The sequence below is a fragment of the Actinomadura napierensis genome (assembly GCF_039529375.1).
Taxonomy (GTDB): Bacteria; Actinomycetota; Actinomycetes; order Streptosporangiales; family Streptosporangiaceae; genus Spirillospora; species Spirillospora napierensis.
Genome location: NZ_BAAAMR010000052.1, coordinates 1 through 56,979, shown reverse-complemented (window position 1 = coordinate 56,979; position 56,979 = coordinate 1). Strand labels below are relative to the sequence as shown.

At 72.7% G+C, this 56,979-nt stretch carries 49 protein-coding genes and 2 pseudogenes (1 of these 51 only partly in view); 26 read left to right on the top strand and 25 right to left on the bottom strand.

The window, feature by feature from the left end; translation table 11 throughout:
- Window positions 1-486: the 3' portion of a hypothetical protein gene (locus ABD296_RS26580; protein ID WP_344272566.1), read on the top strand. The gene continues 393 nt to the left of window position 1, outside the view; the window shows 486 of its 879 coding nt (coding positions 394-879); its start codon lies off the left edge, out of view; its stop codon occupies window positions 484-486.
- On the opposite strand, the gene ABD296_RS26575 is transcribed toward ABD296_RS26580, so the two are convergent.
- Complete coding sequence (locus ABD296_RS26575) at window positions 483-1,262, bottom strand: enoyl-CoA hydratase/isomerase family protein (protein ID WP_344272563.1); 780 nt, start codon at window positions 1,260-1,262, stop codon at window positions 483-485. The two genes, ABD296_RS26580 and ABD296_RS26575, sit on opposite strands and share 4 nt — an antisense overlap.
- 179 nt (window positions 1,263-1,441) lie before the next feature.
- Between ABD296_RS26575 and ABD296_RS26570 the strand changes: the two genes are divergently transcribed.
- Together ABD296_RS26570 and rho are read left to right on the top strand one after the other, a co-directional pair.
- Window positions 1,442-2,203, top strand: a complete 762-nt coding sequence (locus ABD296_RS26570; RefSeq protein ID WP_344272560.1) for a PEP/pyruvate-binding domain-containing protein — start codon at window positions 1,442-1,444, stop codon at window positions 2,201-2,203.
- Window positions 2,204-2,642: 439 nt separating this feature from the next.
- Window positions 2,643-3,737: pseudogene (gene rho, locus ABD296_RS26565) on the top strand (transcription termination factor Rho); the annotation flags it as partial.
- Window positions 3,738-3,747: 10 nt separating this feature from the next.
- Here rho and ABD296_RS26560 read toward each other — a convergent pair.
- Complete coding sequence (locus ABD296_RS26560; protein WP_344272557.1) at window positions 3,748-5,265, bottom strand: serine/threonine-protein kinase; 1,518 nt, start codon at window positions 5,263-5,265, stop codon at window positions 3,748-3,750.
- A 110-nt stretch (window positions 5,266-5,375) separates the two neighbouring features.
- Window positions 5,376-6,950, bottom strand: a complete 1,575-nt coding sequence (locus ABD296_RS26555) for an acyl-CoA synthetase (RefSeq protein WP_344272554.1) — start codon at window positions 6,948-6,950, stop codon at window positions 5,376-5,378.
- A 218-nt stretch (window positions 6,951-7,168) separates the two neighbouring features.
- On the opposite strand from ABD296_RS26555, the gene sigE reads away from it, so the two are divergent.
- From sigE to ABD296_RS26540, 3 genes are all read left to right on the top strand, one after another.
- The gene (sigE, locus tag ABD296_RS26550) at window positions 7,169-7,699 is read left to right on the top strand and encodes an RNA polymerase sigma factor SigE (RefSeq protein WP_344272609.1); all 531 of its coding nucleotides are present in this window, start codon (window positions 7,169-7,171) and stop codon (window positions 7,697-7,699) included.
- 75 nt (window positions 7,700-7,774) lie between these two features.
- Window positions 7,775-8,590: an alpha/beta fold hydrolase gene (locus tag ABD296_RS26545; protein WP_344272551.1), complete on the top strand. Its 816-nt coding sequence runs from the start codon at window positions 7,775-7,777 to the stop codon at window positions 8,588-8,590.
- A gap of 123 nt (window positions 8,591-8,713) precedes the next feature.
- Window positions 8,714-9,262: a YceI family protein gene (locus ABD296_RS26540; protein ID WP_344272548.1), complete on the top strand. Its 549-nt coding sequence runs from the start codon at window positions 8,714-8,716 to the stop codon at window positions 9,260-9,262.
- A 97-nt stretch (window positions 9,263-9,359) separates the two neighbouring features.
- On the opposite strand, the gene ABD296_RS26535 is transcribed toward ABD296_RS26540, so the two are convergent.
- Window positions 9,360-10,715 carry a sensor histidine kinase gene (locus ABD296_RS26535; protein WP_344272545.1) on the bottom strand — a complete coding sequence of 452 codons (1,356 nt, stop codon included), beginning with the start codon at window positions 10,713-10,715 and terminating at the stop codon, window positions 9,360-9,362.
- Window positions 10,716-10,942: 227 nt separating this feature from the next.
- Here ABD296_RS26535 and ABD296_RS26530 point away from each other — a divergent pair, with 227 nt between their 5' ends.
- The 3 genes from ABD296_RS26530 (at window position 10,943) to ABD296_RS26520 (ending at window position 14,237) form a co-directional block, all read left to right on the top strand.
- Window positions 10,943-12,412, top strand: coding sequence for a glutamate--cysteine ligase (locus ABD296_RS26530; RefSeq protein WP_344272542.1), 1,470 nt, complete (start codon window positions 10,943-10,945; stop codon window positions 12,410-12,412).
- Window positions 12,413-12,486: 74 nt separating this feature from the next.
- Window positions 12,487-13,170: a response regulator transcription factor gene (locus tag ABD296_RS26525; RefSeq protein ID WP_344272539.1), complete on the top strand. Its 684-nt coding sequence runs from the start codon at window positions 12,487-12,489 to the stop codon at window positions 13,168-13,170.
- Window positions 13,167-14,237, top strand: coding sequence for a HAMP domain-containing sensor histidine kinase (locus ABD296_RS26520; RefSeq protein ID WP_344272536.1), 1,071 nt, complete (start codon window positions 13,167-13,169; stop codon window positions 14,235-14,237). Before ABD296_RS26525 ends, ABD296_RS26520 begins: the two co-directional genes overlap by 4 nt.
- On the opposite strand, the gene ABD296_RS26515 is transcribed toward ABD296_RS26520, so the two are convergent.
- Entirely contained in the window at window positions 14,215-14,769 is a 555-nt protein-coding gene (locus ABD296_RS26515; protein ID WP_344272533.1) for an NUDIX hydrolase, read from the bottom strand. The genes ABD296_RS26520 and ABD296_RS26515 overlap by 23 nt on opposite strands.
- Before the next feature lies 1 nt (window position 14,770).
- A complete protein-coding gene (locus ABD296_RS26510) occupies window positions 14,771-15,520 on the bottom strand; it encodes a GntR family transcriptional regulator (RefSeq protein ID WP_344272531.1) in 750 nt (249 codons plus the stop codon).
- Between the two features lie 121 nt (window positions 15,521-15,641).
- On the opposite strand from ABD296_RS26510, the gene ABD296_RS26505 reads away from it, so the two are divergent.
- Window positions 15,642-15,872, top strand: a complete 231-nt coding sequence (locus tag ABD296_RS26505) for a hypothetical protein (RefSeq protein ID WP_285915706.1) — start codon at window positions 15,642-15,644, stop codon at window positions 15,870-15,872.
- A gap of 28 nt (window positions 15,873-15,900) precedes the next feature.
- On the opposite strand, the gene ABD296_RS26500 is transcribed toward ABD296_RS26505, so the two are convergent.
- Window positions 15,901-17,109, bottom strand: a complete 1,209-nt coding sequence (locus ABD296_RS26500; protein ID WP_407061517.1) for a helix-turn-helix domain-containing protein — start codon at window positions 17,107-17,109, stop codon at window positions 15,901-15,903.
- Between the two features lie 310 nt (window positions 17,110-17,419).
- Between ABD296_RS26500 and qcrB the strand changes: the two genes are divergently transcribed.
- Window positions 17,420-19,054 (top strand): cytochrome bc1 complex cytochrome b subunit, encoded by a 1,635-nt coding sequence (gene qcrB, locus ABD296_RS26495; RefSeq protein WP_344272522.1) that lies wholly within the window; start codon window positions 17,420-17,422, stop codon window positions 19,052-19,054.
- A 122-nt stretch (window positions 19,055-19,176) separates the two neighbouring features.
- Window positions 19,177-19,635, top strand: a complete 459-nt coding sequence (locus tag ABD296_RS26490) for a hypothetical protein (protein WP_344272517.1) — start codon at window positions 19,177-19,179, stop codon at window positions 19,633-19,635.
- Between the two features lie 27 nt (window positions 19,636-19,662).
- On the opposite strand, the gene ABD296_RS26485 is transcribed toward ABD296_RS26490, so the two are convergent.
- From ABD296_RS26485 to ABD296_RS26475, 3 genes are all read right to left on the bottom strand, one after another.
- Window positions 19,663-20,907 carry a cation:proton antiporter gene (locus tag ABD296_RS26485; RefSeq protein ID WP_344272514.1) on the bottom strand — a complete coding sequence of 415 codons (1,245 nt, stop codon included), beginning with the start codon at window positions 20,905-20,907 and terminating at the stop codon, window positions 19,663-19,665.
- A 6-nt stretch (window positions 20,908-20,913) separates the two neighbouring features.
- The gene (locus ABD296_RS26480; RefSeq protein WP_344272511.1) at window positions 20,914-21,396 is read right to left on the bottom strand and encodes a cation:proton antiporter regulatory subunit; all 483 of its coding nucleotides are present in this window, start codon (window positions 21,394-21,396) and stop codon (window positions 20,914-20,916) included.
- 110 nt (window positions 21,397-21,506) lie between these two features.
- Window positions 21,507-22,247 (bottom strand): helix-turn-helix domain-containing protein, encoded by a 741-nt coding sequence (locus tag ABD296_RS26475; protein ID WP_344272508.1) that lies wholly within the window; start codon window positions 22,245-22,247, stop codon window positions 21,507-21,509.
- 76 nt (window positions 22,248-22,323) lie between these two features.
- Here ABD296_RS26475 and ABD296_RS26470 point away from each other — a divergent pair, with 76 nt between their 5' ends.
- Entirely contained in the window at window positions 22,324-22,749 is a 426-nt protein-coding gene (locus ABD296_RS26470; protein WP_344272505.1) for a hypothetical protein, read from the top strand.
- Window positions 22,750-22,841: 92 nt separating this feature from the next.
- On the opposite strand, the gene ABD296_RS26465 is transcribed toward ABD296_RS26470, so the two are convergent.
- Complete coding sequence (locus tag ABD296_RS26465; protein WP_344272502.1) at window positions 22,842-23,168, bottom strand: hypothetical protein; 327 nt, start codon at window positions 23,166-23,168, stop codon at window positions 22,842-22,844.
- A gap of 267 nt (window positions 23,169-23,435) precedes the next feature.
- On the opposite strand from ABD296_RS26465, the gene ABD296_RS26460 reads away from it, so the two are divergent.
- The 5 genes from ABD296_RS26460 (at window position 23,436) to ABD296_RS26440 (ending at window position 26,963) form a co-directional block, all read left to right on the top strand.
- Window positions 23,436-24,533 carry a S1 family peptidase gene (locus ABD296_RS26460; protein ID WP_344272499.1) on the top strand — a complete coding sequence of 366 codons (1,098 nt, stop codon included), beginning with the start codon at window positions 23,436-23,438 and terminating at the stop codon, window positions 24,531-24,533.
- Between the two features lie 92 nt (window positions 24,534-24,625).
- On the top strand, window positions 24,626-25,096 hold the full coding sequence (locus tag ABD296_RS26455; RefSeq protein WP_344272495.1) for a carboxymuconolactone decarboxylase family protein: 471 nt from the start codon (window positions 24,626-24,628) through the stop codon (window positions 25,094-25,096).
- Window positions 25,097-25,251: 155 nt separating this feature from the next.
- Window positions 25,252-25,410 (top strand): hypothetical protein, encoded by a 159-nt coding sequence (locus ABD296_RS26450; protein WP_344272492.1) that lies wholly within the window; start codon window positions 25,252-25,254, stop codon window positions 25,408-25,410.
- Window positions 25,411-25,485: 75 nt separating this feature from the next.
- On the top strand, window positions 25,486-26,274 hold the full coding sequence (locus ABD296_RS26445; RefSeq protein WP_344272489.1) for an MBL fold metallo-hydrolase: 789 nt from the start codon (window positions 25,486-25,488) through the stop codon (window positions 26,272-26,274).
- Window positions 26,275-26,339: 65 nt separating this feature from the next.
- Window positions 26,340-26,963 (top strand): LysE family translocator, encoded by a 624-nt coding sequence (locus tag ABD296_RS26440; protein WP_344272485.1) that lies wholly within the window; start codon window positions 26,340-26,342, stop codon window positions 26,961-26,963.
- Window positions 26,964-26,985: 22 nt separating this feature from the next.
- Here ABD296_RS26440 and ABD296_RS26435 read toward each other — a convergent pair whose 3' ends face one another.
- Together ABD296_RS26435 and ABD296_RS26430 are read right to left on the bottom strand one after the other, a co-directional pair.
- Window positions 26,986-27,207: a hypothetical protein gene (locus ABD296_RS26435; RefSeq protein ID WP_344272481.1), complete on the bottom strand. Its 222-nt coding sequence runs from the start codon at window positions 27,205-27,207 to the stop codon at window positions 26,986-26,988.
- A gap of 289 nt (window positions 27,208-27,496) precedes the next feature.
- Window positions 27,497-27,880 carry a heme-binding protein gene (locus ABD296_RS26430; protein WP_344272478.1) on the bottom strand — a complete coding sequence of 128 codons (384 nt, stop codon included), beginning with the start codon at window positions 27,878-27,880 and terminating at the stop codon, window positions 27,497-27,499.
- Between ABD296_RS26430 and ABD296_RS26425 the strand changes: the two genes are divergently transcribed.
- On the top strand, window positions 27,847-28,170 hold the full coding sequence (locus tag ABD296_RS26425; RefSeq protein ID WP_344272475.1) for an antibiotic biosynthesis monooxygenase: 324 nt from the start codon (window positions 27,847-27,849) through the stop codon (window positions 28,168-28,170). The genes ABD296_RS26430 and ABD296_RS26425 overlap by 34 nt on opposite strands.
- Window positions 28,171-28,203: 33 nt before the next feature.
- Here ABD296_RS26425 and ABD296_RS26420 read toward each other — a convergent pair whose 3' ends face one another.
- The 5 genes from ABD296_RS26420 to ABD296_RS26395 form a co-directional block, all read right to left on the bottom strand.
- Window positions 28,204-28,710, bottom strand: a complete 507-nt coding sequence (locus tag ABD296_RS26420; protein ID WP_344272471.1) for a hypothetical protein — start codon at window positions 28,708-28,710, stop codon at window positions 28,204-28,206.
- Window positions 28,711-29,569: 859 nt separating this feature from the next.
- Window positions 29,570-30,073, bottom strand: a complete 504-nt coding sequence (locus tag ABD296_RS26415) for a hypothetical protein (protein WP_344272468.1) — start codon at window positions 30,071-30,073, stop codon at window positions 29,570-29,572.
- Between the two features lie 64 nt (window positions 30,074-30,137).
- Window positions 30,138-30,404 (bottom strand): DUF397 domain-containing protein, encoded by a 267-nt coding sequence (locus tag ABD296_RS26410; RefSeq protein ID WP_407061516.1) that lies wholly within the window; start codon window positions 30,402-30,404, stop codon window positions 30,138-30,140.
- Between the two features lie 20 nt (window positions 30,405-30,424).
- Complete coding sequence (locus ABD296_RS26400) at window positions 30,425-30,628, bottom strand: DUF397 domain-containing protein (RefSeq protein WP_344272465.1); 204 nt, start codon at window positions 30,626-30,628, stop codon at window positions 30,425-30,427.
- A complete protein-coding gene (locus ABD296_RS26395; RefSeq protein ID WP_344272463.1) occupies window positions 30,625-31,449 on the bottom strand; it encodes a helix-turn-helix domain-containing protein in 825 nt (274 codons plus the stop codon). The genes ABD296_RS26400 and ABD296_RS26395 overlap by 4 nt, the downstream gene beginning before the upstream one ends.
- 386 nt (window positions 31,450-31,835) lie before the next feature.
- Here ABD296_RS26395 and ABD296_RS26390 point away from each other — a divergent pair, with 386 nt between their 5' ends.
- A complete protein-coding gene (locus ABD296_RS26390; RefSeq protein WP_344272460.1) occupies window positions 31,836-32,195 on the top strand; it encodes a hypothetical protein in 360 nt (119 codons plus the stop codon).
- A gap of 49 nt (window positions 32,196-32,244) precedes the next feature.
- On the opposite strand, the gene ABD296_RS26385 is transcribed toward ABD296_RS26390, so the two are convergent.
- The gene (locus tag ABD296_RS26385; protein WP_344272457.1) at window positions 32,245-33,663 is read right to left on the bottom strand and encodes a hypothetical protein; all 1,419 of its coding nucleotides are present in this window, start codon (window positions 33,661-33,663) and stop codon (window positions 32,245-32,247) included.
- Between the two features lie 576 nt (window positions 33,664-34,239).
- On the opposite strand from ABD296_RS26385, the gene ABD296_RS26380 reads away from it, so the two are divergent.
- Window positions 34,240-34,983 (top strand): hypothetical protein, encoded by a 744-nt coding sequence (locus ABD296_RS26380; protein WP_344272454.1) that lies wholly within the window; start codon window positions 34,240-34,242, stop codon window positions 34,981-34,983.
- A complete protein-coding gene (locus ABD296_RS26375) occupies window positions 34,976-35,626 on the top strand; it encodes a class F sortase (protein ID WP_344272451.1) in 651 nt (216 codons plus the stop codon). Before ABD296_RS26380 ends, ABD296_RS26375 begins: the two co-directional genes overlap by 8 nt.
- Before the next feature lie 85 nt (window positions 35,627-35,711).
- Here the strand turns inward: ABD296_RS26375 and ccrA are convergent, their stop codons facing one another.
- Entirely contained in the window at window positions 35,712-37,031 is a 1,320-nt protein-coding gene (gene ccrA / locus ABD296_RS26370; RefSeq protein WP_344272448.1) for a crotonyl-CoA carboxylase/reductase, read from the bottom strand.
- Between the two features lie 40 nt (window positions 37,032-37,071).
- On the bottom strand, window positions 37,072-43,617 hold the full coding sequence (locus tag ABD296_RS26365; protein WP_344272444.1) for an SDR family NAD(P)-dependent oxidoreductase: 6,546 nt from the start codon (window positions 43,615-43,617) through the stop codon (window positions 37,072-37,074).
- 291 nt (window positions 43,618-43,908) lie between these two features.
- Between ABD296_RS26365 and ABD296_RS26360 the strand changes: the two genes are divergently transcribed.
- Complete coding sequence (locus ABD296_RS26360; protein WP_344272441.1) at window positions 43,909-46,668, top strand: MDR family MFS transporter; 2,760 nt, start codon at window positions 43,909-43,911, stop codon at window positions 46,666-46,668.
- Between the two features lie 9 nt (window positions 46,669-46,677).
- Window positions 46,678-47,910, top strand: a complete 1,233-nt coding sequence (locus ABD296_RS26355) for a glycosyltransferase (RefSeq protein ID WP_344272438.1) — start codon at window positions 46,678-46,680, stop codon at window positions 47,908-47,910.
- A 3-nt stretch (window positions 47,911-47,913) separates the two neighbouring features.
- Here the strand turns inward: ABD296_RS26355 and ABD296_RS26350 are convergent, their stop codons facing one another.
- From ABD296_RS26350 to ABD296_RS26340, 3 genes are all read right to left on the bottom strand, one after another.
- Window positions 47,914-50,655, bottom strand: a complete 2,742-nt coding sequence (locus ABD296_RS26350) for an MMPL family transporter (RefSeq protein WP_344272436.1) — start codon at window positions 50,653-50,655, stop codon at window positions 47,914-47,916.
- A 93-nt stretch (window positions 50,656-50,748) separates the two neighbouring features.
- Window positions 50,749-52,545 (bottom strand): fatty acyl-AMP ligase, encoded by a 1,797-nt coding sequence (locus tag ABD296_RS26345; RefSeq protein ID WP_344272433.1) that lies wholly within the window; start codon window positions 52,543-52,545, stop codon window positions 50,749-50,751.
- A gap of 518 nt (window positions 52,546-53,063) precedes the next feature.
- The gene (locus ABD296_RS26340) at window positions 53,064-54,791 is read right to left on the bottom strand and encodes a hypothetical protein (RefSeq protein WP_344272430.1); all 1,728 of its coding nucleotides are present in this window, start codon (window positions 54,789-54,791) and stop codon (window positions 53,064-53,066) included.
- Between the two features lie 186 nt (window positions 54,792-54,977).
- On the opposite strand from ABD296_RS26340, the gene ABD296_RS26335 reads away from it, so the two are divergent.
- Complete coding sequence (locus tag ABD296_RS26335; protein WP_344272427.1) at window positions 54,978-55,724, top strand: IclR family transcriptional regulator; 747 nt, start codon at window positions 54,978-54,980, stop codon at window positions 55,722-55,724.
- Between the two features lie 49 nt (window positions 55,725-55,773).
- Here the strand turns inward: ABD296_RS26335 and ABD296_RS26330 are convergent, their stop codons facing one another.
- Window positions 55,774-56,136, bottom strand: a complete 363-nt coding sequence (locus tag ABD296_RS26330) for a YkvA family protein (RefSeq protein WP_344272423.1) — start codon at window positions 56,134-56,136, stop codon at window positions 55,774-55,776.
- 384 nt (window positions 56,137-56,520) lie between these two features.
- Here ABD296_RS26330 and ABD296_RS26325 point away from each other — a divergent pair.
- A pseudogene (locus ABD296_RS26325) lies at window positions 56,521-56,979 on the top strand (hypothetical protein); the annotation flags it as partial.

Below are 56,979 nucleotides of genomic sequence, written 5' to 3'. Positions count from 1 at the left end.
CTGGTCGGGCGGCTCGACCAGGCCGTCGCGGCCTCCCTCGGCGCCGAGCCCGCCGACCTGGTCGCCGGGACCCTCACCGCCGCGCCCGAGGACGCCCGGACCGCGCTGGCCGGCCCGTTCGAACGGTTCCTGGAGCGGTACGGGCTGTGGTGCGAGCTCACCGACCGGGACCGCCACTACCTGTCCGGCCGCAGCCCCCGCGGCCTCGAACGGGACTTCGTCGACCTGCTGGCCGCGCTCCGGGGCGGCTGCCGGGAGTCCGCCGCGGAGGCCGGGGCCCTGCTGGACGCGGTGCGCGCCGCCGGCGAGGCCGTCGTGCAGATCGGGCCGCTGATGATCGTCCGCACGTCCGGGGCGCTGCTGTGCGGGGTGCTGCCGCTGGCCGAGCTGCGCCTCCCCGAGACCGCCGGGCTGCTGGACGAGCCGTCCCGCGCCGCCGACCGCCTGCGCCGCCTCCCCGCCGGCCGCCTCTTCGACGCGTCCTAGCGGGAGGTCCAGGTGAAGCGGGGCGGGCGGCGTTCGAGGAAGGCGGCGATGCCCTCGGCGACCTCGCCGCGCGCCGCGACCTCCTCCAGCCAGCCGCGCATCCTCTCCTCCACCGGGCCGTCCGCGGCGATCGCGTCCACGATGTCCTTGGTCGCCTGCTGGGTCAGCAGCGACCGGGACGCGAGGGTCTCGGCGAACGCCGCGACCCTCCCCGGCAGGTCGCCGGCGATCTCGTTCAGCAGGCCGATCCGCAGCGCGTGGTCCGCGTCGATCAGGTCGGCGGAGTACAGCAGGTACTTCGCGGCGGACGGCCCCACCAGCCGGACGAGCCGGGCCGTCGCGGCGGCCGGATACACGATGCCGAGCTTGGCGGGGGTGATCCCGAACCGCGCGTCCGCCGCCGCGAACCGCAGGTCGCACGCCGCCGCGAGCTGGCAGCCGCCGCCGACGCAGAACCCTTCGATCGCCGCCAGCGTCGGCTTCGGGAACGCCGCGAGGGCCCGTTCCGCGACCGTCGACAGGTGCGAGTCGTCGTCCCGGTGGATGTCGGGGAGCTCGGCGATGTCGGCGCCGGCGCAGAAGTTCCCGCCCGCCCCGGTCAGCACCACGACCCGGACCCCCGGATCGGCCGCCAGCCCGTCCAGCATCGGCGGCAGCGCCCGCCACATGTCCGCCGACATGGCGTTCCGCTTCTCCGGCCGGTCGATGGTGATCGTTCCCACGCCCCCGGCGACCTCGCACCGCACCCCGCCGCCCATGGCCCTCCCTCGCTGCACCGGGGCATCATCGTACGGACCCGGCGGCAGCGCCGGTCCTCCACCCCGGGAACGACGCGAATCCCGCCCGGATACTCCGTCCGGATGGATTAGGGTCACCCCCTGTGAGGGAGGAATTCTGGGGACGTCCGCCGGATTCTAGACATATGAGCGGTCTCCGACCCGAAACGGAGCTCGTGGTGCAACAGAGCGCACACGCCTTCTGGACGATCAACCTGGACGACCCGCTGGCCGGCGCGCCCGACATGGCCGGGGCCAAGGCGTCCGACCTGTCGCGCGCGGCGCGGCACGGGATGCCGGTGCCGCCCGGGTTCGTCATCCCCGTGCAGTGCCTCCTGAGCGGGGAGCGCTACCGGAACACCGGCGAGCTGCGCAAGGCATGGGCCCGCCTCAGCCGGAACGGCGCGCTGCCGCTCGCGGTCCGCTCCTCGTCCACGCACGCGGAGGGGGTCGAGGGCCGGTACGTGTCCGCCCTGGACGTCAAGGGCTGGCCCGAGTTCCTGAAGGCCATGACGGGCGTGGTGGCCTCCGCCACCGGGCCCGCGGCCGCCGCGATCCTCGTCCAGCCCCAGCTGGACCTGGAGTCGGGCGGCGTGCTGTTCGGCGCCGACCCGCTGGACCGGCGCGGCGACCGCGTGATCGTCTGGGCCGCGGCCGGCGGCCCGCGCGCGATCCGCGACAGCCAGGCCGCCACCCGCTACGCCCTCAACCGGCGCGGCAAGGTCATGAGCATGGAGCGCGACGGCGGCGCCCCGGAGGAGGAGCCGCTCACCCGGCAGCAGCTGCGGGCGCTGGTCAAGCTGGCCACCCGCGCCACGGCCCTGTTCGGCGGCCCGCAGGAGATCGAGTTCGGCTTCGACCCCGAGGGCGCCCTCTGGCTCCTGCAGACCCGCCCGCTGTCGTCCCTCACCCTCCCCCGGGCCCGCCGCCCCGCCAGCTGACCCGCACTCCGGTGACCTTGGGGAATGCGCGAACGGGCTCCGGTGCTGTACTGTCTAGGCAGCGTCTTTGATTTCCCGCACTGAGCGGTTGAGGCGCCTTTCTTCCCCGCCCGGGCCATCTGAGCGCCCGGTGATCCCCCGTCCGGACGCCCCGACGAGCGTCCCGGACCGTCGCAAGGGAGCCGTCGACAGCCCGGTGAACCGAGCTGCATTCCTCGCATTCTCCTCGCGCACGAGCCGCGGGTTCCGCCGCCGTACGCGGGGTTCGACTCCAGGGGGCGCGGCGCTTTCCGCGCCGTCCTGAGAAGGGACCCGTATGTCCACTCCCACACTCACCACCGAACGCCGTCCCGCCGAAGGCAGGGCGCACACCGTGCCGGCGGCGCGCAAGAGCGCGCAGCAGTCGCGGCGGCCCGCCGCCGACGACCAGCCGGCGGTCCCGTTCCACGGGATCCTCGCCGTCCAGGACAAGCACGCGTTCGTCCGCACGTCCGGCTACCTGCCCGGCAACGACGACATCCACGTCTCGTTGGCCCAGGTCAAGACGTACAACCTGCGGCCCGGCGACGCCGTCGCCGGCACCGCCCGCCCGCCGAAGAGCGGCCGGGAGAAGTTCGGCGCGCTCGCCACCGTCGAGTCGGTGAACGGGCTGCCGCCCGCGCAGGCCGCCGGCCGCCCCGAGTTCGGCAAGCTGACGCCGCTGTTCCCGGACGACCGGCTGCGCCTCGACACCGGCCCGCTCGCGACCCGCGTCATCGACCTCGTCGCGCCGATCGGCAAGGGCCAGCGCGGGCTGATCGTCTCGCCGCCGAAGGTCGGCAAGACGATGGTGCTCCAGGCCCTCGCGAACGCGATCAGCACCAACAACCCCGAGGTGCACCTCATGATGGTGCTCATCGACGAGCGCCCCGAAGAGGTCACCGACATGCAGCGGACGGTCCGCGGCGAGGTGATCCACTCGACCTTCGACCGCCCCGCGCAGGAGCACACCGCGCTGGCCGAGCTGGCCGTCGAGCGCGCCAAGCGGCTCGTCGAGCAGGGCCACGACGTGGTCATGCTGCTCGACTCGATCACCCGGCTGGGCCGCGCCTACAACCTCGCGGCGCCCTCCAGCAGCCGCATCCTCGCCGGCGGCGTCGCGACCACCGCGATCTACCCGCCGAAGAAGTTCTTCGGCGCCGCCCGCAACATCGAGGACGGCGGTTCGCTGACCATCCTCGCGACCGCGCTGGTGGAGACCGGCTCCCGGATGGACGACGTGTTCTTCGAGGAGTACAAGGGCACCGGCAACATGGAGCTGAAGCTCGACCGCGGCCTCGCGGACCGGCGGGTCTTCCCCGCCGTCGACATCGAGGCGTCCGGCACCCGCCGCGACGAGCTGCTGATGTCGCCCGAGGAGCTGGCGCTCACCTGGCGGCTGCGCCGCGCCCTGCAGGGGCTGGAGCGGCAGCAGGCCATCGAGCAGCTCCTGGAGAAGATGAAGGGCACCTCGTCGAACGCCGAGTTCCTGCTCCGCCTCCAGAAGAGCCTCTAGTCCCGGACCTCTAGTTCCGGTCGGGCCGGAACGTCCTGAGGATCCGGTCGTAGAGCCGCTGCCCCGGCGTCCAATGCGAATCGGGTGTGGAGAAGCAGAATGCGTATCCGGCGGCGCGGCTGCACAGCACGTGCTCCCCGCCATGCCTGCCGCCAGGCCCGCCGTTCCAGACGAACTCCCATTCCGCGGCGTTCTCGCCGAGTTCCGGGACGGCCTCCAGCCGCAGCCGGTGATAACCGGGATAAAGGCGCTCGGACACGGTTCTCCGCTCGTCCGCGCGGAGCCCGTCCAGCGCGGCGCCCGGTGCCGGGGAGACGCGCAGCCCGCGCCCGGACGCCCGGTCGTCCCATTCCATGACGCCGTCGCGCCGTTCGCTCTGCCATCCGGCCGGAACGCGGATCGAATAGGCGCCCGCCTCGGTGTACTTCACCATTTTCGTGACGACGCCCGCCGCCGGGCGCAAAGCCACGGCGTCGCTCTTTCCGACGGAATTCCACCGCGCCGTCCAGGTGCCCACGCCGGCCGCGACGACCGCCAGCACCGCCACGCTGAGCACGGCGCCGGGCCGCAGCCGCCGCCCGAGCGGCGCCGGTAGCCGCAGCGCCCGCCGGACCCGCGCGGCGCGCGGCGGTTTCGGCCGCTCCCGCTCCGGCGGGGCGACCAGGACGGCGGCCGTCGCCCCGCCCGGCTCCCCGTCGGCGACCTCCGCCAGCATCCGCGCGGTCGCCTCGGCCGACAGCCGGTCCTCGGGGCGCTCGCGCAGCAGCCCCTCGATGACCGGGGCGAGCGCGCCCGCCCGGACGGGCGGCGCGTAGTCGCCGAGCAGCACCGCGACCATCGACGCGAGCGCGTGGCAGCGCAGGAACGGGGAGAACCCCTCGACGGCGGTGTAGAGCGTCACGCCGAGCGACCACAGGTCGGACGCCTCGACGCTCGCCCGCCCGTGCACCCGCTCGGGCGCCAGGTAGGCGGGCGACCCCTCGATGCCCGCGGCCATCGTCTCGGCCTGCAGCGCGGCGCCGCGGCCCCGGTCGGTGTGCAGGGCGAGGCCGAAGTCGGTGAGCAGGACGCGGCCGTCGTCGCAGATCAGCACGTTGCTCGGCTTCACGTCGCGGTGCAGGATGCCGGCCGCGTGCGCGGCGCGCAGCACCGACAGCACCGCCGCGCCGATCTGCGCCGTCCGCCGCACGCCGAGCGGGCCGCCCTCGCCGACCAGCCGGTGCAGCGAGCACGACGGCAGGAACTCCATCACGATCCACGGGCGGCCGTCCTCGACGAGGACGTCGTGGACGGCGGCGACGCCGGGATGCCGGAGCGCCGCGGTGGCCCGCGCCTCGGCGAGCAGCCGCCGGCACAGCGCCTTGCGCTCGGTCTCGGTGATGCGGCCGGGAAGGCGGACCTGCTTGACCGCCACGTCCCGGTCGAGCATCTCGTCGTAGGCGCGCCAGACCGTGCCCATTCCGCCCCGGCCGACCACGGAGAGCAGGCGGTACCGCTGTGCGAGCGGTATCGGCCGGTCCCCGTTCATGGGGACGTTATGCGCCCGAACGGACCCGGGCACGCCCGCCCGCCGTCAATTCTTTCTTGACCGCTTCCCGGCGCGTCGCTGGTGGCGCCGGAGGCCTTTCCGGGAAAGCATCAGGCGAAGACGGATTTCGCCCACTTGTAGTCCGACTTTCCGACGGCGGTGCGCTGCACTTCGTCGACCACCTTGAGCTCGCGCGGCAGTTTGTAGCCGGCGAGGCGGCCCCGGCAGTGCTCGGCCAGCTCGTCCAGCGAGATCGCCGCGCCGGGGCGCGGCGCGACGACGGCGGCGACGCGCTGCCCGAACCGCTCGTCCGGCAGGCCGACGACGACCGCGTCGTAGACGTCCGGGTGGTCCTTCAGCGCGACCTCGACCTCCTCCGGGTACACCTTCTCGCCACCGGTGTTGATCATGAGGGAGCCGCGGCCGAGCAGGGTGATCGTGCCGTCCTCCTCCAGGCTCGCGAAGTCGCCCGGAACGGACCAGCGGGTGCCGTCCGCGTCGGTGAAGAACGTCGACGCGGTCTTCTTCGGGTCGTTGTAGTAGCCGAGCGGGATGTGCCCGCTGCGCGCGAGCTTGCCGATCCGGCCGGGCCCGACCACCTTCAGGTCGTCGTCCAGGACGGTGATGCCCGGCTTCATCATGAACCGGGCGGTGCCCTCCTTGGCGTCGACGGACGGCCCGCACGCGCCGGTCTCGGACGCGCCGTAGTTGTCGAGGAACATGACGTTCGGCAGGTGCTCCTGGAGGGCCGTCTTGGCGCCCTCGGTGAGCGGCGCGCCGCCCGAGGCGATCGCCATCAGCGACGACGTGTCGTGCTTCCCGGACGCCAGGGCCTGCGCCACCGGGCGCGCCATCACGTCCCCGACCAGCATCAGCACGTTCGCCTGCTCCTCGGCGAGCAGCGCCAGCGCCCGCTCGGCGTCGAACGCGTGATCGGTGTACAGGACGACCTTCGCGCCGGTGAACAGGCCCATGAACGCGACCCACTGGCCGGCGCCGTGCATGACCGGCGCGCAGTCGAGCACGGCCATCGACGGCTGCTCGGCGTTCGCCGCGAGCGCCTCGGGGCTGGTGATCGGGTCGCCGAGGGCGTTGCCGCCGCCGAGCGCGCCGAAGAAGATGTCCTCGCAGCGCCACTCGACGCCCTTGGGGTAGCCGGTGGTGCCGCCGGTGTACATGATGTAGCGGTCGTCGCTGGAGCGCTCCGGGAAGTCGTCTCCGCCCTCGGCCCCGGCGAGCGCCTCCTCGTACCGGACGGCGCTCGGGATGTCCGCGGACGACCCGTCCTCCAGGACGAGGACGTGCCGCAGCTTCGGCAGGTCGCCGCGGACCTCCTCGACCTTCTCCAGCAGCGACCGCTCCCCGATGAGCGCGACCGAGTCGGAGTCGGACAGCACGTGGTGCAGCTCGGCGGCGACGTACCGGTAGTTCACCGGGATCGGCACCGCACTGATCTTGAACGCGCCGATCATCGCCTCGATCCACTCCGCCCGGTTGTAGGCGAGGATCGCGACGTGCTCGCCCGCCCGCACGCCCGCGGCGGCGAGGTGGTGGCCGACCCGGCTCGCCCGCTCGTCGAGCTGCGCGTAGCTGCGCCGCTCCGTCCCGGCGACGAGGGCGGGGCGCTCGGGCCCCGCCGCGGCCAGGATTTCGAGAAGATCGGCCAGGTTGTAGCTGCGCGCCATGCCACGTCCTCGGAGGTCGGGGTGGGTGGGGACGCCTCCGATCATCCTCGGCGACCGGCGACGGGCTCAATGCCTGTTGGCATCCGGTCCAATGAGATCGATCACACGCCGCCGGATCCGGCCATGCCGGGGCTTCTTACACCGGTCTTATCTGGGTACCGGCATGCTTGGCCGTAACGATTTCGTATCAGACGGGGGTCGTGGTGAGCGCAGGCACGATGGCGTGGACTCCTCCAACATGGGAGGAGATCGTCACCGAGCACTCCACAAGGGTGTTCCGGCTGGCGTACCGCCTAACCGGCAACCGGCACGACGCCGAGGACCTGACCCAGGACGTGTTCATCCGGGTCTTCCGCTCGCTGTCGTCCTACAGTCCCGGCACGTTCGAGGGCTGGCTGCACCGGATCACGACGAACCTGTTCCTCGACCGCGCCCGCCGCAAGCAGCGCATCCGCTTCGACGCGCTCGGCGACGACGCCGCCGAGCGGCTCCAGGGCCGCGAGCCGAGCCCCGCGCAGTCCTACGACGAACGCCACCTCGACGCCGACATCCAGAAGGCCCTGGACGGCCTCGCCCCCGAATATCGCGCCGCCGTCGTGCTCTGCGACATCGAGGGCCTCACCTACGAGGAGATCTCCGCGTCCCTCGGGGTGAAGCTCGGCACCGTCCGCTCCCGCATCCACCGGGGCCGCGCCCAGCTGCGCATCGCACTGGAGCACCGCCGGCCCGCCGAGGTGACGCAGGCCTGACCGCGCCGCCCGCCGGCGGGCACGTGACGAGCGTCACTAGTGACCCACGAGTAACTTCAGGCCTACCCTCGCCGCGTGGACATCGTCTTCGACCGCCGCGGCGAAGGCCCGCCGCTGGTCCTGCTGCACGGCATCGGCCACCGCCGGCAGGGCTGGTCCCCCGTCATGGACCTGCTCGCCGCCGAACGCGACGTCATCGCCGTCGACCTGCCCGGCTTCGGGGAGTCGCCGCCGCTGCCCGCCGGCACCCCCTACACCCTCGACTCCGCCCTCACCGTGCTCGCCGGGGCGTTCGCCGAGCTCGGCCTGGACCGGCCGCACATCGCGGGCAACTCCCTCGGCGGCCTGTTCGCCCTGGAGGCCGCCGACCGCGGCCTGGTCAGCTCCGCGACGGCGCTGTCCCCGGCCGGCTTCTTCAACGCCGCCGAGCTGCGCTACGCGGCCTCGGTGCTGCGCGCGTCCCGGCTCGCCGCCCGCGTCCCCGACGGCCTCCTCGCCGCGCTGGCCCGCTCCCCGCGCCGCCGCACGGCCATGTTCGGCATGATCTACGGCCGTCCCGACCTGATGGACGCGGAGGCCCTCGCCGGCGACGCCCGCGCCCTGCGCGACGCCGCGGGCTTCGAACCCACGCTCCGCGCGGGCCGCACCACCCGCTTCGCCGGCGCCTGCGCGGACGTCCCCGTCACCATCGGCTGGGGCACCAAGGACCGCCTGCTGCTGCGCGGCCAGGCCGTCCGCGCCCAGCGCCGCCTCCCGCACGCCCGGTTCGTCTGGCTGGAGGGCTGCGGCCACGTCCCCATGTCCGACGACCCCCCGCAGGTCGCCCGCGTCCTGCTGAACGGCAGCACCCACCCGCTCCTCAGCGCCCGCCCGGAGGCCGCCGCCTCCTAGGGCCGACGCCGCAGAACGCCTCTCACCCGGTCGGGAACAAGGGGCGGTTGACATGTGTTTGAGCTTTCAACTAACCTCGACCTAGTCGTTGAAGTTTCAAGCACCTACGCACTGGAGACGTCAATGAGCATCGCCACCGTCGCCCCGGGCCTGACCACCGGCACCTGGAACATCGACCCGACCCACTCCGAGGTCACCTTCACGATCCGGCACCTGATGACCAAGGTGCGCGGCTCGTTCACCGAGTTCTCCGGCGCCGTGACGATCGCCGACGACCTCGCCGGCTCCAGCGCGGCCGCCGAGATCAAGATGGCCTCGATCGACACCCGCAACGCCGACCGCGACGCGCACGTGCGCCAGGCGGACGTGCTGGACGTCGAGAACCACCCGACCATGACCTTCAACGCCACCGGCGTGCGCGCCGAGGGCGGCGAGTACTACCTGGACGGCGACCTGACCATCCGCGGCATCACCCGCCCGGTCGCCCTGACGGTCGAGTTCAACGGCGTCGCCGAGGACCCGTGGGGCGGCACCCGCGCCGGGTTCTCCGCCGGGACCACCATCAACCGCAAGGACTGGGGCATCGAGTTCAACGTGCCCCTGAAGGGCGAGGGCGCCCTGCTGGGTGACAAGGTCGACCTCCAGCTTGAGATCCAGGCCGTCCGCGCCTGAGGCCTTCCTCCCCGGCGCCCGCCCCGCACGGGCGCCGACCCCGGAAAGGGCCGTTCACCCATGGGTGGACGGCCCTTTCCTCATGCCCAGGCATGGCTCATGCCTCGGGCGGGGCGAGGGGGAGGCGGAGGACGAACCGGGCACCGCGCGGGTCGTCCTCGACGCGCAGCGTGCCGCCGTGCGCCTGCGCGATCTCGCGGGCGATGGCCAGCCCGAGGCCGGTGCCTCCGGCACCGCGGCTGCGCGCGGAGTCCAGCCGGGTGAAGCGCTCGAAGACGCGCTCGCGGTCCGGCGGAGCGATGCCGACGCCGTCGTCGGTCACGGTGAGCAGCGCGTGGTCGTGGTCGGGGAACGTCTCCACGGCGATGACCCGGTCGGTGTACCGCTCGGCGTTGTCCAGCAGGTTGCCCAGCAGCCGGACGAGCTGCATGCGCACGCCGCGCACCGTCACCCCGTGCGCGAGCTCCTTCTCGATCTTCACCTGGAAGGTGCGGCGGCCGAGCTCGGCGGCGGCCAGCGCCGACAGGTCGATCGGCTCCTGCGCGACCGTCCCGCCCGTCCCGATCCGGGCGAGGAGGAGCAGGTCGGTGACGATGGACTCCAGCCGGTCGGTGTCGTGCAGCGCCTGCTCCACGACGGCGGGCAGGTCGTTGTCCTCGGGGTGCATCGAGGCGTCCTCGAGGTTGGCGCGCAGCCCCGCGATCGGGGTGCGCAGCTCGTGCGAGGCGTCCGAGGCGAACTGGCGCTGCCGCCCGACCGCCGACTCCAGCCGGTCGAGCGTCGCGTTGGCGGTGCGGGCGAGCTGGGCGATCTCGTCCTCGCCGGCCGGCTCGGGCACCCGGCGGCTGAGGTCGGTGGCGCTGATCTCGGCGAGCTGGGCGCGGATCGCCTCGACGGGGGCAAGGGTGCGGCCGACGACCCGCCAGGTGATCCGGGCCGCGAGCCCGGCGAGGGCCGCGACGCCGGCCGCGAGCACCCCCTCCAGCAGCCCGTTGACCAGGTAGGACGGCACCGGCTCCACCGCGTACACCACCACCGAGTCGGGCGCGGTGGTGGCGCGGATCGCCTCGGCGACATGGCACTGCCGGTTCGGCCAGCGGCCCCGGCATTCCGTGTAGTCGCGCACTCGCAGCCCGGCGGACGGCCACAGCCCGCTGACCGGCGGGCGTCCCGCCGCCGCCGGCGTGGCCGCCCGTACGCGCCCGCCCGGCTCGACGACCTGCACCAGGATGCGGCCGCCGGTGTCGTCGGGGATCGGGCCGCGCAGCGTGCCGTCGCGGACGCCGCCGCTGACCCGCCGCGCGACGACCTGGGTGCCGCGCAGCAGGTCGGACTTGACGATCGTGCGGACGGCGACATCGACGCCGACCGCGGTGACGCCCCAGACGAGGGCGGCGATGACGGCGGCGACGAGGGTGTCCCTGGCCCTGATCGACCGGGGGCGCATCCGCATGGGCCGCTCCGTCCGTCGCGCGGCGCCGCCCGGGGGGTGCGCCGCCGTGCCCGGCGGCGGCGGTGGGCCTCGCCGTCCATCACAGAGTGTCACGGGACCCCCGGCGGGCGACACAGGTTACCGGCCAGTCACTAAACGTGGTCCGAAACCACCGGCCGGGTTTTCAGCTCCCTCTGCCGGGACATCCCGTTTTATGACGGGTTCCTCCGAAGCACAGGGACGGACACATGGGCAGGGACGTGGCTTCGGTCACCATCAGCGGCGAGGACCGCCGGCGCTACCGCGACAAGGTCCGCCGGTGCCTGGACGTACTGGCCCGCATGCTGGGCGAGTCCCAGTTCGACTTCGAACGCCCGCACATCGGCCTGGAGATCGAGCTCAACCTGATCGACGAGCTCGGCGACCCGCTGATGCGCAACGCCGACGTGCTGAAGGCCATCGCCGACCCGGCCTGGGACACCGAGCTCGGCCAGTTCAACCTGGAGATCAACATCCCGCCGCGCGAGCTGGGCGGCGAGGGCACCGGCGAGCTGGAGGCCGAGGTCCGCGACCATCTCGGACACGCCGAGGACCGGGCCGGCGAGGTCGGCGGCGAGCTCATCATGATCGGCGTGCTGCCGACCCTGCGGCGCAGCGACATCGGCGAGGAGACGCTCTCCTCCAACGCCCGCTACAAGATGCTCAACGACCAGATCTTCCGCGCGCGCGGCGAGGAGATGCACATCGCCATCGACGGCCCCGAGCCGCTGCGCATGCACACCGACACCATCCTCCCGGAGGCCGCCTGCACCAGCGTCCAGTTCCATCTGCAGGTCAGCCCGGACGAGTTCGGCGCCTACTGGAACGCCGCCCAGGCCGTGGCCGGCGCGCAGGTCGCGATGGCCGCCAACTCCCCCTTCCTGTTCGGGCACCGGCTCTGGCAGGAGACCCGCATCACGCTGTTCGAGCAGGCCACCGACACCCGCCCCGACGAACTGAAGACCCAGGGCGTCCGGCCCCGCGTGTGGTTCGGCGAACGCTGGATCACCTCCGTCTTCGACCTGTTCGAGGAGAACACCCGCTACTTCCCGTCACTGCTGCCGCTGTGCGACGACGAGGACCCCCTGGCGGTCCTCGACGACGGCGGCATCCCCGAGCTGGGCGAGCTCACCCTGCACAACGGCACCATCTACCGCTGGAACCGTCCGATCTACGCCGTCGTCAAGGGCCGCCCGCACCTGCGCATCGAGAACCGCGTCCTGCCCGCCGGGCCGTCCGTCGCCGACGTCGTCGCCAACGGCGCCTTCTACTACGGCGTCGTCCGCATGCTCGCCGAGCAGGACCGGCCCGTCTGGACGCGGATGTCCTTCAACACCGCCGAGGAGAACCTGCACCGCGCCGCCCGCGACGGCCTCGACTCCACCCTCTACTGGCCCGGCGTCGGCGAGGTCCCCGCCGCCGAGCTCATCCTCCGCAAGCTGCTCCCGCTCGCTCACGAGGGCCTCGACCGGTGGGGCGTCGACCCGGCCCGCCGCGACCGGCTCCTCGGCATCATCGAACGCCGCTGCGTCACCGGCCAGACCGGCGCCGCATGGCAGATCGCCACCGTCGACTCGATCGAGGAGTCCACCGCCGCCCCGCGCCACGAGGCCCTCCGCCTCATGACCCGCCGCTACGTAGAGAACATGCGCTCCAACGCCCCCGTGCACATGTGGTGACGATCCCGCGGGTCTTCACGGGATCTGCACATTGTGGGCACTGAGTGCGCGTTCGGTGTGCTTAGAGTCGGCGTGTGAGCGAGACGCGGATCCTGGTGGTGGAGGACGAGCCGACGATCGCGCGGGCGGTGGCGGACCGGCTGGCGGCCGAGGGGTTCGCGGTGGAGACGGCGGCCGACGGGCCGTCCGCCGTGGAGCGGGCGCGCGCGTACGAGCCGCACCTCATCGTGCTGGACGTGATGCTGCCCGGGTTCGACGGCCTGGAGGTGTGCCGGCGCGTGCAGGCGGAGCGCGCGGTTCCGGTGCTGATGCTGACGGCGCGCGACGACGAGACGGACCTGCTCGTCGGGCTCGGCGTCGGCGCGGACGATTATGTGACGAAGCCGTTCAGCATGCGGGAACTGGTCGCGCGGATACGGGCGGTGCTGCGGCGCGTCGAGCGGCCGGGCGTCGAGGCGGTGGGGCAGGGTCCGTTGCGGGCGGGTCCGGTGGAGGTCGATCAGCGGGCGCGGCGCGTCCGGCGGGACGGGCGCGAGGTGCATCTGACGCCGACGGAGTTCGACCTGCTCGCGTGCCTGGTCCGGAACCGGGGGGCGGTGCTGACGCGCGCCGTCCTGCTGGAGCAGGTGTGGGACTGGGCGGACGCGTCCGGGACGCGGGTGGTCGACAGCCATGTGAAGGCGCTGCGCCGCAAGCTCGGGCAGGGGCTCATCCGCACGGTGCACGGGGTCGGCTACAGCCTGGAGGTCGCACAGTGAGCACCGACGCGCGGGTTATCCACAGGCTGTGGACGAGATGGCCGCGGCCACTGGACCCGCTCCGGTCGATCAAGGTGAAGTTCGGCGTCGTCGTGGTCGTGACGGCGTGCGTGGCGGTGCTGATCGTGCTGTGGGGGTATCCGCTCGGGTTCCGGGCGCGGCAGACGATGCCGGTCGGCGTGCTGATCTCGCTGGTGGTGATCCAGTTGCTCGCGCACGGGATGACGGCGCCGCTGCGGGAGATGACGGCGGCGGCGCGGGCGATGGCGCGCGGCGACTACAGCCGGCGGGTGCGGGCCACGTCGCGCGACGAGGTCGGCGAGCTGGCGCAGGCGTTCAACCGGATGGCCGCCGACCTGGCGGAGGTCGACCGGCAGCGCCGCGAGTTCGTCGCGAACGTCTCGCACGAGCTGCGGACGCCGATCAGCGCGCTGCGGGCGGTGCTGGAGAACGTCGCCGATGGCGTCACACCCGCGACGCCCGACGTCCTGGAGTCGGCTCTCGACCAGACCGAGCGGCTCGGCCGGCTCGTCACGCAACTGCTGGACCTGTCGCGGGTGGAGGCGGGCGCGGCGGCGCTCGACCTGGACGAACTCGACGTGGCGGCGTTCGTCGGCGATGTGACGGCGGAGGCCGCGGCGGGCCATCCGGACGCGCTGTTCGAGGCCGACGTCGCGCCGGGCCTGCACGCGACCGCCGACCGCGACCGGCTGCACCAGGTCGTCGCGAACCTGCTGGACAACGCGGTGAGGCACGGCCCGGCGGGCCGTCCGGTGACGGTGACGGCGCGTCCGGGCCCGGGGCCCGGCGGGCTGGTCATCGAGGTCGCCGACGAGGGGCCGGGCATCCCGCCGGAGGAGCGGGCGCGGGTGTTCGAGCGGTTCTCGCGCGGCGCGGCCGGCGGCCAGGCCGGGACGCCCGGCGGCGGGACGGGCCTCGGCCTCGCCATCGCGAACTGGGCGACGGAGCTGCACGGCGGCGACATCACCGTCCTGGACACGGCCGAGGGCTGCCGCATCCGCGTCGTCCTGCCCGGCGGCGGAGTCAGGCCTGTTCGTGCAGGGTGAGGAGGGTGAACGCGGCGACCGTCGAGTCGTCGGTGACGCGGCCGTCGCGGATCATCGCGGTGAACTCGGCGCGCGACACCCAGCGCTGCCGCATGTCCTGCTCCTCGGGCTCGCGATCGGCCTCGCCCGCCTTGAGATCGGTGGCGAGGAAGACGTCGAAGCCCTGGCCGCTCGTCCCGTGCGAGCAGTTCAGGTGGCCGAGGTGGGTGAGGGCGCCCGCGCGCAGGCCGGTCTCCTGGGCGAGTTCGATGCGGGCGAGCTCCTCGGGTTCGGCGCTCTGCCGGTCCGGCAGCGAGCCCTGCGGGAAGCTCCAGGTGCGCTTCCCGATCGGGTACCGGAACTCCTCGACCATGTGGAAGCCGTCGCCCTCGACCGGAATGACCAGCGCGAAGTCGGGTTTCTCGATGATGCCGTAGATGCCGCGCGAGCCGTCGAGCCGCTCGACCTCGTCCTCGCGGACGAGCATCCACGGGTTCTCGTAGACGACCCGCGAGCCGACGCGGCGGACGGCGGGCTCCTCGTTCAGTGTCACGTCAGGCTCCCGGGCCGTAGCGGTAGACGAGTTCGTGCCGGTCGCCCACCACGACGCGGTGGGTGACCTCGACGACGCGGCCGCCGGCGTCGGTGCCGCGCCGCCACAGCGTGAGGACGGGCTGCTCGGGGCCGATGCGCAGCGTGTCCTGCTCGTCGGGGCGGGGCAGCCGGCAGGTGACGGTCTCCTCGAAGGCGATGCGGTGCCCCGCCTCCTCCAGCCGCGAGTAGATGCCGCCCGGCCCGGTGTCGATCTCGCGCAGCCGGGGGATCGCGTCGACGATGTCGAGGATCACCCAGGTGGTGGCGGTCTGCACGGGCGGCTCGCCCTCGACGCCCTGCACGCGCGCCCGCTCCAGCACCCGCGTCCCCGGCGGGACGTCCAGGTGCCGCGCGAGCCGCTCGCCGGCCTCGATCTCGGCGACGGTGGTGCGGGTGAACGGGCGGCGGCCGTCTTTCTGCGCGGACACGTGGAAGCCGCGCCAGGCGCCGACCTGCCGGGTGATGTCGGACGCGGCGCGCCGCACCGGCGGGGCCGTCCGGACCTGGACGCCGGCGCCCTGCCGCGGCTCGACCAGCCCCTGCTCGGCGAGCATCCGCAGCGCGCGCCGGACCGTCGAGCGGTCGGCGCCGAACTCGCGGGCGAGGTCGCGCTCGGACGGCAGCCAGGCGCCCGCCTCCAGCTCGCCCTCGACGATGCGGGCGGCCAGCGCGCTGGTGATCGCCTGGGCCTTGGTGGGGGGACGCGGCATACCGGATCCTTCTCTGCTGCCTGCCGGGAGGCCTCGCAGGCATTGTGCCGAACTCGGCGCGGGAGCGCTGCCGGTCGGCCTAGGGTAGACCTACCATAGGCCGACCAAGGAGTCCGCGTCGATGTCGCTGATCACCTGCATGCCCGGCTGGCACGGCGAACGCTCGGAGCGGGGGCTGAGGGCCACCCGGATCACCCCGTTGTCGGACTACCAGCTGCTCAACGGCTGCCTGGAGGAGATCACCGCGCTGGACGAGGGCGAGCTGTGGCTGCTGTGCGACGCGCAGACCCGCCTCGCCGAGCGCGTCGCCACCGCCGAGCGGCTCCGCGCCGGCGTCCCGTTCGGCGGCTGACCTCATGCGGCCCCGGGCGTCGCGGGGGTCAGGTGCGGCGGAAGCTGACGACCTCGCCGCTGTCGCCGACCGCCTCGCGGGCCGGCGGGATGATCCGCTCGCCCGCGTTGTCGGCCAGCAGCGCCCGGGCGCGCAGCACGATCTCCAGGTCGAACCGCAGGTCCGGGTCGAGGAGCTGGTCGCCGAACAGCTCCTCCAGCTGGCGCAGCCGGTACCGGACGGTCTGCGGGTGCACGTGCAACCGCATCGCGACCTCGTTGGCGTTGCGGCCGGACTGGAGCCACGCCAGCAGCGTCTCGGCCAGACGGTCCTGCTGGCTGGCGCGCAGGTGCGACAGCGGCGCCAGGCGCAGGTCGGCGAGGGAGGTGATGAGCCCCTCGTCCTGGAAAAGGATCAGCGTCGACATGTGCTCGACGCTGCGGATCACGCCGTCGTGGGCCTCGATCACGCCGCGCTGGACGAGGCAGAGCGTCTTGCGCGCCCACTGGATCGACCGGGCCGCCTCCATCAGCGGGACGGTCGGCCCGACGACGGCGAGGCTGCCGGACAGGGCGCGGTCGACGAGCTTGGCGCGGCCGGGGCCGTCCGGGTCGGGGATGATCAGGCTGGGGGTGCGGCGGGTCAGGTCGGCGAGCACGTCCGGCGGGAACGCGGGCTGCCGCGACTCCTGGGCCGGGCGGCCGAGCGCGACGGCGGCGATGGTGCGCGGCAGCGGCCAGTGCGCCGCGGCGGCGAGGTCGGCGATGGCCTCCTGCGCCGCGGGCGGGTCGGCGAACAGCAGGTCGAGCAGGCGCTTGCGGCGGCGCTGCATCTCCCCCGCGACGGCGGCCTTGGCCTGCGAGAACCCCTCGGCGGCCGCCTTGGCCAGCTCGTCCTGGAACTGCATCAGCGCCTCGCCGACGGCGCCGAGCGTGCGCGGCGAGACCTGCTGGACCTCGGCGCCCTCGGTGATCCGCCGCCAGGCGACCATGCCGCCGACCCGCATCGCGGACTGCATCGCGTCCAGGCTGCGGCCCTCGCCGGCCTCGCCGCGGCCGATGGCGCGGAAGAAGTCGGTGACCGAGGCGGGCTCGTGGCCGGGATCGGCCACCCGGTCGACGAAGTAGTGCAGGACGCGCTCGACGGCCTGCCGGAGCGTCCCGGAGTAGGAGCCGTCACCGGGGCGGTCGTACTCGCGGACCTTGGTCTGGATCTCCTGGATCATGTCGTCGGCCACCTCGTCGAGGTGCGGCCGCATGTGATCCGCCAGTTCCCTGGGCAGATCCGCCCAGGGGCGCCCGAACGTGGCCGAGCCGTCGTCCGACACGGAACCTCCCCGCCGCTCGTCCCCCTGCGTTGCGCGCCGTACACACGGGGTAATTACTTACTTATGGGACTCGTGTGGGGCAAATCATGACCCGTGGCGTGCCCGGGCGCAAAGTCTAGGTCGAGATACGACCAGGTTCGGCCGGACGGTTCGAGAGATGTCCACAGTCGGCGCACCTCTGGTCCGACCGCCCGTCCGGTGCGACAGTGAGGGCACGGACCAGCATGTGCGAGGTGGTCGCATGCCCGAGACCCCGGCCGACCGCGTCCCGCCGAAGGCGCTCGCCGCCACCGGCAGGGCCGTCGACGAGCGCTTCGGCGGCGGCGCCTTCGCGCGGAAGGCGCTCCGCAAGGCGTTCCCCGACCACTGGAGCTTCCTGCTCGGCGAGATCGCCATGTACTCGTTCCTCGTCATCGTGCTGACCGGGGTGTTCCTCACCCTGTTCTTCGTCCCGAGCGCGAACGAGACGGTCTACGACGGGTCGTACGGGCCGCTGAAGGGCGTCCGGATGAGCGAGGCGTACGCCTCGGCCCTGCGCATCTCCTTCGACGTGCGCGGCGGGCTGCTCATGCGGCAGATCCACCACTGGGCGACCGACATCTTCATGGCGGCCATCGCCGTCCACCTGCTGCGCAACTTCTTCACCGGCGCGTTCCGCAAGCCCCGCGAGCTGAACTGGCTGATCGGGATCGCGCTGTTCATGCTGGTGATGGTGAACGGCCTGTTCGGCTACTCGCTGCCGGACGACCTGCTCTCCGGCACCGGCATCCGCATCCTGGAGGGCGTCCTCGCCTCGATCCCGCTCGCCGGGTCGTACCTGGTGATGTTCGTGTTCGGCGGCGAGTTCCCCGGCACCGACATCATCCCGCGCCTCTACATCGTCCACATCCTGCTGATCCCGGGGATCCTGCTCGCGCTGATCCCGCTGCACGCCGTTGTGCTGACCTGGCGGCAGACCCACACCCAGTTCCCGGGCAAGGGCAGCACCAACACCACCGTCCGCGGCTACCCGTTCTTCCCCGTCTTCATCGGCAAGACCACCGCGTACTTCCTGTGGGTCTTCGGGGTCACCGCGCTGCTCGCGGCGTTCTTCCAGATCAACCCGATCTGGCTGTTCGGCCCGTACGACCCGGGCGCCATCAGCTCCGGCTCCCAGCCCGACTGGTACATGGGCTGGCTGGAGGGGGCGCTGCGGATGATGCCGGCCTGGGAGATCAACGCCTGGGGCCACACGGTGCCGATGAACGTCCTCGTCCCCGCCCTCGGCGTGCCGGGCCTGCTGTTCACCGGCCTTGCCGCCTACCCCTTCCTGGAACGCTGGGTCACCGGCGACCACCGCGTCCACCACCTGCTCGACCGGCCCCGCGACGTCCCCGCGCGCACCGGCATCGGCGCCGGCGGCGTCGTCTTCTACGGCGTGCTGTGGGCCGCCGGCGGCAACGACGTCATCGCCGACCGCTTCGACATCCCGCTGTTCTGGACGACCTGGTTCTTCCGGTTCGCGATCATCCTCGGCCCCGTCCTGGCCTACGTCTTCGCCTACCGCATCTGCCTCGGCCTGCAGCACCGCGACCTCGGCCTCGTCCGGCACGGCCTGGAGACCGGCGTCATCCGGCGGCTCCCGGACGGCGAGTACATCGAGGTCGAACGGCACCTCCCGGCCGAGGAGACCGCCCCGATCACCGACGCCCGCCCGCCCGCCGCCGTGCCGCTGTCCCGCCCCGACACCAAGGGCGTCCGCCCGCCGGAGGCCCGCTCCGGCCTCGGCCGCGTCCGCGTCGCGCTGAACCGCCGCTTCGTCCACGACCTCGCCGCCCCCGACCGCGCCGCCCCCGACCGCGCCGATGAGGAGGAGCGGCCCGCGCTCGGCCCCTGATTCCCCGCGGTGGGTGTGCCCGCCTGTGGCGGGCCGCGGTCCCCCGGCCCGGCCCGCCCAAGTGGCACCGCGCGCCGCCCGTTGGCTGCCGCTCGGTGCCGGCGGCGCCGTAGGGTACGGGCATGTTGACGTCCGGCCGGTTCAAGGCGCCCCCGCCCAAGCCCAGGACATGGTCCGAGCACCGCCCGGGGCGGGTGCACGCCGCGTACGGTGCGCTCGTCGCGTGGTGGCTGGCCGTCTGCGGGGTCGCGGTGTGGGGCATGACGTCGCCGGGACGGTCCGGCCGCCAGGACGCGACGTCGGTGTTCTGGCTGGTGTTCTGGGTCGTGGCCGTGCTGGCGCTGCTGGGGCGCGGCTGGTGGGGCGGCCCGAAAGCGTGGGTCTACGTGCAGTTCGCCGCCTTCGCGCTGGGCCTGGTCGTCCTCGGGGGCATGGTCGCCTTCGGGGTTCTGGCCGTCGTCACCGGGTTCGACGAGTCGGGGCTCGTCTATTTCGCGCCGGGGCTCGCGTCGGGCGCGCTGCTGGTCGCGGCGGGCCGTCTGCTGTCGTCGAAGGACGTCCGGCACTGGTACGGGGCGTGACGGCCGTGCCCGTGCGGCCCTGCGCGGTCAGCCCTCCCGGGTGCCCGCTCCGCGGCGGGGGACGGGCGCGACGGGGACGTCTTCGTCGGTCTGGGGGGTGGGGGCTCGGCGCGTGGCGCGGCGAGCGCGGAGGGTGCGGGTCAGGGGTTCGACGCCGCGGGCCAGGACGGGGCCGGCCACCGCGAGGATGAGGACGTAGGCGGCGGCGAGGGGGCCGAGACGGGCGTTGGTGCCGGCGCTGACCGCGAGTCCGGCGATGACGATGTTGAACTCGCCGCGCGGGACCAGCGCGACGCCGGCCCGCAGTCGTCCGGCGGCGGCGACTCCGGCGCGGCGCGCGGCGAACCAGCCGGTGGCGAGCTTGGTGGCGATGCCGACCGCCGCCAGCAGCGCGGCGATACCGAGGACCGGGGGCAGGTCGGACGGGTCGGTGTGGAGGCCGAAGAAGACGAAGAACACGGCGGCGAACAGGTCGCGCAGCGGCGTCAGGAGCTTGTGGGCGGTGTGCGCCAGCGACCCCGACAGCGCGATGCCGACCAGGAACGCTCCAACGGCCGCGGACACCTGCAGTTGCTGGGCGATCCCGGCGACCAGCAGCGTGAGGCCGAGCACCTTCAGCAGGAGCACTTCCTCGCTGGGGGACGAGACGAACCGTTCCACCCAGGCGCCGTGCCGCAGCGCGACGAACAGGATCACCGCGATGGTGGCGGCGGCGACCGCCAGCGCGATCGTCCCGCCGACCAGCCCCGCCCCGGCGAGCAGCGCGGTGAGGATGGGCAGGTAGGCGGCCATCGCGAGGTCCTCGAACACCAGCACCGACAGCAGCGCGGGCGTCTCGCGGTTGCCAAGCCAGCCGAGGTCACCGATCACCTTGGCGGTGATGCCGGACGAGGTGACGTAGGTGATGCCGCCCATCGCGACCGCGGCGACCGGTCCCCAGCCGAGCAGCAGCGCCGCCGCGACGCCGGGCGCCGCGTTCAGTGCCATGTCGGCGAGCCCGACGGGCGCGGACGTGCGCAGCGTGCCGACCAGTTCGTCGGCGGTGTACTCCAGGCCGAGCGTGAACAGCAGCAGGATGACGCCGACCTCGGCGCCGATGGACACGAAGTCCTCGCTGGTCGTGAGCGGATAGAAGCCGCCCGATCCGAACGCCAGGCCGGCGATCAGGTAGAGCGGGATCGGGGAGATGGAGAAGCGGAGGGACACGGCGCCGAGCAGCCCCAAGGCCAGGATGATCGCGCCGAGTTCGATGAGCTGGACGGCCGACTCCATGCGGGGTCAGCCGTCGGCGAGGATCGCGGCGACGGCCGCCGTGCCCTCGCCCGTCCCGACGACCACCACCACGTCCCCGGCGGCGAACACGAAGTCGGGCCGGGGGCTGGCGAACACCTGCCCCTCGCGGACCACCGCGACGATGGACGCGCTGGTCCGGGTGCGGGCGTGCGTGTCGCCGAGCGGGCGGCCGACGTAGGGCGAGCCCGCCGCGATCGGGAGCTGCTCGGTGACCAGGCCCTCGACCTGCCGGTGCAGCTCGGCGAGGTGCTCGACGATCCGTCCGGTGCCGAGCAGCTCGGCGATCGCGTTGGCCTCCTCGGCGGTCAGCGCGACCGTCGCGACGCAGCTGTCGGGGTCGTCGCGGTCGTAGACGACGAGGTCGCGGCGGCCGGACCGGTGCGAGATGATGCCGAGCTGCCGGCCCCGCCCGGTCGTCATGACGTGTTGCAGGCCGATCCCGGGCAGGGCGGTCCGTTCGACGTCCACGGTGGTGCGTCCTTCCAGGTCACGGCATGGTCGCGGGCAAGACCGGCCATCATCGCAGATAACGGACGCGCAGGTCGTGCCCGCTCCTCGCCATCATCGCCCGCGCGGGCTCACCCGGCCCCGCCGGCCCCGTCGAGGAGCAGTTCGGGATCGAGAGCGGCGAGGGCCGTGGGCGTGAGCCCGAACATGCCGCGGAACGTGTCGCTGAGATGGGACGGGGACGCGAACCCCGCGTCGGCGGCGGCGCGGGTGAAGTCGTGGCCGTCGGCGAACGCCGCGGCCACCCGCAGCATCCGCGCCCACTGCACGTACCTGCGGAAACTGGTGCCGGTCTGGTCGGCGAACGTCCGCAGGAAGTGCGAGCGGGACAGCCCCGCCTCGCGGGCGGCGGCCTCGGCGCGCTGCGGGCGCGCCGGGTCGTCCCGGATCCGGGCCGCCGCGCGCACGATGCGCGGGTCGCGGACGTGCGGCACGGGGATGCTCGCCGCCGCCAGCAGCCGTTCGACGTCCAGCTCGTCGCGGGTGGCAAGGTCGATCAGGTCGGCCTCGCGGTGGTGGTCGCTGCGGAACCCGCCGGTGTCGCGCCGCATCCCGCCCAGGCACCGGGCCATCCGCGCGGACGTCGGGTCGAAGAAGCAGAACAGCATCCGTCCGGCGGTGTCGCGGACCTCGTGCCGGACCCGGGCGCGGAACAGGAAGCTGCGGGCGGTCAGGCCGGGCAGCCCGTCGGCGCGGACGGTGAACGGCGCGTCCAGCCCGACGCCCAGGCAGGCCACGGCGGTGGAATGGGGCCCGAGGCCGAGGGACGGGCCGAGGTAGACGACGTGCCCGAGCCGGACCCACAACCGCACGGGAGCGCACGTTCGTGGAAGTGCCGGTGCGGCCATGCGGGCCAGCATAAGCGCCGTGAACACTCGCGGAGGAAGCATGATCGACGACGAACGGGCCGGCACGTCCCCGGACAAGGCGGACGATACGGCGGACGGCGGCGCACTCGCGGTGGCGCTGCGCGGTCTCGCGGCGGGCCGGGTGGTGCTCGGCGCGGCGGCGATCGCGGCGCCGCACGCGCTGACCCGCGCGTACGGGGTGCGCCCGACGCCGGAGCTCGGCTACATGATCCAGATCTTCGGCGCGCGGGCGATCGCGCTGGGTCTCGGCTACCTGACCGCGCCGCCGGCGGAGCGGTCCCGCTGGCAGCGGCTGGCGCTGCTGGTCGACACGCTCGACACCGTCCACGGCGTCGCGCGCCTGGCCCGCGGCGACGTCCCGCGCCATGCCGCGGTGTCGCTCACCGCACTGACCGGCACCTACATGGGGATCGGCGCAACCCGCCTGGCCCGCGACCTCACCTGACCGGCTGTCCGGAGGGGCCGAGCCGGGGGGAGAGAGAAGGGCCGGTCGTCCCATCCGATTCCGGTGGGACGGCCGGCCCTCCTCAGTGCGCGCTAGCGGCCCTGGCCGTGCTGGCCGTGCTGGCCGTGCTGGCCGTGCTGGCCGTAGTGGCCGTGGTCACCGTGGTGATGGCCGTGCTCGTGACCGTGATGGCCGTGGTCGTGGCCGTGGCCGTGGCCCTGGTGGTCGTGGTCACGGACGCATCTGTGCAGGTAGCGGTCCCAGTACGTCCCGTACGGGCACGGGCGGGGATGCGCCTGGGTCGCGACCGTTTCCGCCGCGCCCGCCGAGGCGGCGGGAGCGAACGCGGCCAGGCCGGCGGCCATGACCAGGCCGGCGCCGGTCAGCACGGCCGAGCGCAGCGGAGACTGGATCTTCATGCTTCCTCCAGATGTGAGGGCCCCGGCTGGGGGCCCGTGATTCCTCTGCCGATCTACCCGCAGAGCGAGCGCGCGACTACTGACCGTAAGTAGATCATTGCGCGCCCTCCGGGATTGACCAGCGGAAACGGCGGCGACGGGCCGGGGGCGCAGCCCCGTTGAACTCCGGCGGGCACGGCGCCGTACCTCCTCCCGTAGATCGTCATCTCGGGAGCTGGAGGGCTCATGGGACGCCGGAACGCCGCGAGGAAACGTCGTCTGCGCACCGTGGCCGGAGCGGGCGCGGCGGTCGCCGGGGCCGCCGGGCTGGTCGCCGGGTCGCTGTACGCCGTCCAGACCAATGAGGGGCCGCAGGGTGCGAAGCTGGCCGGGGATGCGCAGGCCCGCTCGCGAGACGCGCGCCCGCGGACCGCGCAGGCCCAGCCCAGAGCGGCGGCGCTCGCGACGAGGGTCGCGGGGCGGCTCGGCGGCCGGACGGCCGGGGCCTACCTCGACCCTGCGGGACGTCCCGTCGTCACGGTCACCAACGCGGCGGACGCCTCGATGGTGCGCGCGGCGGGCGCCGTGCCGAAGACGATGCGCCGGACCCCGCGCACGCTGAACCGGGTGACCGCCGCGCTGCGCCGGTCGATGGCGGGGACGCCGGGCACCGGCTGGGCGGTCGACCCCGCGACGTCCCAGGTCGTGATGTGGACCGACGACTCGGTGACCGGGACCCGGATGGCCGCCGCCCGCCGCGAGGCGCGGCGCATGGGGACGGCCGTGCGGATGGTGCGCGTCCCGGGCCGGCTGCACACGCTCGCGACGCTCGGCGGGGACGCGATCTTCGGTGGCGGCGCGCGGTGCTCGCTGGGCTTCAACGTCCAGCGGGACGGGCAGCCGTTCTTCCTCACCGCCGGGCACTGCGGGAACATCGTCCAGAACTGGACCGCCGACCAGCAGGGCGCCGAGGCCCTCGGCACGACGGTGCAGAGCGACTTCCCGGGCGACGACTTCGCGCTCGTCCAGGCCACCGCCGACGGGCAGAGCGCGGTCGACCTGCACGACGGCACCGCGCAGCCCATCACGGAGGCCGCCGACGCGGTGGCCGGCCAGCAGGTCGCGCGGAGCGGCAGCACGACCGGCGTGCACACCGGACGGGTCACGGCGGTCGGCGCGACGGTGAACTTCCCCGAGGGGACGGTCACCGGGATGATCCAGACGACCGTCTGCGCGGAGCCGGGCGACAGCGGCGGGCCGCTGTTCAGCGGGAGCACCGCGCTGGGGCTGACGTCGGGCGGCTCGGGCGACTGCCAGAGCGGCGGCGTCACGTTCTTCCAGCCGGTCACCGAGGCGCTCCAGGCGTTCGGCGCCGAGCTTCCATGATTTCCTCGCGTTTCCTCGTGCGGACCTGTCACATCCGGGCGGGCCGATCCGTCATGGGGGTATAAGCGGCAACGCGAACTGAGGAGACCACCATGGACGCCCGGATCAACTTCTACGGCAACGCGGTCGCGGCGAAGGTCGCGAAGTACATCAACTCCGCAGGCAAGGCGGTGGCCGACACGTCGCTGCCGGCCGCGACGCAGGAGCTGGTGAAGATCCGCGCCAGCCAGATCAACGGCTGCGGCTTCTGCCTCGACATGCACACCAAGGACGCGGTGGCGGCCGGGGAGACCTCGCTGCGGCTGAACCTGGTCGCCGCCTGGAGGGAGGCCACGGTCTTCACCGAGGCCGAGCGGGCCGCGCTGGAGCTCACCGAGGAGGGCACCCGCCTCGCCGACGGGGGCGGGGTCTCCGACGAGACCTGGGCGAACGCCGCCAAGCACTACGACGAGGAGCAGCTGAGCGCCCTGGTCGCCCTTGTCGCGCTCATCAACACCTACAACCGCCTCAACGTCATCACCCGCCAGCCCGCCGGCGACTACCAGCCCGGCCAGTTCGGCTGACGGCGCGCCAGAGACACCGACCTGGGGCACCGGCGCGCTCGCCGGTGCCCCGCGCTGGATTCACCCGATCCCCGGCACCGGCACCCTCGACGGCGACCTGCGCGCCTACGCCGCCAACGTGGCCCGCGACGTCACCGGGCCCCGACGGGCTCGCCGTGCTGCGCCTGGTCATCGCCCTGTCCACGGCGGAACCGGACGGCCTCCAGGCCCGCGACGCCTTCCTCGCCGAGCGGTCCCGCCAGCTCCACCTCATGCTCGCCCGCGCCCGCGACCGCCTCCTCCTGATCAGCGCGGAGGGCGGCCGCACGGGTTAGGGACTTCTCACGGTTACCGAACGACGTCCCCGGTTACGTTGAGTGGTGGGCGGCCGACGGAGAGGGACGCACGGCATGGAACTGCGGTTCATCGGTACCGGGTCGATCATCAGCGACCGGATGAGCTCGTCGGCGCTGGTCGACGGCAAGGTCCTGATCGACACCCCGAACGGGTCGATGAAGGCCATGCGCCGCGCCGGGCTCGATCCCGCCGCCGTCGACGTCTGCCTGATCACCCACTTCCACGCCGACCACTTCTTCGACATCGTCTTCCTGTTCCTGGAGCAGGGGCTGCTGCACGAGCGCGACAGCGACCTGGTGCTGGTCGGCCCCACCGGCTTCGCCGACCGCGTCCAGCAGGTGTTCGACCTCGCCTACCCCGACACCTGGGAGAACATCCGCGCCAAGACCCGGCCGTCGTTCGTCGAGATCGGCGACGAGGGCGGCGAGTGGACGGGGCACGGCTACCACGTCCGGGCGCTGCCGGTGCAGCACACCGTCCCCGGCCTGGGCTACCGGATCACCGACGAGCACGGCACCGTTCTCGGCTGCACCGGCGACACCGCCTACTGCCCGGCGGTCGAGGAACTGGCGTCCACCAGCGCGGCCCTGATCGCCGACACCACCTTCCCCGCCGAGGGCAAGCTCGGGCACATGGGCCTGCACGAGATCGAAGCGCTCGCGGAACGCCATCCGGGCCTGCACGTGCTGTCCACCCACCTCAGCGACGACGTCCCCGCGCCCACCCGTCCGAACGTCACGTTCCCGGCCGACGGGCAGCGGTTCACCCTCGACGGTCATGGCCTCCACACCGTCCGGCAGGCCCCTGCGCGGAAGCCACTGACCGGCGACCTGCTCGGCTGAACCCGCCGGAGCCACGCGACGGAAACGCTGTTGTGCGGGTACGTCCGGCTCTGAATACTGAGCGAATGATGTCCTCGCTCGTGGCGTTCGTCGGCGCGGCCTTCCTGGTCGCGATGGTTCCCGGGCCCAGCACGGCCGCGATCCTGCGTCGTTCGCTGATGAGCGGCCGCGGCAACGGCGTGGCGACGGTGCTCGGCAACGAATGCGGAGTGCTGCTGTGGGGGCTGGCCGCCGCGTTCGGCCTGTCGGCCCTGCTGCTGGCCTCGCAGCTGGCCTACGACGCGATGCGCATCACGGGCGCGGCGGTCCTGGTGTTCATGGGGATGCGCGCGCTGTGGCAGGCGCGGCGCGGCACCGCCGAGGACGACGAGCCCGTCCGGACGTCCGCCGTGTCGCACGGGCGCGCGTTCCGGCAGGGCGTGGTCACCAACTTCGCCAACCCCAAGGCCGGGGTGTTCGCGGTGTCGTTCCTGCCCCAGTTCGTCCCGCACGGCGCCCCCGTCCTGGCGACGCTCGTGCTGTTCTCGGTGATCTGGGCCCTGGTCGACATGATCTGGTACCTGCCGATGGTGTGGCTGGCCGGACGGGCCCGCGCCGTGTTCCAGCGCCGGTCGGTCCGCCGCCGGATGGAGCAGGTCTCCGGCGTGGTCCTCGTCGCCCTCGGCATCCGGCTGGCCGCCGAGTCCTGACCCGTTCGTCTCGTCGCAGAAGCTAACCGATCGGCGCCGCGGCGTACCCGACGGTGGTGCCGGCGCCGTTCACCAGCACGGTCGCGCCATCGCGGACGCCGAGCGCGTCCAGGCCCCGGTAGGCCGTCTCGACCGCCATGGACAGCGCGGCGGCGCCGACCGGGTCGAGCCCCTCCGGACGCGGGAACCAGACGTCCAGCAGCGCCCGCTCGGACCCAGTCAGCAGACCGCACCCGCTCCGCATAGCCCCTCGGGAACAGATGGCGGCGCCGGGTGGCTACAACAAACAGCCGGTGTGCCTGGTGTCCCCGGGCCTCACCTATCGCCTTCGCGGAATACCGTTCGGCTGGAGCCGCGTTGCGCATCTCGCCGAGAGGCGACCCACACACCGGCCCAAGACCAGAACAGACCCCGGTCAGCGTCCCACTTCGCTGCCGGGGTCGCGTTCTGTCCGGGCCCGGCCCCGGACAGGGGCCGATGCGGCGGCGTGGTGGTTCCGCGGCTGGTCCCCGGCCTCGCCGTCCGATGCCTAGCTAGTTGTCAGCAGACCGGTTTTCCTGCCACCGCTGCACCGCCGTCCTTACCGCCTCTTCGTCTTCGAGAGCTTGACCGCCGGACGCGCCGGACGGCTTCAGCGCCAACAGCGCAGTACGCGCCTTAGCGACGGCGATGCGGCCGGTCATCGGCGTACCGCCATCGTCTCGCCGTAGGACGATCGGCTCTCCGACAACGTCGACGACCGCGACCGCCAGCGGCGGGATGACGGCTCTGCAGGTCAAAGCGTTTTCGCCATTGCGGGACGGTCGTTGAGGAACTCGGTGCGACGCGAGTGGGGGCGGGCTCCGTCCATGACCGGGACGGCGTACTCGCCTAGAGTGCCCGCATGATCGTTCGAATCTGGCGCGGGTGGACGGCACCAAACGACGCCGATGCCTACCAGCGACTTCTCAACGGCGAGATCGTTCCCGGCTTCCTGGCGCGGTCCGTCGAGGGACTGCTGGGCGCCGACGTCCTCCGCCGGGACGCCGGCGGCGAGGTGGAGTTCACCGTTGTGATGTCCTTCGCGGACTGGGCCGCGGTAGAGGAGTTCGCCGGTGACAGGACGTCATCGGTGGTGCCGGCCGAAGCGCGACGCCTCCTCGCCCGCTACGAGCCCGAGGCCGTCCACCACGACCTCGTCGCGCAGCACCGCCCTGCCGGGCCGTGACCGGCTCCCCGTCCAACGGCGGGCGGGTGGTCGTTACTGGGTTTCGGTGATGGTGGTGGCAGCCTGGCCGGAGAAGCGGACGGTGACGTTGTGCGGGGCGGCCTGCGCCCATTCGTCGAGTCCGTCGATGGAGCACTTGCTGTCGTCGGGCGGGGTGCTGCCGTCGGGGCAGGTGCCTCCGGCGACGTACACGACGGTGTCCTCGGCGGTGAAGAAGCCGATGTTGCCGACGATGAACTTGCCCGGCGCCAGGTAGTGCAGCCGTCCCCACTTGGAGGTGACCTGCTGGCCGCCCTGCTGCGCGGGCGGGGTGTGGTGGACGACCGGGGCGCCCGTCCCTCCTGAGCCCTGCGGAGTCGAGGAGCCGTTCGGAGTGGACGCGCCGTTCGGGGTGGAGGCCGGCGCGGGCGTGGTGGCGGTGGGCGACGAGGGCGCCGAGGGCGATGCCGCCACGGAGCTGCCGGAGCCATTGTTGCCGCCGCAGGCCGTCAGGCCGAGGGCCAGCGCCGCCGTCGCTCCGGATATCACGATCTTCCGCATGGGTCGCCGCTCCCTTTCTCGGTGCGCTGCCTTCGTGGTCGCGCTGTGCCAGGTGAGATGCGGGCGCGGCCCGGCGGGGTTGGCGCGCTTGGACGTGATCAATCCGACCCCCCACGCCCCGAACCTGCGGGCCGGTGCGGGCATCTGGATGTCCTGAAGGCATAGAGAAGTTCGCGCAGCCCCGACACTTTCTCGGCTCAGGCGCACTACCAGGCCAGCGTGGGTGGTTCGGCGAACGTGCCCGGCACGGGGCCGGACGGGAGTCCCGAGCTCCTCCTCGACGTACGCGGGGTACCCGTCAAGGTGGACCTGGCTGGACCTCTGCGGGCATCTCCACCTCGAAGGCCCGGGAATTCTGGTCGACGCGAACGTCCCGTCCCGCACCGCGCGGGCCGAGCGTACCGACGCCCTGGCCGGCCGGGCCGGACTGGAAGTTGCGGGGGTGCTCCTGCTGGCGCCGGACGAACGGTCCGGCACGCGAGGGATCGACGAGCCGTTCCGCTCGCGCTCCAGTTGCCGCGTCACCGGGGACGGCCGTCCGGAGACGCGGGACCTCTTCTGGCGGCTGGCCGGGGCGTGGACGACGTCCGAGGTTCCGCCGGCTCCCGTGCCGGTCCCGGGCGCCACGTCCGTCGAGAGGGCCCTCCATCTGGGCATGGAGGATCCCGAGCACACCACGGGTTGGGCTCTGACGGACACTCTCTGGTGGGGCCTGGCGGTTCTGTGCCGTCTCGGGGCCGCATACAGGATGACCAGCGACCTCGACACCGTGAACCGGCGCACGTCGACCGAGCGGCCCCCAATCGGGGGTACTCATCGCTTCGGGGGCTCGCCGCAACGGCCGCTCCGGCGGGTTCGGCTATCCCTCTGCGGGGCGGCGCCGACCCTGGCCGCACAGGTCCGTCTGCTTGAGGACGTGCAGGGGCAGGCACGGGGCGGGCCAGACCTGGAACAGGTAGACCTCCTGTGATCGCTGGACGCACGCGTCGTAGGCGATGTCACGCCCACGCGCGTGGGCGCGAACTTGATAGGACCCCGGGCCGAGGGGAGTGAGCGAAGGAAGGTCCGGTGGATCCTCCATGAGGCAGCGCACCATGAGTGGACCCTCTTCGATCTGCACGCCGGCTTCGGCGATCTCTTCCCAGCCCGCCTCGTCCACAACCGGCTCGTCGTCGTGGATCTCAACGTGCACCGCCACATGGCCATTGGCGATGCCAGTGTGCACAATGACCGATTCACCGGTGGCGGAGATGAGGCCGCCGGCTTCCTCCGGTATGAAGTCCTGCTGCTCAGGCTCCATGAGGAAGAACTGGTGGTAGTCGACGCACGTCCACGCGGGCCCGTCCCGGACGATCAGTGCCATCAAGCTGTCCATTCGCGATGAGCCCCCGTCCGTCGTCGCGGAAGGGGGCTCTCGGGTGGCCGCGTCAGGGCAGGTCGTGGGCGTTGGACTTCACGCGCTCGGTGAAGGTTCGCCAGGCGGGGGCGTCGAAGGCCAGCTTCGGGCCGTTCGGGTCTTTGGAATCGCGGACTGCCACCACCGGCGCGACCCCGGCTACCTCCACGCACTCGCCGCCCTGATGGCCGCTACGGCTCGCCTTGCGCCACGCCTCGTCCGCCACCTGTGGGACGCTCCCGACCTCGACGCAATTGCCGCCCTCGTGGGCACTGCGGCTGGGCTTGCGCCACTTCACGGCTGATAGGCCGGACGCCGTCACCCGTACTCCTCGTCCTTCACACGACGCATGAACGCGCGCCAGGCAGAGGTGTCGAAGGCTAGCTTCGGGCCGTTCGGGTCCTTGGAATCGCGGACTGCCACCACTGGCGCGACCTCGGCAACCTCCACGCACTCGCCGCCCTGATGGCCGCTACGGCTCGCCTTGCGCCACTTCACGGCGGATAGATCTTGTCCGGTCATCCGTACTCCTCCATCACACTCGTGATCAGGGCTCGCGACTCCTCGACTCGGAGCGCGTCGCCTCGCAGTGAGTTGTACATTACTGCGAATGTCGCGACCCTCCGCGGATCTTGGATAAGCACTCCTTGCCCCGCCGACTCGGTATACGCGACCTCCGGCGCGTTGGTGAAGTCGAGGATGGTGAAGCTTCCCGTGAGCCCCTCGTAGTACCGCTGGTCCATCGGCACGATGTCGATGGAGACGTTGTGGCGCTCGCCCATGGCGAGCAGGTGCGCGAGTTGCTCACGCATGACGTCCGGTCCTGCGATGCTTCGGCGCAGTGCCGCCTCGTCCATCGTGAACCATACGTGCGGCGGGTTCTCGCGAGTCAGGATCTCCTGTCTCTTGAGACGCTCGGAGATGAGCCTCTCGGCCGTGTCCGGATCCTGATCGTGGCCCACGATCGCACGCATGTAGGACTCCGTCTGGAGCAGGCCACGGATCAGCATGAGATCGAAGCCGCGGATCTGGTTCGCTTCGGCTTCGCGTTCCTGGTACTCGGTGAAGCCGGGCGGGAGGATGGACTTGTGGCGGGTCTCGATGATGCGCTTCTGCTGGCGCTCGAAGACGCCGTTGGTGGTGAAGTGGGTGTCGAGGTTCTGCGCGAACTCCTTGGACGGGATGCTCTTGGCGGCCTCGACCTGGCCGATCCACTGGGGGGTGTAGCCGAGGGTCTCGGCGAGTTCGGTCTTGCTGAGGCCGGTCATTTCTCGCCAGGCCGTCAATTCTGAGGCGAATGCCTGAATTGCCGGAGCTTCGTATGGTTCGTTGCGCGAGCCCATGAGATCTCCTTTGGAAACCCGGGCCGGGTTTCGTTGATCTTTCGGGGGGTTGCGCCTTCCCTGTGGGGGGTTGCTGGCGGGGAGCGACGCACTTCTGTGATTCTTATAACACATTCCCCGTCCGCGAATCCGAGCATGGGACCTGCCATGGACGATACAAAATCGAAACCGGACAGCTCGGCTATCGAGCGTCTTCGACAGGAATTCCCTGGGCACCGCATATGGCGTTCGCGGCGCTGGGACGGTCTGCCCGGTGAATACGTGGCGACGCTCATAGACCCGTGCGCCGGCGTCGACGCGACGATGATGAGGGCGGCCCCAGAGGAGCTGCGTGCCGAGCTGATAAAGGAGGCGGCGCGCGCGCAGGGCCGCATTAGGAGTTTCCGATGAACGGCCGGATCCGGTCATCGGAGGAGGCGCGGCCGGTGGGCGTCCCCCCGGACTCACCGGCCGCGCCGGACGCCTGGCTCGTGTGCTTCCAGCTGAACCGGCTGGCGCGGCGGCTGCGGCTGCACGGGTGGAGTGTGCAGTTCCGGTACGAGGGTTCGCCGCCGCTGCTGCGGGTCTGGGACGCGCGGATCCCGTGGCTCGGGGACAGCATCACGGCCGCGAGGGACGAGACCGACTGGTGGTTCGTGTCCAGCACGGGGGAACGGCTCGCGCCGTGCAGGGAGCCGGGGCTGGCGGTGCTGATGCTCGACCGGCGGCTCGGGGCAGTCGTGCGGGTGCTTCTGCGGGGTGAATGACAGCGGCGGGCCGTCTCCCGATAGGAGGCGGCCCGCCGTGCGGTCAGCGTCAGGGTTTCGGTGTCACGTACACCATGCGCTTGCCGTAGTGCTCGGTCAGCGTCCACAGGCCGCTGCGTCCGGCGTCGGAACCGGGCCAGTAGGAGAGGTCCTCGGGACCGATCCCCGCGTAGTGGCCGGGTGCGAGGGAGCGGAGGAGGCCGGTCTTCCCGTCCGGTTGCTGGGCGTGGAGCAGGGCGCCGGCCGAGGTGTCGCCGCGGCTCTGGCTCAGGTACCACGTGCCGTCGTAGCGGGCCGCGCCCTGGACGTGGTCGACCGGCATCGCGTAGGCGCCGTCGGCGTGCCAGCACGGGATCGACTCGTGGCCCGGCAGGTCGGAGACGCAGGTGGCGTTCAGGTCCGGCTGCCCGTTGTCGCCGTTCAGCGGCCAGGCGGCGACCCGTCCGTTGGTGTCGCCGTTGGCCAGCTCGCAGTACTCCCCGGTCACCAGGTGGTCGGTGCCGCTGCGGTCGATCGACGCGAACGAGGTGTTCGGCGAGCTGTTGTTGCGGCACTCGTACTTCCCGGTGGCCGTGCGCGGCACCGTGTTGGTGTAGGCGGCGACCTCGGGCATGACGTAGCGGTAGCCGTGCGAGTAGAACTTGCCGTCCTGCCGCCCGATCTTCGTCTTGTCGGTGATGTCCGCCTTATCGCCGGCCGACTGCAGGTCGAAGATGTAGCGCATGTCGAACACCCGGACGCCGCGCGCGGTGTCGGCCACGTAGAGGTAGTTGCCGTACCAGGCGATGCCGCCCGCGTGCAGGGAGCCGTGGCTGCTGTCCTGCGCGGTGCGCAGGCTCATGTAGCTGGCGTTGCCGGAGGCGTTGACGAACGGGTAGACGAGCAGGACGTGGGCGTACTTGCCGGTGTTCGGGTCGACGATCGAGATCCGGACGCCCTTGACGCACGTCTGCTCGGCCCACTGGCCGTCCTTCTTGTACTTGCACTGCTGGCCGACGGCGGTGCCGTGCTGCTGCTGGTACCAGGTGGTGACGAAAGGCTGGGCCGAGCCCCAGTACTTGTCGTCCTGGGCGTCGGCGACGGTGGAGATGCCCTGCGGCGTCCACTCGTAGTTGCCGGACGCGGCGGAGTCCGACCCGTCCCAGCAGAAGCTGTAGGTGATGTCGGGACGGCGCGACGTGTTGGTGTCGAGCGCCTGCGGGTTGCACGCCTTGCCGCTTGCGGTGCTGCCCTGCCGGGGGGCTTCGTTCAGGATGTTCTGCACGCCGAGCTTGGGGAGCTCGGCGTCCAGTTGCTTGGTCCGGTCGAGCAGTTCCGCCTGGTTCCAGGCGGGCCGCATGTAGTAGTTGTCCAGGCTGGGGGTGGGCGGGTCGTCGGCGTGGGCGGGGCCCGCGACGGCCGTCAGGCCGGCGGCGGCGACCGCGGTCGCCGCGCATGCGCGGGCCAGCGCCCTCAGGTGCCGTTTCATGGGAGCTCTCCTCGGGCGGTCACCTGGCCACCGCGATGGCCAAGATCATTTACCGGGAACCCGCCCCAAACTGGCACAGATCATCTGTTTTGTCGCATAAAAGCGGTGACTACAGTAAGCGATGTTTCTTGCCCGTATCGTTAGAAATCGCAGCGCGTCACCGAAGGGTCGGCTCGGGTTGCATAAAGCGGTGTGACGGAGGTCACTCCGACCGGCCCCAGCGGTGGCCGGCGAGCGAGCGCCCTGCGCCGTCGCCCGTCCGACGGCCTCGCGTCCGCCGTCATGCGTCCGGAGATCGTTCCTTGGCAGGGGGTCGCGCAGGGGGCGGATGAGGTTTACACCATTCCCGAAGATTTCCGGAAATGGCCAGTCAGCCACTCTTTTCGGCGCATTTCGGTTGTGCGGGGATTGATCCCGCTAGGCTCCAGGCTCATCGTTCTCATCCGCCCCACCGGGCCTCGCCAGACGAGCGCACCCGCCTGACAGCCGCGCGGCTCCGCGGCTTCCCCGCCATCGGCCAGGTGCGAGTCCAGCCCGGGACGCGCGGAGAGACCCCCCGATCAGAGGAGCAGGCACATGCGCGCAACTCGGCTGGCCGCGGCAGCGGTCGCCACCGGGTCCATGGTGTTCGGGATGGCGGGGACCGCACTCGCCGACACCACCGGCGTCGTCACCCCCGGTGCTTTCTGTTCACCCGCCGGCGCCACGGGCCACACGGCCAAGGGCACACCCATGGTGTGCGCCCCGGGCTCGGACGGGAAGCTCCGCTGGAGGTCCGCCAAGGGCCAGGAGCCGACGCCTCCGACGACTCACAAGCCCACGACGCCGCCCACGACGCCGAAGCCGGTGTTCCGGTTCGGGTTCGACAAGGTGCAGCTGTCCAGCCGCGTCGTCGCGCCCGGCCGCAAGACGACGTTCACGGTGACCTGCCCGAGCCCGGTGACCATCACCGGCAACGGCTACACCCGCAACCCGCTGGCCGTGCAGAAGGCCGGCAAGAGCACCTGGACCGCGACCGGCACGTTCAAGAGCAGCCTGCCCGACCCGACGGTCGTCACGGTGGTCTGCAAGGGCTTCGGGTCCGTCAAGTACAGCACCCACCCGTCGAAGAACCCGTCCAAGCCGGGCAACAGCATGCAGCCGGCCACGCCGAAGATCCCGAACGGGCGGATCGACACCGGTGACGGCAGCATGTACGGCCGGACGGCGGGCTCCGGGGCGCCGCTGATCGCGATCGGCTGGGGCGCGCTCGCGGCCGCCGGGCTCGGCGCCGTCGCGCTGCGCCGCAGGACGGCCCGGGAGCGGTCGAACGTTGCCTGAGTTCCCAGCATCGGCCGCCGGTCGCCGCGTCCGTTTCGCGGCGGCCGGCGTGCTGCTCACCGGACTGCTGCTCAGCGGCTGCGGCGGCGGAGGGGACGGCGGTGACGCCTCGTCCTCGAAGCCGCCGCCCGCACCGAGCGCGACGCCGGGCGGCACCACGGCCGCGTCGAACGTCTCGTCACTGTCCCCGTCCGAGCCCACCAAGATCACGATCTCGCGGATCGGGGTGTCGGCGCCGGTCGGGGAGATCGGGCTGAAGCCGGGCGGGCAGATCGAGGAACCGCCGCTGAGCAGGCCGAACCTGGCGGGCTGGTACAAGGAGGGTCCGACGCCGGGCGAGGTCGGCCCGGCGGTCATCCTCGGCCACGTCGACGCCAACAAGAAGGCCGCGGTCTTCTACCGGCTGAAGGAGCTGAAGCCGGGCGACAAGATCCAGATCGGCCGCAAGGACGGGACGACCGCCACGTTCACCGTGGAGCGGACACAGAGCGTCAACAAGGACGCCTTCCCGCACCAGAAGGTCTTCGGGGAGTCGCTCGACCACGCGGCGCTCCGCCTGGTGACGTGCGGCGGCGCCTTCGATCCCAAGGCGGGCCACTACACCGAGAACCTGATCGTGTATTCCAAGCTGACCGGCTCCTGAGCCGCACACGCATGTCGGGCCCCGGCGGTATCGCCGGGGCCCGACATGCGGGGTGGCCATCGAACCGGGGCCAGCGGCCCCGGGCTCAGCGCCGGTACAGGTTGAACTTGTCCTCGCCGATGCGCTCGCGCAGCGCCGGGTCGTCGACGCCCTGGCCCTCGCCGGTGGCGCCGCACAGGACGGCGACCTTGCCGATGTGCTGGTTCGTCTGGACGGCGCGGGTCGCCTCGCCCGCCTCGTCCAGCGGGAACACCGACGACAGCGTCGGGTGGATCATGCCGAGGGAGAACAGCCGGTTCACCTCGACGGCCTCGTGGTAGTTGAAGCCGTGCGAGCCGATGATGCTCTTCAGCCGCATCCACAGGAAGCGGTTGTCGTACTCGTGCTTGTAGCCGGTCGACGAGCCGCAGGTGACGACCTTGCCGCCGCGCTTGGCGACGTAGACGGACGCGCCGAACGTCTCGCGGCCGAGGTACTCGAACACGATGCCGGGGTCCTCGCCGACGAGGCCGCGGATCGCCTCGCCCAGGATCCGGCCCGCCTTGGGGTTGCGCAGGCCCTGCTCGCCGAGGTTCAGGTCGTTGCGGTTGATGACGTGCTCGCAGCCCTGCGCCCGGACGATGTCCGCCTTCTCCTCGGAGGAGACCACGCCGACCGGGATGCCGCCGCCGTTCTTGACGAGCTGCGTCGCGAACGAGCCGAGCCCGCCGGTCGCGCCCCAGATCAGTACGACGTCGCCCTGCTTCATGCGGGCGCCGTGCGTGCCGACGAGCATGCGGTACGCGGTCGCGGCGCACAGGGTGTTGGAGCCCGCCTCCTCCCAGCTGAGGTGCGCGGGCTTCTTGATCAGCTGGTTGGCCTTGACGATGCAGTACTCGCCGAGCGAGCCGAAGTTGGTCTCGAAGCCCCAGGCGAGCTGCGACTCCGACATCATGCCGTCGTCGTAGGAGCCGTGGTCCTCCTCGTCCACGTAGGACGGGGACAGGACGACCTTGTCGCCGACCTTCCAGCTCTTCACGCCGCTGCCGGTGCGGACGACGACGCCGGAGCCGTCGGAGCCGAGGATGTGGTAGGGCAGGTTGTGGCGGGCGCCGTGCCAGCCCTGGCGGCCGAACTTCTCCAGGAACGCGAACGTCGGCACCGGCTCGAAGATCGCGGACCAGACGGTGTTGAAGTTGATCGCCGCCGCCATCACCGCGACGACGCACTCGTCGGGCGCCAGCTCGGGCATGTCGACCTCGTCGACGTGCAGGGACTTGCGCACGTCCTTGTCGGTCTGGCCGTCGAAGATGCCGACCTCGTCCTTGCGGGTGAACGCGGCGCGGAACCGGGTCGGCAGGTCGATGTCCTGCAGCTCGGGTCCGCTCGCACCGGACCGGACGGCGTCGAGCAGGTCGTGGGCCATGAATGTCCTCCGTGGAACGACGGGGTGGGGGGCGCGGCCCTCAGCGGGCCAGAGTTGACCGTGCCGCGGCCCGGGCGCGGCCGGGCGCGTCCTGCGCCTGCGAGCCGCCCGCGGACCGCCGTGTCTCACCGCTTGCGGTGCCGTCCGCGGCGGGTCCGCGTCCGGCGAGCCGGCCCTCCAGGTGCGCGGCGAGGATCTCCACGCCCGGCGGGTCCAGCAGGTTCAGGTGGTGCACCCCGGGGACCGTGACGATCTCCAGGTCGGAGCAGAGCCCGCCGAAACCGTTGGTCCCGTCGAGCACGTAGCGCGCGTCGCGCACCGCCCAGGGGGTCTCCTCCGGGGCGTAGTAGAGGATGACGCGGCCGTCGTAGGGCTCCGGCTGGTACGCCTCCAGGGATCGGGTGTCCTGGTGGGACGTGAGCTGGTGGGTGAGGGCCGCCGGCGGGATGTAGTCCACCAGCGGCGCCGCCCGCTCCATGACCAGCGCGAACTGCGCCTCCTCGTCCAGGCCGGACAGCTCCTCGTAGGTGAGCGTGACGTCCAGCCCGTACGTCTCGTTGATGTAGTCGGCGAACGCGGAGAAGCGGCGGGCGAGGGTGTCGGACTCGTCGTCGACCGCGAGGGGGATGCCCGCGTCGAACAGCGCGACGAACTCGACCTCGCGGCCCGCCGCCTGGAGCTGACGGGCGGTCTCGTAGGCGAGGACGCCGCCGAACGACCAGCCGCCGAGCCGGAACGCGCCCTCGGGCTGCGCTTCGAGCAGGTGCTGGACGTAGCGGGCGGCGCGCTCCTCGACGGAGGGCGCGTCCTCGAACCGCTCCAGGCCGTAGACCGGCTGGCCGGCGCCGAGCAGGTCGACGAGCTGGCGGTAGCAGGCGGTGGTGCCGCCGGCCGGGTGCGCGATGAAGATCGGGCGGCGGTCGCCGGACGGCTTGAGCGGCCGGACGGTCTGCCGCGCGGCCTCCTCGTCGGCGGCCCGGATGACCTCCGCGACGTTCTCGGCGGTCGGCACCTCGAACAGCTCGCCGCGCGTGACCTCGCCGCCGAGCTCGGCGGCGACCATCGCGACGACCTGGTCGGCCTGGTGCTCCTGGCCGCCGAGGTCGGCGAAGAAGTCGGCGGTGACGCCGACCCGGTCCAGGCCGAGGACGTCCTCGAAGATCCGGACGGCGAGGCGCTCGGCGGCGTCGCGCGCCATCACGTAGCCGGACTCGGCGTTGGAGACGGCGGTCGGCGCGGCGGCGTCGGCGAGGCCGAGCTCGCCGGCCGCCCACTCCTCGAACACGTTCACGCTCGCGCCCTGCAGCAGCACGGCGGGCGGGACGGTCAGGCCGAGGTCGTGCTCGACGCCGCTCTTGATCCGGACGGCGACGAGCGAGTCCAGGCCGAGGTCGGTGAGCGGGACGGCCGGGTCGAGGCGCTGCGGGTCGAAGCCGAGGACCGCCGCGATCCGGTACCTGACCTGCGCGGCGATCAGCCGGCGGGCCTCCGCCGGGTCGAGGTCCTTGAGCGCGTCGACGCCGGGCCAGTCGCCCGCGTCGCCGGCGCCGCGCTCGGCGGCGGCCTCGGTCAGCGCCGCGAAGTACGGCATGTTGCCGATCTCGGGGAACAGCTCGACGGCCGTGACGGGGTCGAAGCGGAGCACGCCCGTCGCGGTCATGCCGTGGGCGAGGAGCGCTTCGAGCGCCTCGGCGCCCTCCTCGGGGCTGATCGGGTCGATGACGGTCACCGAGGTCTCGGCGGCGGCGCCGACGCGCGACCAGGTGCCCCAGTTGATCGTGGTCCCGGGGCGGCCGTGCGCCCGCCGGTACGCGGCCAGCGCGTCGATCGCCGCGTTCGCCGCCGCGTAGGCGGCCTGGCCGGGCGAGCCGAGCAGCGCCGCCGCCGACGAGTGCATGACGAGCCAGTCGAGGCCGATGTCCCAGGTGGCCTCGCTGAGCCGCCGCGCGCCCTCGACCTTCGCCGTCCACACCCTGTGGAGATCCTCGGCGCCGAGGTCGGCGATCAGCCGGTCGTCGATCGCGCCGGCGCCGTGCACGACGCCGCACAGCCGCACGCCGCCCTCCTGCGCGACCCTGACCAGGCGCTCGGCGGTGCCGGGGGCGGCGATGTCGCCGAGGACGACGCCGACGTCCACGCCGCTCTCGCGCAGCTTCGCGATCACCTTCTCGGCGTCGGCGCCCGGGCCGCCGCGGCCGGACAGCACGATGCGCCCGGCGCCGCGCTCGGCAAGCAGCCGCGCGGTGACCAGGCCGATCCCGCCGTACCCGCCGGTGATGACGTAGGCGCCGCCGCGCCGGACGATCTTCTTCGGCTTCGCGTCGGAGCCGGGCAGGGCGGCCTGCGCGAGGCGGGCGACGTGGCGTGTGCCGCCGCGCCAGGCGACCTCGCGGGCGGCGCCGCCGCCGAGCAGCTCGTCGACCAGGTCGGCGGGGCGGTCGACGTCCACGAGCGTGGCCCGCTGGACGGTCCGCTCGAACGCCAGGACGCGGGTGAGCGCCGCCGCGAACCCGTGCCCGGGCTCGCCGGCCTCGCCCGCCCGCACGGGGACGGCGCGGTGCGTCGCGATGTACAGGCGCGGACCGTCCGGGAGGGAGCGGCTCACGTCCGCGATGGCGAGCACGAGGTCCTCGTCCACGAGGTCGGCGGACGGGACGAGCACGACGCCGTCCACCGGGTCGTCCGTCTTCGGAAGTTCGTCCCGGTTCGCCAGGGCGTGCCGGACGACGCGGCGCCCGCGCGCCTCCAGGCCGGTGGCCGTGGCGCCGGCGAGCGCGTCGTCGTCCTCGGCGAGGACCACCCAGACGCCGTCGCCCTCGGCCGCCTCGGGGGCGTCCGCCTCGTCCCAGACCAGTTCGACCAGCTTGCCGGCGACCGGGACGGGCACGTCGTGGCGTTCGGCGCGGCGCAGCACGATGCCGGTCGCCTCGGCCATGACCTCGCCGTCCCCGTCCAGCAGCAGGACGGACCCGGTCAGCTCGCCGTCCTCGTCGGTCACCGCGGCGCGGACGTGCCCGCCGCGATGCGACGGCCCGTACACGCGCAGGCTCCCGATCGTCTCGGCGAGCCAGACGCCGCCGCGCTCGCCCGCGAGCGCCGCCGCCTCGTCGGACAGCACCGCCAGGCAGCGGTCGAACACCTCGGGGTGCAGCCGGTAGTACCGCGATCCGCGCTCGGCGCCCGCGACCTCCGTCGCCGCGCCGTGCTCCGGCGGGGCGGGGGCCCGGTCGTCCTCGCCGACGTCCGCGCTGGCCAGCCGCGCCCATGTGCCGGCGGGCGTCAGCGCGTGGATCTCCACCCGCTGCTCGGTCTCGGCGAACGTCGTGGTCACGGTCGTGTGGTCGGCGAGCGCGAGCGGGCGCTCTATCCACAGGCTGTTGACGCGGACGGCGTCGGTCCCGAGCGCCGTCGCGCCCGCCGCCAGCGCCATCTCCGCGAAGGCCGCGACCGGCAGCGCGTGCAGGCCGTGCACGGTCAGGTCGTTCAGCCAGGGCTGCGCCTCCAGGCCGACGTCGGCGCGCCAGGCGTGCCGGTCCTCGCCGGGCAGCTCGACGTGCGCGCCGAGCAGCGGGTGCTCGTCGCGGCCGCCGCGCTTGCGCGCCGAGAAGTCCACCCAGTGGCGCTCGTGCCGCCACGGCGACTGCGGGACGTCGACGATCCGTCCGTCCACAGGCTGTGCAACGGCCAGGCCGTGCGCGGCGAGCGTCGCCAGTTGCGCGTGGAAGGTCAGCGTGTCGTCGGTCTCTTGGCCCTTGGGCGCCCGCTTCAGCGTGTGCGTGACGAGGGCGCCGCTGCCGTCGAGGGTCTCCCCGACCGCGTGCGCGAGAATCGGATGCGCGTTGACCTCGACGAACGTCCGGAAGCCGTCCTCGGTCGCCGCCGACACCGCGTCCGTCAGCCGGACCGGGTTGCGCAGGTTCGCCGCCCAGTACTCGACGTCCAGCCGCGCGTCCTCGCCGTCGAACGCGCGCGGGTCGGGCAGCGCCGTCGTGTAGAGCTTGATGCCGTCGGCGAGGGGCGTGCCCGGTTCGAGGCCGACCTCGGCGAGCTGTTCGCGCAGGTCAGGCAGCAGCGGATCGACCTGCGGGGAGTGGCCCGCGCCCTCCGCCTGCACCATCCGGGCGAGCCGGCCCTCCGCCTCCGCGCGCTTGACGACCTCGGCGACCTGGTCGGCGTCGCCCGTCACGACCGTCTGCTTCGGCGACGAGTGCACCGCCGCGTACACCTCGGGCAGGCCGTCCGCCAGCCGCTCGACCTCCTGCGCGGACGCGCCGAGCACCGCCATCGCGCCGCCGCCGACCAGCTGCGTCAGCAGCCTCGACCGCCGGACGATCACCCGCACGCCGTCCTGCGGCGCCAGCGCGCCCGCGACGACCGCCGCCGCGACCTCGCCCATCGAGTGCCCGATCACCGCGCCCGGCGTCACGCCGTACGCCTTCCACATCCGGGCCAGGCCGATCTGGATCGCGAACAGCACCGGCATCGCGTCGGCCGGGCCGTCCGGCTTGCGGCCCTCCTCGAGCAGCGACCACAGGTCGGGGCCGCCCTCCTCGGCGAACAGGCCGTCCAGGTCGTCGATCGCCTCGGCGAACGCCGGCTCCTCCTCCAGCAGCCGCTGCGCCATGCCCGCGCGCTGCGCCCCGTACCCGGAGAACACCCAGACCGGACGTCCCGGGACGCCGAGCGCCGAACCGGTCACGACGCCGGGGTGCGGACGGCCCTCCGCGAGCGCCTTCAGGCCCTCGACCAGGCCGGCGCGGTCACGGGCCGACACCGCCGCGCGGGACCGGCCGCGCCCGCCGCGCCGGTGCAGCGTCCGCGCCAGGTCCGAAAGCCTCACGTCATCGCGGTTCGGGACCCACTCGGCGAGCAGCGCGGCGTGGTCGCGGACGCGGTCGTCGCTGGTGTCCGACAGCGGGAACGTCCGGACGACCGCCGCGTGCGACACGATCTCCCGCGCCGGAGCCTCCTCCAGCAGGACGTGCGCGTTCGTGCCGCCGAACCCGAAACCGGACACGCCCGCCCGCGCCGGGTGGCCGCGCTCCGGCCACGGCGTCTCCTCGGCCACGACCTGGAGCCGCAGCTCGTCGAACGGGATGTGCGGGTTCGGCTCCTTGTAGTGCGCGCTCGGCGGGATCACCTTGTGATGCAACGCCAGGACGGTCTTGATAAGACCGGCTATGCCCGCCGCCGACTCCATATGCCCGAGGTTCGACTTCGCGGAGCCGATCAGCAGCGGCTCGTCCTCGCCGCGCCCGACACCGAGGACCTCGCCGACGGCCTTCGCCTCGATCGGGTCGCCGAGGAACGTCCCGGTGCCGTGCGCCTCGACGTAGTCGACCTCGCCGGTCTCGACGCCCGCCGTCGCGTACACGTCCCGCAGCAGGGCCCGCTGCGCGTCCGAGTTCGGCGCGACCAGGCCGTTGGAGCGCCCGTCGGAATTGACGCCCGAGCCCTTCACCACCGCGAGGACCCGGTCGCCGTCGCGAACCGCGTCCGACAGCCGCTTCAGCACTACCGCGCCGCAGCCCTCCGCGCGGACCATGCCGTCGGCGGACGCGTCGAACGCCTTGCAGTGCCCGTCCCGCGCCGTCGCGTCGGCCAGGTCGAACGTCATCGTCACCGTCGGCGACAGCAGCAGGTTCACCCCGCCCGCCAGCGCCACGTCCGCCTCGCCGCTGCGCAGCGCCTGCACCGCCAGATGCGTCGACACCAGCGACGACGAGCACGCCGTGTCCACGATCATGCTGGGGCCGCGCAGGTCCAGCAGGTACGACAGCCGGTTCGCGATGATGCTGAGCGCCGCGCCCGTCGCGGTGAACGGCTCCAGCGACGCCAGATCCGACGCGGTGAACGCCGCGTACTCCGGCGCCGAGACGCCCACGAACACGCCCGTGCGGCTGCCGCGCAGCGACGCCGGACCGATCCCGGCGTGCTCGAACGCCTCCCATGCCACCTCGAGGACGAGGCGCTGCTGCGGGTCCATCACCGCCGCCTCGCGCGGCGTGAGGCCGAAGAACTGCGCGTCGAACTGCGCGATGTCGTCCAGGAACCCGCCGAGCCGCGTCGTCTTCGCGAGCCGGTCGGCGACCTCGGGGGAACCGTCGTCGAACGGGTCCCAGCGGCCGTCCGGGACCTCCCGGATCGCGTCGCCGCGCCCGGTCAGGAACCGCCAGTAGTCCTCGGGCCCGGTCAGGTCGCGGTCGCCGCCGGGGAAGCGGCAGCCGATCCCGACCACCGCGATCGGCTCGTCCTGCCGAGCCGCCCGGACCGGCGCGGCCGCCGCCTGCTCGGCCTCGCCGTCCGCACCGCCCGCCAGCGCGCGGGAGAGCTTGTTGATCGTGGGGTGCTCCCACACCAGCGTCGCGGGGAGGGCCCGGCCCAGCATCTGCTCGAGATCCCCGGCGATCGCCACCGCGTCCCGGGACGCCAGCCCGAACTCCTCCAGCGGACGGTCGGGGTCGACCTCGGCCGCGGTGATCCGGGAGCGCCGCGCGATCTGCTCGATCAGGTGCCGGCGAATCGCGTCCGCGGCGATCCGAGGGTCGCCGGGCGCGCCGGCTCCGGAACGATCGTTGCTCTGCATGCGGTGGGTTCCCCCCATGAAACCGGGATCGTTCATCGAAGCGGAGGGACCACTTTGTCCTACGGTGACCGGCTCACGATGCGCATCCAGACCACTTTTCTCCCCGGGCACTTGTCACGGTGATGACAAGACTCGGCAGTAACCAATGTGGCCTGATGGGATAGTTGTGGGACTCTGCCCTGCGAGCGGGCTGAGTGACCGGATGCCAACCAATCGTAACAATAGCCACGATCGCATTTAGGGGGAAGCGGCGGATTTCCCGGTGGCACGGGAAGGGCCGCCGCAGGACAGGTGACCCGGGGCCGATACCGATGGGCGCTGGCGGTGGTGGCCGTCAGCGCGTTCATGACCACCATGGACAACACGGTGGTCTTCACCGCGCTGCCCAGGATCATGGCGGACCTCGGCATGACGTCCTCGGCCAAGGACTGGGTCGCCACCGGCTACATCCTGATGTTCTCCTGCCTGATGATCACGGGCGGGCGGCTCACCGACCTCTACGGCTGCCGCGTCACCTTCACCACCGGCATGGTCGTCTTCACCGCCGCCTCGGCGGTCTGCGGCCTCTCGCACACCTCCGAAGTGCTCATCCTCGCCCGCATCGTCCAGGGCGGCGGCGCCGCGCTCGTCCTGCCCGCCACCCAGGTGATGGTCACCGTCGGGCGCAACGACAAGCAGCGCTCCATCGGCAACATCGTCTTCATCGGCGCCGCGTCCAGCGCCACCGCGCTCGGCCCCACCATCGGCGGCATCATCGTCGAGCACTTCCACTGGGGCTGGATCTTCCTCATCAACATCGTGCCCGGCATCCTGGTGATCCTGCTCGGCCTCTTCGTCCTCACCGGGCGCAGCAAGAACCGGCACGCCCGCATCGACCTGCCCGGCGTGCTGATCTCCGCGACGATGCTGTTCGCGTTCATCTACGGACTGGAGGACGGCAACAAGCACGGCTGGGCCGACCCGTCCGTGCTCAGCACGTTCGCCCTCGGCGTCATCGCGCTCATCTGCTTCATCGTGGTGGAGAGCTGGGCTCCCGACCCGATGATCGACCTGCGGTTCTTCCGCAACCGCGTCTTCACCGGCGGGCTGCTGTCGCAGATGCTCTACGGCATCGGCTTCAACGGCATGATGTTCTACTCCCAGCCGTTCCTGCAGCGCTTCCTCGACTTCTCCCCGCCCGAGGCCGGCCTGGTCATGCTGCCGCCCGCCATCGCGATCATGGTGCTGACCCCGGTGGCGTTCCTGCTCGCCGCCAAGATCGGCCCGCGTCCCGCGATCGGCGCCGGCCTCGCCCTGATGGGCGTCGGCATGGTGCTGTTCTCCACCCTCCAGATCGGCGACGGCTACGCCGACCTCATGCCCGGCGTCATGCTCGTCGGCGTCGGCGCGGCTCTCGGCATGCCCCTGGTCATGTACGTGCTCAAGGCCGTCCCGGAGAAGCGCGCGGGCGTCGCCAGCGGCGTCATCAACGTCATCCGCGAGGCGTCCGGCGCGTTCGGCATCGCCATTGTCGGCCTCCTCATCCACGACATCCCGGACACGGGCGCGAGCGCCGAGGCCCTCGAGGCCTTCCGGAAGGGCACCTCCTCCGGGCTCGTCCTCGGCGCCGTCCTCGTCCTCATCGGCGGCGTGATCAGCGGCCTCACCCTGCCCAGCCGGCGCGGCTGGACCGGCCCCAAGCACGGCAAGCAGGCCCCGCTCGTCACCGAGCCGGAACCCGCCCTCGCCACCGCCGCCGCCACCGCGACCCCTCGCGACCCGCTCCCCGTCGTCCGGCCCGCCGAAGCCGCACCCGTCCCCGCGCCCCTCTCCCTCAGGACGGAAACGGAGACCATGGCCGCACCCCCCACCCCCGGCCCCCACTGGTGGAGCGACACCCCGGACGACGAGACGCCCACCGCCTGGCGCCCCGCGCCACCGGACGCGACGTCCCCCTGGCAGGACTGGGCCGACACCGCCATCCCCACCTGGACCAGCCCCGCCGAGGAATACCCGTTCCCCGACGAGCCCACCTGGTGGCCGCAGACCCCCGAGGGCCCCCCGCGCCCGCCGGCCAGCCGGTGGTTCGACGACGAGACCGCCTCCCGCTCCCGCGGCACCGCCCCGCCCGGCGACGACCCCCTCGGCACCCCGGAAGGCTTCCCCCTCGCGGCCCCGATCCCGCCCGACGACATGCTCCCCATCGAACGAGCGGCCGAAGCCAGCGCCAGAGCCCGCACCCCCGAACAAGAAGAACCGCCCAGCAGCGACGACGCACTGAACACCGCGCCGACAGTCCTGCCGTCCGCACCCAGCGGCGAGCCGTCGGCCGATCCGCTAGAGGGCGCCGAGAGCCGAGAGCACGACCACCAGCAGGTACCGGCCGGCGCTTCGGACGTGTGGGCACCAGAGGCCAGCGGCGAACTCGCGATCGCAGCAACGGACGGGACCGGCTCGACGGCCGGAGGCGCCGACGACCCGCTCGGCAGCGCCGACCGCCAAGAGGTGCCGTCCGCCGCGAGCGGCCATGGCGGCGCTTCGGACGGGTGGACAGCCGAGGCCGGCGGCGAACTTGCGATCGCGACAGCGGACGGTGCGGGCCCGGCAGTTGGAGGCGCCGACGACCCTCTTGGCACCGCCGAGCGCCAGGAACGCGACCACCGAGCGGTGCCGTCCGCCGCGGGCGGCCAGGTCGGCGGCGAGGTCGTGGCTGGCCAGAGCGGCGGTGAAGTCGCGGTCGTGGCAGCGGACGAGGCTGGTCCGGCTGCTGAAGGCGCGGACGATCCCGTCGGCAGCGCCGAGCGCGAGGAGGTGGCGCCCGACGGGGACGGGCTGGTCGGAAGCGAGGTCGGCGGAAGCGAGGCCGGGCGGGTCTTGCCGCAGGGGGAGCCTGGGGATGCGTGGGTGGCCGGGCGTGGGGGTGCGGCCGGTGATGAGGGTGAGAGGCCGGAAGTCGGGGGGCCTGGGTGGCCTCCGCCGCCGCCGGACGGGTGGTTGTACGCGCCGTACGTGCCAGAGGACGAGGAGCCGGCCGGTGAGCCGGACCCGCGTCCGCGTAGCGATGCCTGGTGAGGAGCTGCCGTGAGCCGAATCGTGATCTTCGCCGCCGGGTCGCGGGGGGACGTCCAGCCGTGCCTGGCGCTGGGGCGGGCGCTGCGGGAGCGGGGTGACGAGGTCCGGCTCGTGGCGAGCACCCGGTACGCGCCGTTGGCGCTGGCGGCGGGGCTGGAGCCGGCGCCGCTGACGGCCGATCCGACGGAGATCCTGGAGTCGGACGCGGGGCAGGAGCTGCTGGCCGGCGGGCGGAACCCGGTGAAGTTCCTCGGCGGGTTCCGCCGCATTCTCGGGCCGATGGCCGAGCGGCTGCTGGGCGAGTGCCTGAACGCGTGCAAGGGCGCCGACCTGATCCTCGGGCCGACGCTGGGGTTCCTGCCGGAGCACATCGGCGAGCATCTGAACGTGCCGCGGGCGCTGATCCACTTCCAGCCGAGCCGGCCGACGGGGGCGTTCCCGCACCCGTTCGTGCCGCAGGCGCGGCTGCTGGGGCGCTGGGGGAACCGGGCGAGTTTCGGGGCGGTCGACCAGATCGCGTGGCAGCTGTCGCGGCCGTTCATCAACCCGTGGCGGGACGAGCGGCTCGGGCTGCGGCGGCTTCCGCTGCGGGGGCTGCGCCCCGACGGGACGACGGTGCTGGCGTGCTTCAGCGAGGCCGTGGTGCCGCGTCCGGAGGACTGGCCGGCGAGCGTGCACATGACCGGGTACTGGTTCCTGGACGAGCCGGAGTGGGAGCCGCCGAAGGAGATCGCCGCGTTCCTGGAGGCCGGGCCGCCGCCGATCTATGTCGGGTTCGGGAGCATGGTGCCGAAGGACGCGGAGATGACCGGGCGGATCGTGCGGGCGGCGCTGCGGCTGGCCGGGGTCCGCGGCGTGGTGCAGGGCGACCCGGACACGTCGGACGACGAGGTGCTCGCGGTGCGGGACGTCCCGCACTCGTGGCTGTTCCCGAGGATGTCGGCGGTCGTGCACCACGGCGGCGCGGGGACGACCGCGGCGGGGCTGCGGGCCGGGGTGCCGACGGTGGTGTGCCCGTTCTTCGGCGACCAGCCGTACTGGGGCGAGAGGGTCGCCGCGCTGGGCGCGGGGCCGTCGCCGCTGCCGTTCCGCGCGATGACGGTGCCGAGGCTCGCCCGGAAGCTGCGGCGGGTCGCCGAGGATCAGGAGATGGCCGACCGCGCGTACGAGGTGGGCCGGCGGATCCGGGCCGAGGACGGCGTGGGCCGCGCCCGGGAGATCATCGCGGGGCTGCTGCGCTGACGGTCAGTCGGAGCTCCACGTCCAGCCGTTGCCGTCCGGGGACGGGACGATCCGGCGCTTGACCCGCGGCGGGCGGACGGGCCGGGGCTGCGGCTGGCCGTTCGCCCACGGGGCCCAGGGCGCCTGCTGTGCCGCCGGGCGTCGCGGGGCGTCGCGGAACACCAGTTGCGGGCGGTCGCCGTTGGGGGATCCGCCCGGAGTGGGGTGGAATGCCGGTCTGAAGACATCGTTCGCGTCCACCATGGGCGCGCGGGACGGCGTCGGAACGGGGGTGGGCGCCACGACCGGAGGCGGGGGCGCGGGAGGCGCGGCGGCCGGGGGCGCGGGAGGCGCCGGGCGGGGCGCCGGTGCGACGGGCTCGGCAGCGGTCGCCTGCTCCCAGTGCACCCGGTACGGGTACGGCTGCTCTTCCGGCAGCGGCGGCGGGACCGCCACGGTCGCGGGCCCCGCGGCGGCGGGGGCGTGTTCGCGCAGGTCCATCTTGGCGTGCAGGAAGGCGAGCGGGCCGGGCAGCCACCAGTTCGCGGCGCCCATGAACCGCATGGTGGCGGGGACGAGCAGCGACCGGACGAGCGCGGCGTCCACGACGACCGCGACGAACATGCCGACGCCGATCAGCTTCACGACGGTGATGCCGGCCATGCTGAACGCGGCGACGACGACGAGGAACAGCAGGGCGGCGCTGGTGATGATGCCGCCGGTGTGCTGCATGCCGCGCGCGACCGCGGCGCGGTTGTCGTGCGTGCGGTCCCATTCCTCGCGGATGCGGCTGAGCAGGAAGACCTCATAGTCCATGGAGAGGCCGAACACGACGGCGAGGATGAGGATCATGCTGGTGGCCTCGACGCCGCCCGTCGGGGTGAAGTTCAGGACGCCGGCGAGGTGCCCGTACTGGAACCCCCAGACGATCGCGCCGAACGACGCGCCGATCGACAGCACGTTCATGACGATGGCCTTCAGCGGCAGCACGATCGAGCCGAAGAACATGAACAGCAGGATGAACGTGGCGAGGCCGACGGCGATCGCCATCTTCGGCAGGCTGCGCATCAGGCTGGACATCAGGTCCATCTGCGCGGCGGTGCTGCCCCCGACGTCGATGTGCATCGGGTAGCCGTCCTTGACCAGGCTCATGGCGCGGATCGTCTTGACGAGGTCCTGCGCGTGCTGGTCCATGGGCTCGTACTTGTGCGTCACGGAGATGCGCACGCCGCCGTACGTGCCGGAGTAGCCGGTGAACTTGGCCTCGGTGACGCCCGGGAGCGCGGCGAGCTTCTTGCGGAAGTCCTCCAGGTAGGGCGGGATGTTGTCGCCCGTCTTGGTCGGCCTCCAGTTGCGCGGGATCAGGTCGCCGGAGATGACGACGTCGATGGGCTCGGCGGACCCGTTCGGGAAGTCCTTCTTGACCGTCTCGACGACGGCGCGGGTCGCGCTGTCCTTCGGCAGGACCCGGGCGTCGACGCTGCCGAACTGGACGTGCAGGAACGGCCCGAACAGCACGCCCAGGATGACGAGCACCGCGGCGAAGTAGGGCAGCGGGTGCTTCATGACGCTGTGGCCGAGCCGGTACCAGAAGCCGCTGTCGGGGTCGCGCTGCGCGCGCTTGGACGTGGGGCGCCGCCACGGCATCCGCCCGCCCTCGACGCGCGGCCCGAGGAGGGCGAGGAGCGTCGGCAGCAGGACGGTCGCGCCGAACACCGCGACCATGACGGTGGCGATGCCCGCGAGCCCGATCGTGCGCAGGAACATCTGCGGGAACAGCAGCAGGCCGGCGAGCGCGGCCGAGACGGTGACGCCGGAGACCATGATGGTGCGGCCGGCGGTCGCGAGGGTCGCGGCGAGCGCGTCCTCCCGGATCGGGCGCATCGTCTCCCGGTGCGCCTTCTTCGCGGCCCTGCGCGCGGCCCTCCCGCGTTCCTGCTTCCACGGTTTCCCTGGCGGGATGCCGTGCGCGGCCATGCCGCGTTGCAGTTCCTCGCGGAACCGGCTGATGATGAACAGCGAGTAGTCGATCGCGAGGCCGACGCCCATCATCGTGACGACCTCGAGCGCGAAGGACGTCACGTCGGCGGCATAGGTGACCACGTGCAGGACGGCCAGCCCGCCGATCATCGAGAAGATCGCGACGACCAGCGGCAGGGACGCGGCGACGACCGCGCCGAACAGCAGCACCAGCAGGATCAGCAGCGGCAGCGCGGTGATGGTCTCCGCGCGGACGATGTCGGCGGTGACCTGCTCGCCGAACTCCTCGTTGAGCGGGACGGCGCCGCCGTACCGGACGGTCAGCCCCGGCGCCCGCAGCCGGTCCTTGATCGCGTGGTAGTTCTCCGGCTTGGCCGCGTCGTCGCCCTTGAGCTTCACGGCGACGAACGTCTCGTGCTTGTCGCGGGACGCGAACGACGCCGCGTCCTTCTCGTTGTCCAGGGCCCAGTACGAGATCATCTCGGCGACGCGGTCCTTGGGGAGACGCGCGACGGTGGTGACGACGGCGGCCTCGTAGCGCGGGTCGTCCACCGTCATGGTGTCGCTCTTGTAGAGGACCAGGATGTCGGGGTTGGTGCTGCCGAAGTACGTCGCGCCGAGCTTGGCGACGAGCGTGGAGGAGGCGTTCGGGTCCTCGAAGCCGCCCGCCTTGAACTTGGCGAACACGCCGAGGCCCCAGCCGCCCGCGAGGCCGGCCACCAGCAGGATGAAGACGAGGCTGAACCAGCGCCGCCGGTGGATCAGACGCCCCAGCCCCGAGAGCATGGTCCTCCTGTGTCGTCACGGCCGCGGGGCGCGACGCCCCGCGGCCCGTCCTCCCGGCCCCGCCCTGCCTGCGCGGCGCCGGTCGCGCCGAGGTTACCGGCGGGACGCGAGCCGCGCCGCCGTGGTGGGCAGCCCGCCGTCCAGGTACCGCTGCCGCGTGGCGGCACGAGCGATCTTGCCGCTGGACGTGCGGGACACGCCACCCGGTTCGATCAGCAGGAACTCGTGCACGCTCATCTCGTGCTCGACGTTGACCGCGCCGCGCACCGCCGCCTCGACCTCGTCCAGGTCCAGGCGCCCGAGCGGGACGCGGCGGTTGCGCTCGGCGACCACGATGAGCCGCTCGGTCTCCTCGCCGGGCAGCGCGAACGCCGCGACGTGGTCGGGCCGGACGGCGGGGTGCGCCTCCTGCGTGGTGACCTCGATGTCCTGCGGGTAGTGGTTGCGGCCGTCGACGATGATGAGGTCCTTGATGCGGCCGGTGACGTACAGCTCGCCCTCGTGGACGACGCCGTAGTCGCCGGTCTTCATCCACGGGCCGGCAGGCACGCCGTCCGGCTCGGCGAGCTCGCCGCCGAAGGTGTCCTGGCTGCGCTCGGAGTTGCGCCAGTAGCCGGCGGCGGTGTTCGGGCCGTGCACCCAGATCTCGCCGACGCGGCCGTCGGGCTGCTCGGTACGCGCGTCCGGGTCGACGATCGCGACGATCTGCCCGGACGGCCGCCCGCACGACACCAGCGTGCTCGCCCGCTCGGCGTCGGCGCCGCACAGCCGCAGCTCGCCCTGGGTGAGCAGCTCCCGGTCCACCGAGATGATCTTCGGCGGGACGTCCTCGGCCGCCGCGGTGACGAACACCGTCGCCTCCGCCAGCCCGTAGCCGGGGGCCTGCGCGCCCGGCCGCAGCCCCGCCGGGGCCAGCGCGTCCGCGAACGTCGACAGCGTGGACGTGCGGATCGGCTCCGCGCCGTTCAGGCAGGTCGTCAGCCCGGACAGGTCCAGGCCCGCCAGCTTCTCCGGCGACGCCGTCGACGCCACGTACTCGTAGGCGAAGTTCGGGCCCGCCGTGTAGACGTTCTTGCCAGGCCGCCCGGCGATCAGCTGCAGCCAGCGGATCGGGTTCATGATGAACGACACCGGGTCGGTGTAGATCGCGTGGTCGCCGCGCACCAGCGGCAGCGCCATCGTCGCGATCAGTCCCATGTCGTGGAACAGCGGGAGCCAGCTCACCAGCTCCGGGTCCGGCTTCTCCGGCGCCCAGCCCGCCCACAGCTGCGCCGCGTTCGCCGTCACGTTCCCGTGCGTGATCTCCACGCCGGCGGGCCGGCGCGTCGACCCCGAGGTGTACTGCAGGTACGCCAGGTCGTCGAACCCGATCGGCTCGTCGTCCCAGGAGCCGGCGAGCGCCTCGTCGACCTCCTCGGCGAACAGGATCTCCTTCGGCTGCGGGACGTTGGAGTCCGCGAGGAACTTCTCCACGTGCGGCAGCGCGTTGCGGGTCGTGACGATCACCGCCGGCTCGCTGTCGGTGTAGGCGCCGATCAACCGGTCGGCGTGGCCGGGCAGGTCCGGCGAGAACAGCGGTACCGCGACGACGTGCGCGTACATCGCGCCGAGCATCGTCATCATGTACTCGAGCGTCTGCGGCAGCAGCAGCGCGGCCCGCTCGCCTGGCCCGGTCACCTGGCGGAGCGCGACGGCCATCGCGCGGGCGCGCCTGTCGGTGTCGGCCCAGTTCAGGGTGATGTGCTTGCCGGCGGGGTCGAGCGAATAGTCGACGAAGGTGAAGGCCGGGGCGTCCGGCTTCTCCCTCGCCCACCTCGCGACCCGTTCGATCAGCGGGGTGCGGCCGGAGCCGCCGGGCAGGAGTTCGGGAAGCAGCGAGCCCAATGCCATTGATCATTCTCCCGAGGGGACGGGCCGGGCGGGGCCATCGGTGGGGGGGTGGGCGCCGTCGGCGATGCGTGCAGTCGGCCGGACGACTCGTCTGGCGCCCCCCGGCAACCGGCGATGATCGTGAAGCTACCGGATGGTAGGCAGCGGGCGATATTAGCCGCGCACCACATTCGCCTCAGCCGGGTTTGTCACCGCCATGACAAGAGGAACGGCCTTTTCACGCCTCGGCGCAGGATTCGTTACCGACCGTGTGCGGACTACCGGTCGGCGGCGAAGATCTGCTGCATGATCCCATGCCGGTGCCGCCCCCGATAGGTCGCGTAGGGATTCTCGGACACCGCAGAGTCGCCTCTGACATACCGGATCCCCTGTCCGTAACCGCAGCTTTACTGTCAGCAGGTCAGCTTAACGACAAGGTCCACCATTTGGCGCCGGATGCGGAGATCGGCCACCGAATCGCGCGTCCACGCCCGGCGCACCACGCGCTCCCGTCACCTCGGCGCGGCCCTCCGCACGCGTCAGATGTACGCGCCGCCGCGCTCGGCCGCCGCCGCCCGCGCCTCCGCCGCCCGCGTTTCGGCGCGGTAGAGCGCGATCCGGCGCCGCCACAGCCCCACGCAGGCGGCGCCCCACAGCAGCGCGATCTCCGCCACCAGGGCGATGCCGAGCACGACGGCCCAGTCGGTGCCGCTGCCCTCCTGCATCCCGGCCGGCGACACCATCGTCATCCGGCTCTCGCCATCACGGGCGTCGTCGCTCGTGGTCCCCGCCATGGCCTGGCTGTTCGGCATGGGCGCGGCGCCCGGCACGTTCAGTGGCGGCAGGACGACCCCGTGCGGCCCGGGCGTCGGGACGATCGGCATGTTCGGCACCTGCTCCTCCCCCGCGTACCCGCCGCGGGGCGTGCCGTCCTCGCCCGAACCGCCGGTTCCGGCGAAGCCTTCATGGCACGGCTCGCCGAACGTCTCGTCGTGAGCCCGCCCGTCCCGGCAGTGCGTCCCGCTCCCGCCGGACGAGAGCGACGGTTCGTCGCCCGCCGCCCAGCCGTCGTCCGCAGCCGACTCGTCCGGCCGCGAGGGCGCGCCCACATGAAACGGAACGTTCCCGCTCCCCGGCACGCCATGGTGGGCCGATCCGCCCTGCTGGCTAGGCACCCCCTGCTGCACCGGCGCGGAGTGCTGCGCCTGCTGCCCGCCTGCGGCACGCGGCTTGCCCAACTGCTCAGGCCGACCGTGCTGTGCGTTCCCAGCATGATGCGCGGGCCCACCGTGATGCACGGGCCGACCATGGTGCGAAGGCCGACCATGATGCGCGGGTCGCCCATGGGAGTGAGCCCGGGGCTTGCCCTGATGCGCAGACTGCCCCTGCGGCGCAGACTGCCCCTGCGGCGCAGGCTGACCCTGCGGGACGGGCTGACCTTGCGGCGCGGGCTGGCCATGCGACGCCGGCTGACCATGCTGAGCCGGCTGACCTTGCGGCGCGGGCTTGCCGTGTGGAGCGGGCTGTTCGTGTGGCGCGGGCTGGTCCTGCGTCGCGGGGTCGGGGTGTTGGGGGGATCGGGGCTGCTGCTGCGGCGGGTCGGCGGGCTGGGCTTGGGCCGGAGGCTGTCCCTGGTGAGCGGGGGTGGTGCCGGTCGCCGGGGGTGCCGCGTCGGTGTGGCAGGGGGCGTCGGCGCCGCCGCTGCAGTGCGCGGCGTCCTCGTTGGGGGCGGCGCCGGGCTGCGCGGGCGGGGCGTCCGCCGGTGCGGACGTGTCGCCGTGCCCGAAGTCGAGGACGGCGCGGGTCGAGCGGGGCTCGGCGTTGTCGGCCTCGGCGAAGGTGAGGATGGCCGGCGGCGCGGCGGACGGACGTCCCACCGCGGAGGACGGGACGGAGACGGTGCCGGTCCGCGTCACCGCGGCGCCGCCCACGTCACCGAGGTCGCAGCGCAGTTCGTGGCCGGAGTCGAGTTGCAAGCAGTCCGCGGAGTGGCTCGTCCAGGACAGCGGGTCGCCGGCCAGCAGGCGCAGGACGGCGTGGTGCGCGACGCCGCCCTCGGCGTGGACGCGGACGGTGTAGCCGAGCGCGTACCCCGGCCCTCCGGACAGCCCGGCGGACGTCGAGGTCTCGGTGAGCAACCGGACCTCCGGCGGGTTCGCCTCCGCCGCGGACCCGGTGAGCACCATCGGCGGTACGGCGAGCGCGCCGCTCGCCATGATCGCGCCGACGCGCGCTCTGCTGCGTGTCCTGCTGCCACCGGTCCGCACGTGGTCCCCTCTCGCGGTTCACTTTCTCTATTGCTCGCAGGGGGGCGGCGTTCGTCGCCGTGTGTAGTCACTTATTGCCACTCTGTGGCCATGAGTAACGTGCTTTGTCCGAAGCGAGGCCCCTCTTTCGCGTGGCGAAATCAGATCTCCGTAGAATCGGGGGCATCGCGAGGAGAGGAGACGCGGGTGGCGGAGGCCGTACGGTCGCTGGAGCGCGCGTTCGAGCTGCTGGAGCATCTGGCGGACGCGGGCGGCGAGATGGCGCTGTCGGAGCTGACCGAGGTGTCCGGATTGCCGATGCCGACCATCTACCGGCTCATGCGGACGCTGGTGAACCACGGGTACGTGCGGCAGGAGCCGTCCAAGCGGTACGCGCTGGGCCCGCGGCTCATCCGGCTCGGCGAGGGCGCGAACCGGCTGCTCGGGACGTGGGCGCGCCCGGTCCTGTCGCAGCTGGTGGACGAGGTGGGCGAGACCGCGAACATGGCCGTGCTCGAAGGCGACGAGGCCGTGTACGTGGCGCAGGTCCCGTCGAAGCACTCAATGCGGATGTTCACCGAGGTCGGACGGCGCGTTCAGCCGCACTGCACCGGCGTGGGGAAGGCGCTGCTTTCGCAACTGCCGGAGGCGCGGGTGCGCGAGATCCTGGGCCGGACGGGGATGGCCGCGCACACCCCGAACACCTTCACCGACCAGGACGCGCTCCTGTCCGAGCTGCGCCGGATCCGCGAGCAGGGCTTCGCGGTGGACGACGAGGAGCAGGAGATCGGGGTCCGCTGCGTGGCGGTGCCGTTGCAGGGGGCGCCCGCGCTGACCGCGCTGTCGGTGTCGGGGCCGTCCGCCCGCATGACGCGCGAGGCCGTCGCCGACGTCGTCCCGGTCATGCGGGACGCGGCGGAGCGGTTCGCCAAGGAGCTGGGCCCGACGGCATGAGAAAGGCGAGACCACCGTCGCGGTGGTCTCGCCTTCGAAGTCGTGCGGGTCAGTCGATCGGTTCGCCGACGATGACGGTGGGGCGGCCGCCGCGCTCCCAGGTCACGAAGTCGCCGGCGGACTTGACGAGGACCGCGGCCAGCCACAGGGCGAGCCCGGTGTCGTCGGCGATGCCGGCGATCGGGATGACGTCGGGGATGGCGTCGATCGGGGAGATGATGTACACGAGGCCGAGCGCGAGCAGCCCGAGCGTCCCGAAGGACATCCCCTTGTACCGGCCGCGCAGGACCGACTTCAGCATCCGGGGAACGGCGCGGACCCGCTCGAAGAAGCCGGGCGCGTCCGGCTGGAGGGTCTCGCTGTAGATCTGCCAGGCCTGCCCGGCGGCGGCCGTGCTGCGCTTCCTGTCCACAGGCACTCCTCGGTCAGGTTGTTGAGGGCGCGCCCCCGCAGCGCCCACGTTCCTCTATGACGCGGATCATGCCGGTTTTGTTCCCCTCCGGCGGTCATGAGGCCCGTGTCACAACCGGTGCGCCGCCGCGCCCGCCGTAATGATCGTCGGCGGCCCGTCCGCGCACCGCACGCGGCCGTTCCTGCACCCGGCGGTGCCGTTCCCGTACGGGCCGGTTCGGGTTACCGGAAGTGAGGTCTTCGTCACTCTCGCGGGCAACGTGCGGTGATTCCGCCGCATTATCCGGCGCCCGCTGCCAGCATGAGAGGCCACGAGGGAGGGGCGCCGCCTCCCTGAGGCACGACCGGCACCGCCCGTCGAGCACCGCAGGAGCTGATCCACGCCATGAGCGGCGACCATACGACCAGGCCCGTGCACGGGACGGCGGCGGGCGCCGCGTACGTGGCGCTGCCGCCCACCGCGGTCGACGCGACCGCGTCCGGGCCGACGCGGCTGATGATCGCCTGGCCCGGGTTCGACCCGCCGCGCACCGCGGCGGCGCTGGCGGCGGCGATCCCGATGACGGGCGTGCCGGTGTGGCGCGTCCACCTCGACCTGCCGGGCCGCTCGCCGGGCGGGCTCGGCTCCGGCGCGATCCTGGAGAACGAGGCGATCGAGGCCTACGGCCGCGCGGTCGAGCAGGCCGCGGCCGGGCTGCCCGCGGCCCTCGCGGAGATCCGCCGCGACCTAGGGCTGCCGGACGGGCCCGTCGCGCTCGCCGGGTTCAGCGCGGGCGGCGCGGCGGCACTGCTGGCCGTCGCGCGCGGTGAGGTCGCGGTGAGCGCGGTCGCCGCGGTGGCGCCG

Bases quoted from the DNA above. Each gene is read 5' to 3' on its own strand.
- ABD296_RS26560 (WP_344272557.1), bottom strand. From the start codon at position 5,265: ATGAACGGGGACCGGCCGATACCGCTCGCACAGCGGTACCGCCTGCTC.
- ABD296_RS26555 (WP_344272554.1), bottom strand. From the start codon at position 6,950: ATGGCGCGCAGCTACAACCTGGCCGATCTTCTCGAAATCCTGGCCGCG.
- sigE (WP_344272609.1), top strand. From the start codon at position 7,169: ATGGCGTGGACTCCTCCAACATGGGAGGAGATCGTCACCGAGCACTCC.
- ABD296_RS26540 (WP_344272548.1), top strand. From the start codon at position 8,714: ATGAGCATCGCCACCGTCGCCCCGGGCCTGACCACCGGCACCTGGAAC.
- ABD296_RS26535 (WP_344272545.1), bottom strand. From the start codon at position 10,715: ATGCGGATGCGCCCCCGGTCGATCAGGGCCAGGGACACCCTCGTCGCC.
- ABD296_RS26530 (WP_344272542.1), top strand. From the start codon at position 10,943: ATGGGCAGGGACGTGGCTTCGGTCACCATCAGCGGCGAGGACCGCCGG.
- ABD296_RS26510 (WP_344272531.1), bottom strand. From the start codon at position 15,520: ATGCCGCGTCCCCCCACCAAGGCCCAGGCGATCACCAGCGCGCTGGCC.
- ABD296_RS26505 (WP_285915706.1), top strand. From the start codon at position 15,642: ATGTCGCTGATCACCTGCATGCCCGGCTGGCACGGCGAACGCTCGGAG.
- ABD296_RS26500 (WP_407061517.1), bottom strand. From the start codon at position 17,109: ATGCGGCCGCACCTCGACGAGGTGGCCGACGACATGATCCAGGAGATC.
- qcrB (WP_344272522.1), top strand. From the start codon at position 17,420: ATGCCCGAGACCCCGGCCGACCGCGTCCCGCCGAAGGCGCTCGCCGCC.
- ABD296_RS26490 (WP_344272517.1), top strand. From the start codon at position 19,177: ATGTTGACGTCCGGCCGGTTCAAGGCGCCCCCGCCCAAGCCCAGGACA.
- ABD296_RS26485 (WP_344272514.1), bottom strand. From the start codon at position 20,907: ATGGAGTCGGCCGTCCAGCTCATCGAACTCGGCGCGATCATCCTGGCC.
- ABD296_RS26470 (WP_344272505.1), top strand. From the start codon at position 22,324: ATGATCGACGACGAACGGGCCGGCACGTCCCCGGACAAGGCGGACGAT.
- ABD296_RS26465 (WP_344272502.1), bottom strand. From the start codon at position 23,168: ATGAAGATCCAGTCTCCGCTGCGCTCGGCCGTGCTGACCGGCGCCGGC.
- ABD296_RS26455 (WP_344272495.1), top strand. From the start codon at position 24,626: ATGGACGCCCGGATCAACTTCTACGGCAACGCGGTCGCGGCGAAGGTC.
- ABD296_RS26445 (WP_344272489.1), top strand. From the start codon at position 25,486: ATGGAACTGCGGTTCATCGGTACCGGGTCGATCATCAGCGACCGGATG.
- ABD296_RS26440 (WP_344272485.1), top strand. From the start codon at position 26,340: ATGATGTCCTCGCTCGTGGCGTTCGTCGGCGCGGCCTTCCTGGTCGCG.
- ABD296_RS26435 (WP_344272481.1), bottom strand. From the start codon at position 27,207: ATGCGGAGCGGGTGCGGTCTGCTGACTGGGTCCGAGCGGGCGCTGCTG.
- ABD296_RS26425 (WP_344272475.1), top strand. From the start codon at position 27,847: ATGATCGTTCGAATCTGGCGCGGGTGGACGGCACCAAACGACGCCGAT.
- ABD296_RS26420 (WP_344272471.1), bottom strand. From the start codon at position 28,710: ATGCGGAAGATCGTGATATCCGGAGCGACGGCGGCGCTGGCCCTCGGC.
- ABD296_RS26415 (WP_344272468.1), bottom strand. From the start codon at position 30,073: ATGGCACTGATCGTCCGGGACGGGCCCGCGTGGACGTGCGTCGACTAC.
- ABD296_RS26400 (WP_344272465.1), bottom strand. From the start codon at position 30,628: ATGACCGGACAAGATCTATCCGCCGTGAAGTGGCGCAAGGCGAGCCGT.
- ABD296_RS26395 (WP_344272463.1), bottom strand. From the start codon at position 31,449: ATGGGCTCGCGCAACGAACCATACGAAGCTCCGGCAATTCAGGCATTC.
- ABD296_RS26390 (WP_344272460.1), top strand. From the start codon at position 31,836: ATGAACGGCCGGATCCGGTCATCGGAGGAGGCGCGGCCGGTGGGCGTC.
- ABD296_RS26385 (WP_344272457.1), bottom strand. From the start codon at position 33,663: ATGAAACGGCACCTGAGGGCGCTGGCCCGCGCATGCGCGGCGACCGCG.
- ABD296_RS26380 (WP_344272454.1), top strand. From the start codon at position 34,240: ATGCGCGCAACTCGGCTGGCCGCGGCAGCGGTCGCCACCGGGTCCATG.
- ccrA (WP_344272448.1), bottom strand. From the start codon at position 37,031: ATGGCCCACGACCTGCTCGACGCCGTCCGGTCCGGTGCGAGCGGACCC.
- ABD296_RS26365 (WP_344272444.1), bottom strand. From the start codon at position 43,617: ATGCAGAGCAACGATCGTTCCGGAGCCGGCGCGCCCGGCGACCCTCGG.
- ABD296_RS26350 (WP_344272436.1), bottom strand. From the start codon at position 50,655: ATGCTCTCGGGGCTGGGGCGTCTGATCCACCGGCGGCGCTGGTTCAGC.
- ABD296_RS26345 (WP_344272433.1), bottom strand. From the start codon at position 52,545: ATGGCATTGGGCTCGCTGCTTCCCGAACTCCTGCCCGGCGGCTCCGGC.